The organism is Brevibacillus sp. AY1 (genome assembly GCF_029870785.1).
Taxonomy (GTDB): Bacteria; Bacillota; Bacilli; order Brevibacillales; family Brevibacillaceae; genus Brevibacillus; species Brevibacillus invocatus.
On sequence record NZ_JAFLPN010000013.1, the window covers coordinates 57,672 to 111,549 of the forward strand.

The following is a 53,878-nucleotide window of genomic DNA, read 5'->3' on the forward strand; positions in this document are numbered from 1 at the left end:
TGATAGTTACCGCTGTCGTAGGTGACACCCATTGCATTTCCAAAGGGGAACGATTCTTTGGGGACAAAATTGATTCGTCGTACTTCAACAGGATCCATTCGGATTTTGCTCGCGAACAAATCGATGGCCCGTTCTATTTGATAAGTGGCTTCCGGCTTCCCAGCACCCCGATATGCGTCGGTGGGTGTGGTATTGGTATACACGCCATAGGTGACAACAGCGGCTTGTGGAATGGCATAGGCTCCCGTGACCATCAACCCAAAATCGATCGTCGGACATCCTGCGCCAAAGGTAGAGAGGTAAGCTCCGAGGTTTGCTGTATTCGTAACGCGAAGTGCTGTGATTTTACCATCCTTGGTGCCGGCTAGCTCGACCTCTAGAACCTCGTCTCGACCGTGGCTGGTAGCCATGAAATGCTCCTTGCGCTCTTCGATCCATTTCACAGGCTTTTTCACTTCACGGGCGATGCACGCGACGACGGCTTCTTCCGTATAGGTCGCTATCTTGGCGCCGAACCCTCCACCAACATCAGGGGCGATGATCCGCAGCTTCGTCTCTGGGATTCCGAGCACATTTGCGTATATCAAGCGGTGAATGTGTGGATTTTGCGAGGTGCACCACAATGTCAATTCTCCGCCGCCAGGATTGTATTGGGCAACCGCGCCTCTCGTTTCCATCGGATTGGGGATCACTCGCTGGTTGTAGAGACGTTCCTTGACCACGACTTCCGCCTCTTCAAATACCTGATCCGGAATATCGCCTGCCTTCCACAGCAAGGCCAGGTTATTCGGGACGTCGTCGTGCAATAATGAAGAACCCTCTTGCATGGCTTTCTCCTGCTGGACAACCGCAGGGAGAACTTCGTAATCCACCTCGATCAAATCGAGCGCGTCTTGAGCAATATAACGATCTTTGGCAACGACGACTGCGATGGCCTCTCCAGCGTAACGAACCTTGTCGACCGCTAATGCTGGACGATCCTTTGGCTTCAAATCGCATCCCGGCAAAAACCACATGGCTGGAACAGAAGTCATCTTGTCAGCCAGATCCTGACCAGTGAATACCGCTATCACACCTGGGAGCTGACTGGCTTTGTCCACAACCAGGCGGGCAATTTTGGCATGGGCATGAGGACTACGCAGGAAGGAAGCGTACACCATGCCAGGAAGCTTCATATCATCTGTAAAACAGCCGTTTCCAGTCAGTAAGCGCGGATCTTCCTTTCGTTTGACAGCACTTCCGATCAAGCTAGCCATTGTTACCGAACCTCCTCCACCTTCAACGAATCCGCCATCGCTACTTTCTCTTCGCCTGCCATGATCTGTGCCGCGTGTTTGATAGCATCGACAATGAACTGGTAACCCGTACAACGACAAATAACGCCTTCCAACGCGTCGCGAATTTCTTCTTCAGACGGATCGGGATTTTCGCCCAGAAGGCCGACCGCAGCTATCATGACCCCAGGTGTGCAGAAGCCGCACTGCAAACCATGCTTTTCCCAGAAGCTTTGCTGGATGGGATGCAGTTCTTCTTGGTTTGCGAGTCCCTCCACCGTCGTGATGGATTTGCCATTCGCCTGTACAGCCAGGACGGTACAGGATTTCACCGGATCACCATCCAACAGCACGGTGCAAGCTCCACATTGGCTGGTATCACAGCCAATATGTGTACCCGTCAAATTCAGTTCTTCGCGCAGAAAATGGACCAGCAGCATACGGGGTTCGATTTCTGCTTTGCTGTCCACTCCGTTTACCTTGATGGAGACCTCTACCTGATTTGCCATCGTCACACCTCCTAAAAATCGAAAGCCTACACCTGTGATGTCAACTTCCTCATTTCCGTGTCTGCCGACTTGAAAAATTGGCCCAAGACGAGCTTTGCTACACCACCCATCACCCTTTGACCAACCGATGCCAGGACGCCAGTTACCACCACCTCCATTCGACAATTCAAGGTAACCCCATTTTCCGCTTCATCCAGATGCATGTGAGCTACTGCGTCCACCTCGCCTGGAGCGCCCTTTCCCTTTACCTTCAGACAATAGTAGGAGGGCTCCTGGTGATCCGTCATCTGCACATGCCCTGTAAAATCGCCTTTCACAGGACCGACACTCAGTCCCATCTCGACGTCATAGCTTCCGTCTTCCAGTTGGGTAAAGGATTTGCATCCGGGTATCGAGTGTTTCAGGACGTCCTCATTTTGGATCAGCTCCCAGACAATCTCCCTGGGTAATAAAAAGGTGTGGGCATAGGTTATCTGCACGAAGTTGCCTCCTTTACCGATAAAATTTTAATTCTGAATGTTTAGACAATTTGCGACAAAGTACAACATTCTGGATGACATTCCATCATATTCCGTTCTTTTCACTATAACAGACAAACATATTTCGTACAACCTGGATTGAATGTCGAGTGATCAAAATAGATCAAAATTTTATGATAATTGTGATAATATGAAATGAATGCTCTACTACCCTAATTTCCCATAAAAGGAGACGTGTTGCATGACCAAAACGCTCAGCTCGTTCCCTATTGAAGCCGTACGCCAGCAATTCCCTGCTCTTCAACGAATCTACCAAGGTAAGCCAGCCGTTTATCTGGATGGGCCAGGAGGTTCTCAGGTTGTGAAAGGATCGATGGATGCGATTTACGCCTATATGGCCAATGGTGGCGCGAATCTGCACGGCTCCTTTCCTTCCAGTCAAGAAACAGAAGCGATCATTGCTGACGCTCGGGAGTCTGTTGCCCAGCTTTTTGGCGTCAAAGCTACAGAGGTAGCTTTTGGAGCAAACATGACTACGCTAACCTTTGCCATCGCACGGGCGTTGGGACGAAATTGGGGTGAGGGCGATGAAATTGTCGTATCGGAGCTGGATCATCGTGCCAATGTAGACCCCTGGCTAACCATCGCAGCTGACCGTGGTATGACTGTTCGCTGGTTGCGAGTGAATCCTGAAACCCTTACCATCGAAGTGGACGAAATCGATTCGATTATAACATCTAAAACCAAACTGGTCGCTGTCGGCTTGGCTTCGAATGCCGTCGGTACCATCAACGACATTCCGTTTATTACGAGTAAAGCCCAGGCTGTCGGAGCACTGGTGGCAGTAGACGCGGTACATGCCACCCCACATTTTTTTGTGGACCGCGATCAGCTTGGTGCCGATCTTTTATTGTGCTCAGCTTATAAATTTTTTGGACCCCATGTTGGAATTGCCGTCATCCGTGAAGAGCTATTTGACTCTATTCAGCCTTACAAGCTGTCACCAGCCCCCGCGTCTTTTCCTGACAAGCTGGAAACGGGTACTCAGAACCACGAGGGTATAGCCGGAATCACTCCGGCGATTCAATTCGTCGCCAGCCTTGGTAAAGGAGACACATTACGCGAACAGCTTCGCACCGGATTTGAAGCCATCGAAGAACACGAAAACAGCTTGGCTGACAAAATGAGAGAAGCGCTGCTTGAAATGGATGGCGTTACGCTTTATCAAGCCGATCCCGAAATACCCAAAACGCCGACGATCGCATTTCGCATAGCTGGGCTGTCGCCGCAGGTCGTGTGTCAGCGAATGGCTGATGAACACGCTGTTTTCATTGCAGACGGTGATTTCTACGCCATGACACTAGCGGACAAACTGGGCATCAATCAGGAAGGTGGCTGGATTCGGGCTGGCCTGGCTCCTTATAATACAGTGGAAGAAATCGATCGCTTTATTTTCGGGATTCGTGACATTATCGCTCACCGTGAATAAGTCATTTCCACATAAAAACAACGCTCCTTCAAAAAAAGAAGCGTTGTTTTTTATTGCCTATTCTTGCTCACCCGACGCTGTTGTTCCCGCAGCAGCTTCATCCGAAAGCGTAGCCTTATCTCACTGCCCGGCTTCGAAAAAACCTCCCCCTTACTCCAGCATGCGTTCCACTTGCTTTGGCCTCACCTGACAGCGTACCCATCTGCTCTCAACGCCATCTAAAGTGAACGGCTCCCAAGGCTTGACTTGCTTTTTGATGAAAAAGAGATGGGTATCGCTCCAAGTGACCTCGTCAAAAGGGACCCATACTCCGCCTGAATAATACGTCCATACTGCCAGGTCTGATCCTGCCAACGTTTTCGCCTAGCGCGATTCAAGGTCTTAGTTGCCATTACTGCCAAGAGTGATACGAATGACAGCTCGATCGCGAATGCGAAACAAATCGGGATGCGTCATGTACCAGCTATGCTGCTGGTGGTTTGGCAGAGTCTCCAAATGGAACCATTCTTCGAAGCTCATATGGTATTTCCCTTCACTTGAAAAGTGGTTACAAAGCCTGAGTCCCCATCGATCGTATGCGTGACTGCCGTGATGTAATAGGTTTGGCTTAATTTTTTTCCTAATCCTTTTAATTCGATATATCGTCCTGCGCAGCTCTCTGGCAAGCCAATGGATTCGCACTGTCCACCCAACAATCCCATTGCCATTTTGTTGATTCGCGCCTTGGCAACCGCTTTTCGTTCGTCGGGAGACTCTGTTTTTTTACTGGATTCATATCGGTTGAGATAGTCGCCTATGGCTTGTAAGAGATCCGCACCCGTCTTTGAACTGGAGCCCAATTTCCCAATGTCCGAAGAAGTGGCTTTGGCCTCTTTGATTTCGGTCGTATTTGGCTCCATGCTTCGTACGGTGTAGGTCGCAGCCTGTGAGGTTAGATTGACATCCACAGAAAAGCTGCGCAGTGATATTCCCCAGGTCAAGGAGATGACGGGCTTCATCTGACTTAGCGGCTTTCGAAAATAAAGATGCTTGCCAATGATAAAAAAATCAAAATGAAAGCCAGACGTATTTCCAATCGCAACTCCTCTGGATCATCGAAGGTTGCCGATGTAATAATTCCTAATCCTCCGGTTTCTGATACAGCCCCTGCCAAATGTGCGCGCCCTACACGAAACATTCCGCCGCAAATGATGGGATAGGCAATTCCGAGCAATTCTGTAACACGAGTGCGCATACGACTCTCTCCCTTCCCTGCAAGTTTGATGCTATCTGTTCTTACTGTCCGATAAATCGCGGTGTACGCTTTTCTACGAAAGCTCGCACACCTTCTTCTCGATCCCTTGTATCCAGACACTTGTCGTAATAAATCATTTCAAGTTTTCTCGCCTGATTATGCTCCATGTTAAATAAGGTATCCACGGCTTGATGCACACCAATGCGTCTGGCCAAAAGCCTGGAACCGCCTCCCCCTGGCATGATACCTCGCGTAACTTCTGGCAGTCCAAACATCGCTGTTTCAGCTGCCACCATAAAATCACAGTTGAGTGCCATTTCGAATCCACCTGCCAATGCAAAGCCATCCACTTCGGCGATAATAGGCTGCGGCATATCTGCAATAGTGTTAAACATTTGTTCAAATTTTTCGTGCTGCGCCCGCCACTCCGCTTCGGACAGCCCCAATCGTTCTTTCAGATCTGCTCCTGAACAAAAAGCATGCTCGCTCGATGAGGTGAGAATCACGACTCTTGCATCTGTATCAGCCAAAGAACGAAAGGCTTCGTCAATTTCCATCGCCATCTGGGAATTAAAAGCGTTTCTTGTCTCTGGTCGATTCAAGGTAACAACGGCAACGGTTCCTTCTCCACCCATGCGAGTTGTTTCCACATATGCCATCCGTCTCACTCCTCCCGTTATTTACGAGTACTCCTTGATAAGCTGTCCCGCGATGATGTTCTTCTGGATCTCCGATGTTCCTTCATAGATCTTGGTAATACGAGCATCCCGGTAGTAACGCTCGATGGGGTAATCCTTGATGTAGCCCAAACCTCCGTGAATCTGCACGGCTTTATCTGCTACTCGATTGTATACCTCAGAGCCGTACAGCTTTACCATCGCGGCTTCCTTGATCACGTTTTTTCCTGCATCCACCAATGCTGCGACATGATACGTAAAAGAACGAAGCGTTTCGACGTCAAGTGCCATATCGGCCAAGTAATGCTGAATAATCTGCTGTTCAAGGATTGGCTTGTCAAATTGAATCCGTTCCTTGGCAAATTTCATGGATAATTCCAGCAGCTTTTGTGAAGAGCCAAGATTGCGTGCTGCCAATCCTGCACGCCCGTTAGCCAAAATCTTTAAAGCATTGGTATAGCCCATTCCTTCCTCACCAAGCACATTTTCAACGGGGACCTCGCAGTCTTCAAAAAAGACTTCAGCCGATTGCGACCCCCGCAGGCCCATTTTTTCTTCCCATTTTCCAATTTTTAACCCAGGAAAGTCTTTTTCGATCAGAAATGAGGTGATTCCCTTTGCTCCTTTTTCAGGGTCCGTCACCGCCATCACCGTGAACAGGCCCGCTATGGGAGCATTGGTGATGTAGTGCTTGGAGCCGTTCAACACATAGCGTTCGCCCTTCTTTATGGCCCGCGTCTTCAGATTCGCGGCGTGGGAGCCTGCGCTCGGCTCAGTCAGCGCAAAAGCGCCGATCAGTTCCCCAGTCGCCATCCGCGGAAGATACCGATTCTTCTGTTCTTCATTGCCAAAGTCTACAATTCCCACTGAACCGATGCCGTTATGGGCGCCGATGACGGTCGTAAAGCCGTTGCTGGTTTTTCCGATTTCTTCAAAAATCGCACATTTTCCGACCATATCAATGCCAAGACCACCATACTGCGCAGGAATGCTCAAGCCGAAAAGTCCAATCTCTTTGCACATCAGCATGATGGTGTCCGGGATATGATCTTCGCGCTCGATTTGATCAGCTACAGGCTCCACCATTTCCTCAACAAAGATTCTTACCGCTTTGCGCATCTCTTCGATCTCTTGGCTAAAGGTCACGAGCAAGCATTTTCACTCCTTTTCAGGCTTTTGGTGATGCAGGTATACGGTGTTTTCCTCCACATAGTCGTACAGTTTCTGAGCTGCGCAATGTTTTCGCCCTGACTCGATCTCCTCCACAATGTGTCCAATCAATCCAACCGCTCTGGCTGCTACCGCAAACGATTTGATGACAGAGTAATGGAGCCCCATGTCCGACATCACCGAACCGATTGCACCTGCTACATTCAAGGTAATCGTCTTGCCTTTCTTCTCACAAAACTGCTGGTGAATCTCATTCATCACCTGGCAGTGCAAACCGTAGAAACCTAGTTCTTCTGCAAGTGAAAACAACTTTGGCGTCCTCGGATCTACTGGACGATGGACAGGATGACCGAACCCTGGGATGGATAGCTTTTTCTCTTCCCTCTCGCCGATTACTCGGCTGGCGATTCGTGCTGCATCAGCGTCTTCACAGTAGTTTTCGATGCCTTCCTGCAGCATCTGAGCGACGTATTCCATTGCCCCCAAATAAACGGAGCCGGCCCCTAGCAATCCTGCAGCTACAGCTGCCTGTACAGCCTCAGGCGCCCCGAGATAGGTCAGTCGTGCAGACAAGGAGCTCGGTGTATAGCCATGCTCGCAGATAGCGACCATGCAAGCATTTAGCATTTTGGATTCCGCTGCACTTGGCTTCCGGTGAGCTGCTCCTAAGTAAGCCATATCGGCTAATGTAATTTCACCGATGAGATCCTCTGTCAAATCGTAACCGTGGACGAATATCTTATCTGTGGTCGAGATGCCAATCTTTGTTTCCAGCTTCATCCTTGATTCCTCTCTTTCCCCTTCGTTCTGTATCCTCACTACTATGTGTTGCAAGCGTTGTGCCATATATGACGAGCAGTTTCTCCGCAATTTTTCGAGAACAACTGTAGGGTGTGTCGCATGAATCCTACAAATTGTCTTATTTTTCATACAATACAGATAATAACGTACACATCCTTTACAAATGCGTGTATCATAGTTCGTACAACCTCTTTCATGACCACTAACTTTTCTTTCTTGAAGACCCATAGCTCATTTCGTGAAGCTGTCCTCTATTTCCACCAGAGCAAGGTAGGAATACTCCCGGTTGTAGATGAACAAAACCAACTCGTTGGTGCCATAACACGCTACTCTGTCTTCCGAGCATTGCTGGAAGATATCTCCCTCGATTCAGCTGTTTTCACCCACATGATTCGCGAGCCTGTCACGCTTTTTGAAGATGAAGTTAAACCGCGTCTCCATTCATAACAAGAAATTGCTTCTGACTGCGAAAACGATCTCGCATGAGGAGCATCCTTGGGGCTCTATGCTACGGAAGAATTTCGTGAGGAACGGACTTTGAACTGCCTATCAGGTCATGAAATCGACGTGCAGCACCTGCCTGAGCATTTGCAAATGAAAGCGAGCATTTCATCCATTTCAAAGCCCAAAAACCCTACTGTTCCTGGGCTGATAGCCCCATCCGTCGAGGCCTCTACCGACCTGTACAAAAAAATGATGCTCGAGGCGGAAAAACAAGCAATCGCAGCTGCACTTCGGGCAGCAGGCGACAATCGTACGATTGCGGCGAAAATGATGGGGATCAGTCGTTCTCAGCTATACAAAAAGCTCAGCAAGTTCCAATCCCCTGCCTCCCTAGAGGAATAGCCCATGAAAATGCGCAGCAAGGCTGCGGATCTCGAAGATCTGCAACCCTATTGCCGCGCATTTTATCATGTCTATCATTCAAATTTCGTGACTACAAACGTACCTGTCGTTGTATAGTTGCTCATTGCTTCAAAAATTCCACTTACCTCTGAGAGGGATATCTCCCTGTTAACCATTTTCCCAGGCGTGAGCTTACCTGTTGCCACCAGTGGCAGTAGAGAGCCAAATCGATGAGCAGGCATGCCGAATGTCGTTAAAAATTGTATTTCCTTCAACAGCATTTCATTGACAGGAATCATAATGCCTTGCTCCTGGAATGAGGTGAGTCCTATTTGCAAATGCCTACCTCTTTTCTTCAAGCTGCGAATGCCGTTGACGCAGGTTTCCGCATAGCCGAGCGCATCAATCGAGACATCTGCGCCACCTTTCGTCAATTCCAGGACTGCTGCGACAGGATCAGTCTCGCGGCTGTTGATCGCATAGACAGCCCCCATCTGTTTGGCTAATTCCAGATTTGCCTGATTGATGTCGACGCCGATGACGTTTGCCCCGATGGCAGCTGCGATATGAACGGCTGACAATCCGATTCCGCCGCAGCCGTAGACAACCACCCACTCACCTGGTTTGACTTGGGCTTGGTCGACAACTCCGTGAAAGGAGGTCATAAATCTGCAACCGAGAGCAGCGCCATCTACGAACGAAATCTCTTCTGGCAGATGAACCAGGTTTCGGTCTCCTAATGGTATCGATACATATTCTGCATACCCGCCTGGATACGTAAAGCCTGGCAAGAGGAAAGAATCGCAGATGTTGGTATGACCTTGCTGACATTGCGGGCAAGTCCCTTCACTACCTGAAAAGGGCGCGATGACTCGATCTCCTTTTTTAAAACGAGTAATATTCTTGCCTACCTCTTCCACTACGCCGCAAAATTCGTGTCCCAGGATCGGGCTTTTAAAGACGGGGTCCTTATCTTCCCATACGTGCCAGTCACTTCTGCATACACCATTGGCCATGACTTTGACCAAAATGCTATCTTCCCCTGGAGTCGGTGTTTCAACATCCTGCACTACACAATTTTTTTGACCTTGCAAAACGAGTGCTTTCATCCGAACCCTCTCCTTTTTCCGATACATACAGTTCCGGCGCCCTCCAACCCCAACTCTACTGATTTGATGACGTCCCTCGTTGTCGAACACACTCTTTAGCACTAAGATACGCACTGAATGGACAATCATGTCTGGCGCTTCGGACATGATGCTTATGTGGTATGAACCTGATCCATTTTTTTAGCTTCCGGTTTGGTGAAGAGCGTTACTAGAATTCCTGCTATCACGCAGATGACCCCGCATAAGAGAAAAGCCTGTCCAAAACCTCCTTGGGTGGCGCCAGATGCTTCAATGATTTTCCCGCTAATTAACGGACCGACAACGCCGGAGAAAGAACCGATCATCATAGCAAAACCGATGATCGTACCTGGCTTGCCTAGCATTGCGGTCATGACGACCTGCGGCAAGACGGCAACGAGGAAGGAGACAAATGCTTGCCTCCATTGCATAGCAAATCATGAGCAGAATCGGAGAATCAAAAATCGTGATCGCGTAATAGCTGATGCCAGCGACGATGAGACCTACTCCGGAAAACAAAGACAATAGCCATGTAGGCGAGAACCCTTCTTGGCCCAAAGCGATCCGACAGGACTCCACCCAAAACTGTAGCTATAAACAACAACCAATAAAAACTGCTACCGATCAATCCCCATTGCTCGTAATTCAACCCCAAATCCTTCATCATGTCGGCAGCCGCGACTCCAATGATCGATTTATCCGTGTAGTTTAAGATGTTCAGGACAAATAATAAGAACAGAATGAGCCATTTCATGCCCTTTCCTCCTTTCCGGTTGATCGTGTATCCGCCCATTTTAGTTTGAATATTCCGAAGAAATTTACCAACAATCTTCCTTCTTGATTTCTTACTTCCGCTTCTCCCTTTACCATCTTGTAGCCTTGATGCCAGATGCTGGCTGTTGCAATCAGTATATCCCCTTCTTTTCCCGGGGCCAGATAATGAACATTCAACTGAATCGTAACCGAAGGCTGACCGGTCAACGAACGAATCGTTAGACCGGTAGCCGTATCCAAAAGACCTGCGTATACCGCACCATGCACCGTATGATTGTAATTCAGATGCGAACGCGTGATAGGCAGCTCCAGCACAATTTTTCCCTTCTCTGGCTCTCTTACCGTGATGCCCAAGATTTTATCATAGCTGTATTGATGCTCGATTTTCTGCATGATTTCTCGTACATCCATCCTCCCACTCCTCTCCTCACTTTACACGAGCGGTTCATAGGGAAACACATCGGCGGATACATCCAGTGGGGTAAAGCTGTTTTGTAAAGAGGAGATGGCCTCTGACTCCAAAAATTTGACCAGATACATGCGCAGCCCGGTCGCTCCCCAGGTAAGCTACCAATGGTGCTATATCCTCTGGTACCATCTGTTTGATATTATCTACCCGTTTTTTCTGTTCTTCTGTTTCGATCGGTATGGTTACAATCAACCTGCTCCAGGCAAAGGGTGCGATCGCATTAGCTGTAACCTGATACCGCTTCATATCCAACGCAGTCGATTTTGTCAGGCCGACGATTCCAAGCTTTGCCGCAGCGTAGTTGGCTTGCCCGATATTGCCGATCAAGCCTGAGGTCGAAGTGAAGTTAATGATGCGGCCACCCTGTTGCTGCTTAAAATGTGGCGCTACGGCACTGGTCATGTTGAACGAGCCTTTCAAGTGGACAGCAATCACGGAATCCCATTCTTCCTCCGTCATTTTGAAAATCATGCGATCACGCAGGATCCCAGCATTGTTGACGAGAATGTCCAGTCGGCCAAAATGCTCCAACGCCGCATTTACGATCGTTTTCGCATTTTCCAGCTCCGTAATCGACGCGTAGCTGGGGATTGCCTCTACTCCTGCATGGCGGATTTCAGCTACCACCTCGTCTGCGATCTTCTGATCCTGCCCTAATCCCTGGGTGCTTCCACCCAGATCGTTTACCAAAACCTTGGCACCTTCCTTTGCCAACAATAACGCGATAGCCTTACCGATGCCCCGGCCGGCACCTGTCACGACCGCTACCTTTCCTTCCAGTGTTCTCATCTCCTGAACATCCTCTCTATCTACACGACATCGGTTGCGTTCTTTTCTTCGTCCAACCTGCGCAAAGTCGTTTTTAAGACTTTCCCAGAAGCATTCCGTGGCAGCGCTTTCAAAAATTCCAAGTAGCGTGGTTTTTTATAAGAGGCAATCCGTGTGCGGAAGTGTTCAATCACTTCTTCACTGGTAAGCTGTTGGTTGGCTTTTAGTACAACATACGCCTCCCCATTGTGGGTCTGGAACGCCGATTACGGCTGCGTTTCTAATGGATTTGTCGAAGCTGGAAGGATGTTATTGTACTTTGTAATGTAAGTTCTTTTCTTATAACTCCAATACAGAAAGGGATCATACGATCATGGGGAAAAATTCTGCTCTTCTCATCGTCGATGTGCAAGAATTTCTAATCGATCACGCTTATGAAGGACAAGCATTAATAGAACGCATAGCGAATGTAGTATCCAAAGCCCGTCATCAACAAGTTCCCGTCCTGTTTATTCAGCATTGTGAGCCCGAAGGTGAGTTTCAGATCGGGACTCCAACGTGGCAAATTCATCACGCGGTTCGCCCATTGGAAAATGAACCTGTCATTCACAAATTTGCTTGCGATTCTTTTTTCAATACGACATTAAGCGAAGAGCTAGCGTCTAAAGAAATCAATCATCTGATTATTGCTGGCCTGCAAAGCGAGTACTGCATCGACTCGACCTGTAGGAGGGCCGTTTCATTCGGATATGATGTAACACTCGTGGGAGATTGTCATTCCACTTTTGATAATTCTGTCTTAAAGGCCGCTCAGATTATCGCCCACCACAATGCAATACTGAGTGGGTTCAGAACTTTACATAATAATATTACGGTTAATAACGCTAGCGCCCTGTTTACCTGAATCATCAAGTACCTTGTTCATCAACGAAGACCTAAAATGATGTGAAAAATTTAAAAAGCCTCATACCCTTCTGCACCACATAATAATAGGTAATGATAGGAACAAAGGAGGGATATGAAGTGGATCAGGAAAAAGTCATTATCAAGATTAACGACAATGGTTCCATTCGTGTAAATGGTCATGTTGAATTGGTGGATGGTGCTGGTGACAAGTATGAGGTCGGATCAACCTTTTCTCTCTGTCGATGCGGTTTATCTGAGAAAAAGCCTTTCTGTGATGGTACGCATAAAAAGGAAGGTTTTGAAAGTGCGCCACGCGCAAAATAACTCGTACGAATGAGCGCACTTGCGCTCTTTTTCTTTCGACCATTATCCCTTGGAAAATTTCACCTCTATATTCGTGTCAACACCAGATATCAAATTATTGAAAAATTTGTTATACTTCAATCAAATCACGAAAGGGGGACTATGTATGCTGTATATCCTTGGCATAGTTGTAGCCGTGATTGGCGCAGGGTATTTCTTAACTGGCTTATTAAGCTTCAAAGCGCGAGATAAACATTCAGTCCAACACTACAGTGATGATGCTTATTATCAACAAACGATGAACCATATGTCCCAAAACAACCACAACCCCTTTTAAACTACACGCTCTATGGCGTGTTTTTCTTTTTCATACTTTATATAGAAGGCGTTCATCGTGTTTTTCAAAGGTTGTCCATCAATAAATTACAATCATTTGTGGAATATTTAAATGGATGTCTGAACTTCGAGGAGGTCACCTTTTGGAAACGTTTTACTCAAAATATGGTGGAGAAGAAACCATTTCTAAGGTTGTTGATTACTTCTACGACTTGGTATTAGCAGATGATACTGTCAATCATTTTTTTGCAAATACCGATATGGAGAAACAACGAAAGCATCAAACAAAGTTCATTAGCTATGCACTCGGTGGTCCCAATCAATATTCTGGCCAGTCTATGGCGAAAGTGCACGAAGGTATGAATTTACAACCGGTCCACTTTGATGCGATCGTCAGTCATTTGCGAGCTGCCCTTACCCATTTTGGAGTAAAAGAAAGCGATATTGAGGACGCCTTAACAAAAGTCGAATCGTTAAGAGAAGATATTTTGTACAAATGAAGCTCTTGCTTAATCAGGTCCGTAAACTAGGACCTTTTTTAATGGGTAAAAAAAAAAGACAGGCCCATTTACAGCCTGTCTTTTCCCTGTCTTCGCTTACAGCTCCAATTGATGAATCTCCAAAAAGTTGGTTGCAAAGTTTCCTTCTACAAAGTCAGGATGCTCCAGCAATTTCGAATGGAACGGTATGGTTGTATGGACACCATCGATCACAAATTCGTCGAGAGCACGCTTCATCCGGGCGATCGCTTCTTCGCGATCTTTCCCCCACACGATCAGCTTGGCCACCATCGAATCGTAAAAAGGCGTAATCTCATAACCCGGATAGACGGCACTGTCAATACGTACGCCATAACCTCCTGGTGGAAGATAGCGGACTACTTTTCCTGGCGATGGCATGAAGTTTTTAGCAGGGTTCTCTGCATTGATCCGGCATTCAATGGCCCAACCGTTCATTTTCACATCTTCCTGTTTAAAGGAAAGTGGTTCACCAGCTGCGACCCTGATTTGTTCCTTGATCAAGTCAAAGCCGGTAATCATTTCAGTCACAGGGTGTTCGACCTGTATGCGTGTGTTCATTTCCATAAAGTAAAATTTCCCGTGTTTATCCAGAAGGAATTCTACGGTTCCTGCACCGTGATAGTCAACCGCTTTTGCTGCGGCAACTGCCGCTTGTCCCATTGCCTCGCGCAAATCCTGATCCAGTGCAGGAGATGGTGCTTCCTCGACCAGCTTTTGGTGACGGCGTTGGATCGAGCAGTCGCGTTCACCCAAATACACCACATTGCCGTGCTTGTCGCCCATCACTTGAATCTCGACGTGGCGCGGTTCCTCTACGTATTTTTCCAGATATACGCCAGCATTGCCGAAAGCTGTTTCGGCTTCTTTTTGTGCCTGGCGAATGGCTTTGGATAGCTCTTCCTCATCAGCCGCCACACGCATACCGCGACCGCCGCCGCCAGCAGTTGCCTTGACGATTACCGGATAGCCGATACTCTTCGCCACTTCCAATGCTTCCTCCATATCGTCGATGAGGCCCTCCGTACCTGGTACAAGGGGTACATTCGCTGCACGCATGGTGGATTTCGCTACCGATTTGTCACCCATTTTCTGAATAGCTTCAGCTTCAGGTCCGATGAACATAATGTTGCAATCCCGACATAGCTGAGCAAAGGACGTATTTTCTGCCAGGAAGCCGTATCCCGGGTGAATCGCGTCTGCTTTGGTCAGCAGAGCGACACTGATGATACGGGACATGTTGAGATAGCTGTCCTTGGAAGCCTTTGGTCCGATGCAGTAGGCTTCATCTGCGAGTTGTACATGGAGAGCTTCCCGATCCGCTTCGGAGTATACAGCTACTGTGGCAATGCCCAGCTCCCGGCATGCACGAATGATGCGAACGGCAATTTCGCCACGGTTGGCGATCAGTACTTTTGTAAACATCGATATTCTCCCCCCTACTTTTGCTTGACGGCTATCAATGCACGGCCATAATCGACGAGTTGGCCATCAGCAGCCAAAATTTCTGCAACTTCCCCATCTGCAGTAGAGAAAATCTCTTCCGTCAATTGCAGGGGTTCGATGGTGCAGCGACCTATGATATCGCCTTTCTTGATACTTTGTCCTACAGCCACAGCTGCGTAAAACAAACCAATCGATGTGGAAGAGATGATCGTTGTTTGATCTTCTTCCTCCACTTTTTGTTCTTCGGCTTCCACTTCTTCCGCGGTAGCGGCTGCTTGTTGGTATCCCGTCTCAACCTCTGTCGCCTGTTCAACGATTGTTTCTTCAACGATGGTTACCGGTGCCGCTTTTTTGATCACGACAGTCGTTCCATCCAGCTCCCACTCCAGTTCTTCAATAGACGATTGATTAACCAATTTCATAATTTCCCGAATGTCATGAAGTTTCATGGCAAAATATCACTCCTATAAAGGGATGTTCCCATGCTTTTTATACGGACGGCTCTCCTGTTTGTTTCGCAGCATTTCCAGCGCTTGGGCAACCTTGGTACGCGTCTCACGTGGATCGATCACATCGTCGACCATTCCCAGACTTGCGGCAACATACGGGTTGGCAAACTTGTCACGATACTCGGCGATCTTTTCCGCTCTCGTCGCAGCTGGGTCTTCACTTTGCTCAATTTCCTTCGCGAAGATAATGTTGGCTGCCCCCTCAGGACCCATGACAGCAATTTCAGCGTTTGGCCATGCGTATACCACGTCTGCCCCAATGGATTTCGAGTTCAGCGCAACGTACGCACCGCCATAGGCTTTGCGCAAAATGACCGTGATTTTGGGGACGGTCGCTTCCGAATACGCGTACAGGATCTTGGCACCATGACGGATAATGCCGCCATGTTCTTGGTTGATGCCCGGGAAAAAGCCGGATACATCCTCAAACGTGACCAAAGGAATGTTGAAGCAATCGCAAAAACGGATAAATCGAGCCAGTTTGTCAGAAGAATGAATATCCAATCCACCTGCCATCACCTTTGGCTGATTGGCAATCATCCCTACGCTATGGCCATCGATCCGTGCAAAGCCAATGACGATATTTTTGGCAAATTGCGGTTGTACCTCCATAAAATCACCGTTGTCCACGATGGCTTCGATGACTTGGCGCACATCGTATACCTTCGTGCTCTCTGCCGGAACCAGCTCAAGCAGCTCTTCCTGCATGGCGCGTTTGATGTCCGTTTCGACAACGGGTGGCTTTTCCGTGTTGTTTTGTGGAAGAAAGCTCAACAGTCGACGTACTCCCGCCAATACCTCGTGTTCGGTTTCAGCTGTGAAATGGGCGTTTCCGCTAATGCTGGAGTGAACCTTGGCACCCCCAAGATCCTCGGCTGAGATTTTCTCGCCCGTCACCGTCTCGATGACTTTTGGACCGGTGATGAACATCTGACTCGTTTTTTCCACCATGAATACAAAGTCCGTGATCGCAGGGGAATAGACAGCTCCACCTGCGCATGGTCCCAGGATCACGGAGATTTGCGGAATGACCCCAGAATAGATGGAGTTGCGGTAAAAGATCGTGCCATACCCATCCAGGGAGCTTACCCCTTCCTGAATGCGTGCGCCGCCGGAATCGTTCAACCCGATGACAGGCGCACCGTTCTTAGCTGCTAGATCCATGATCTTGGCGATTTTCATCGCGTGCATTTCACCGAGGGCACCACCGAAGACCGTAAAATCCTGGGCAAAAATATAAATCGGCTTTCCGTGGATTTTCCCATACCCTGTCACGACGCCTTCTCCAGGAGCCTCCATTTTGTCCAGACCAAAATGGGTAGCGCGATGCTCAACAAAAGGATTCATTTCCATGAACGTATCTGGATCAAGCAGGATTTCAATCCGTTCTCTGGCCGTTAGCTTGCCACGATTATGCTGAGCATCGATCCGAGCATCGCCACCGCCCAGTTGAATCTTGAATTTCCGCTCCATCAACTCGTCGATTTTTTCATGCATTTTGCTCATGACCCGATTCCTCTCTCCATTCCTAAACATCTCTAGATTTTTCGTAAATGGCGACCAGCTGCTGCACAGCACTCGTCGCGGACAGCTCCCCCTTGGCAACTGCTTCCTCCACTTCAGGGAGCCTTTTTGCCACTTCAGGATTACTGTAAAAATGAGAGCGCAGGTAATCTTGCGTCATGCTTTGCATCCAGTCCAGCGCTTGTTTTTGTCGACGCGTCTGCAATACACCTGAGTGGGACATTTCATCGCGAAATCTCTCAATCACCGTCCAGATTTCCGGAATGCCTTCGCCAGTCAAAGATGAGCACATATGGGCTTTCGTCTCCCAGCCTGTAGTTGCGGGCTGCAGGTAGTGCAAGACACGATTAAATTCTCCACGTGCTATCAACGCCCGATCCTTGTTCTCTCCGTCTGCTTTGTTGATCAAGAGTGCATCAGCAATCTCAATGACACCCTTCTTGATCCCTTGCAGCTCATCTCCAGCTCCTGTCAGCATGAGTAGCAAAAAGAAATCGACCATCGAGCGAACTGTCGTTTCACTTTGTCCCACACCGACTGTCTCTACTAAAATAACGTCAAATCCAGCTGCTTCACAAATCAGCATCGTCTCTCTTGTCTTTCGATTGACTCCACCCAAAGTTCCGCCGGCTGCCGACGGGCGAATGAAGGCATTCGGGTTGCGCGACAAGAGCTCCATCCTCGTCTTGTCTCCCAGTATGCTTCCCTTTGTCACCGGACTGCTGGGATCGACGGCCAGAACAGCCACGCGATGGCCCTTTTCGCACAGCATCGTTCCGAACGCTTCGATAAAGGTGCTTTTTCCGGCGCCAGGAACGCCCGTAATCCCGACACGAATCGCTTTTCCCGTGTACGGCAAAAGCTTACCAAGCACTTCCTGGGCTACTTCCATATGGACAGGGGAATTGCTCTCGACCAATGTTATCGCCTGTGCCAAAATGGTTCGGTTGTTTTCCAGCACGCCCTGTACGTATTGATCGACAGATAGCCGGGGGCGACGGACTGTTGAGGAGAACGTCAAGGAAGTCCGGTCATGCTTGGCATCGCTCATAGGCTGGCAGCCTCCAAGCGACGAACGATTTCTTGAATCACGCTTTGAGCGGCTACTGGGATCACTGTGCCCGGACCAAAGATAGCGGCAGCGCCGTTTTCACGAAGGAACGCATAGTCCTGGGCAGGAATGACTCCTCCGATGACCACGACAATATCTTCGCGACCCAACTTTTTCAGCTCTTCCACGAGTTGAGGCAGCAGTGTTTTGTGGCCAGCTGCCAAGGAGCTGAAGCCAATGACATGCACGTCATTTTCAACGGCTTGCTTCGCTGTTTCTTCGGGGGTCTGGAATAAAGGTCCCATATCCACATCAAAGCCCAAATCAGCAAATGCCGTGGCAATGACTTTGGCTCCGCGATCGTGTCCGTCCTGCCCCATTTTGGCGATCATGATGCGTGGACGTCTGCCTTCCCATTGCTCGAACTCGTCAGCCATCTTGCGTACGACAGCCACTTCCTCTGCATCACCGAACTCTGCGCTGTACACACCACTGATGGAGCGAATCACCGCTTTGTGGCGTCCAACCACTTTTTCATAGGCATCCGAAATTTCTCCAAGAGACGCACGAGCGCGGGCTGCTTCAATCGCCAAAGCCAAAAGATTGCCTTCACCCGAACGTGCACATTCCGTAATGGCTTGCAGCGCTGACTGTACTCTCGTCTCATCACGATTTTCACGCAATTCCTTGAGACGTCTGATCTGCGCTTCGCGAACGGCGGTATTGTCCACTTCCAGGATTTCGAGCGCTTCTTCCTGTTCCAAACGATATTTATTGACGCCAATAATGGACTCTTTGCGTGAGTCGATCATGGCTTGACGACGCGCTGCTGCTTCTTCAATCTTCATTTTCGGCAGACCGGTCTCAATCGCTTTCGCCATGCCCCCCAATGCCTCTACCTCTTCGATATGGGTCCAAGCCCGCTCTACCAGCTGTGCAGTCAAAGACTCCACATAATAAGATCCTGCCCATGGATCAACCACTTTGCAAATACCGGTCTCATCCTGCAAGAAAAGCTGGGTATTGCGCGCGATTCTTGCCGAGAAGTCTGTCGGCAAAGCAATGGCCTCATCGAGAGCATTGGTATGCAAGGACTGCGTATGGCCCAATGCAGCAGCCATCGCTTCGATATTCGTTCGAATCACATTGTTAAAAGGGTCCTGTTCAGTCAAGCTCCAGCCGGAGGTTTGCGAGTGGGTACGCAGAGCCATGGACTTTTCATTTTTCGGGTTGAACTGCTTGATCAGATTGGCCCAAATCAAGCGCGCTGCCCGCATTTTCGCGACTTCCATGAAGTAGTTCATGCCGATCGCCCAGAAAAAGGACAAACGTGGCGCAAAGGCATCGATATCAATGCCTGCCTTCAGCCCTGTACGCACGTACTCCAACCCGTCAGCCAGCGTATACGCCAGCTCGATATCAGCGGTAGCCCCTGCCTCCTGCATATGGTAGCCAGAGATACTAATGCTGTTGAACTTCGGCATGTGCTTGGACGTGTAAGCGAAGATATCCGAGATGATCTTCATCGACGCCTCTGGCGGGTAAATATACGTATTGCGTACCATGTATTCTTTTAAAATGTCGTTTTGAATTGTTCCCGTCAGCTTGGATTGGTCAACGCCCTGCTCTTCTGCTGCCACGATATAAAAAGCCATGATCGGGAGTACAGCACCATTCATCGTCATCGATACAGACATCTGGTCAAGCGGTATGCCATCGAATAATATCTTCATATCCAAAATGGAATCAACCGCTACACCAGCTTTTCCGACATCCCCTACTACGCGGGGGTGGTCCGAATCATAGCCGCGGTGCGTTGCCAGGTCAAATGCAATGGAAAGACCTTTTTGTCCCGCGGCGAGATTACGCCGATAAAACGCATTGCTCTCCTCTGCTGTAGAGAAACCGGCGTACTGACGAACCGTCCAAGGACGCGTCACGTACATCGTCGGGTATGGCCCTCTAAAGAATGGCGGCAAACCTGGCATGTAGCCCAAGTGATTCATGCCAGCCGTATCTTCACTGGTGTACATCGGCTTTACCGGTATCTGCTCCAGAGTCTGCCACATCAGCTCGTCGAGAGAAACGCCTGCTTCTGCCTTCGCTCTCTCCTCCCATTCAGGGATAGAGTCGGAAAACTTCTGCGAACGATATTCAACTTTTGAAAAATCAGGCTGCTTGCTCATGACATCACCCCTATACGCTCCTGCAGGTCATGAAGCATCTGATAACAATTTGACCGTACATGGATAAAATCATCGACACCCGCCGCTTTATACACGTTGATTTCCTCACTTGCTGGCAGACCAGCCAGCAAAAGAATCGCATCCGGTTTAGACGTTTTAAACAGGCGAGCCATTTCCTCTACAAATGACGGATAGCTCTCGTCATCCGAACAGATGACAACGATCGACGCTCCTGATGCAACCGCTGCCTTAGTCGCTTCTTCCGCTTTCGTCACGGGATCTGGTCGCAGTACTTCAAACCCGCCGACGGCAAAAAATTCGGCACTGAAATCCGCACGTGCCTTGTGCTTTGCAAGTGGCCCCACAGAGGCCAGAAAGACTTGCGGTCTGTCACCCGTTTTTTGGAGATGTTTTTCCGCTCGTGAACGTAATGACTCGAATGCTTCTGCAGCACGATGTATGCGAAGAGGTCGTACTGTCGCGGCTTGAATTTGATCATCGATCCAAGCCTTTGTTAATGTTCCAAGGGTCGCCCCTGAATTTGCCGCTTGTACCGCTTGCTGCATGACATCCTGTGCAACGCTTTTCTTTGCTTTCCAGGATTCTATTATCGCCTCTTGATCATGACTTTCTATATGCGCCTTCAGGCAGGCAAGCCGTTCTTGGTAAATAGCCGTATCAGCATCAGTCGCGATCGGCTGCTCCTGGATGTTGGCATACATGTTGGTTCCTACGATCCGATCTTTGCGCTGTGCGATGCTTTCACTCTTTTTCATTGCGATCTGCTCGATCTCCGATTGAGGGAAATCTACTTCGATCGCTCGCAGCATACCACCCTGTTCCTCTACTTGCTGAAACAATCTCCATGCTTTTTCGGCCAAGGCATCCGTCAGCCATTCTACGTACCAGGAACCGCCTGCAGGATCGGCAACCTTGGACAAATGCGCTTCCTGCTCCAAAATAATTTGCGTATTTCTGGCGATTCTGCGAGAGAACTCATTAGCTGGTCGAATCGCTTCATCGAATGCAGAGACATGCAAGCTGTCAATACCGCCTATGATCGCAGAAAAAGCCTCGGTACTGGCACGAAGCAGGTTTACGTATGGATCGAGAACGGTTTTGTTCCAAGCAGATGTACGGGCATGAATGTTCATTTTCTGGGCTTCGGCAGAACCACCGTAAGCTTCTACGATTGTAGACCAAAGCAATCTCGCAGCACGTAATTTGGCAATTTCCATAAATGATTGTGATCCGATAGAAAAAGAAAACTGGATTTTCGGAGCAATCTGCTCAATGGACAAACCTCTTTCCATTAAAGCGCGAATATATTCTACGGCAGTAGCCAAGCTGAATGCCAGCTCCTGTACTGCATTTGCACCGCTATTGTGATAAGGATGTGATTGAACATGAATGGTTCTCAAATGAGGGGCGTTCTGGTCTGCCCAGTGTGTTACTTGAGCCAAATCGTCATAGCATTTTTGAATCGAGCATGGCAACTGCCCCTCTGCGAGCAAGGTTCCGAGAGGATCTGCACCCACAAAGCCGCGCAATTTGCTAGTGTCTGCTCCCGCCTTTTCCACGTGTGACAGCAGCAATGCTAACATGGGAAGCGCTACATAGCCGGTATGCAAAAAGAGCGGTAGTGTTTCCAAATTCAATCCGGAAAAGGCCGTATCCAGATCCTCGCGATGAAAAATCGAAACCCCGTGATCAACAGCTGTGTTGGCAACGCTTGCATTTGGGTCAAGACCGCTCAATGCCGCCTGGTCCAATACGAGATTCAGCATGGTTTGGCCCCGTTCAAGATCGTGTTTGGCAGCTTCGTTAAATGCTTTTGGCGACGTAGCAGGGATCTCTTGACTCACTTCCCAGCCTCTGGTTACAGCATTTGTACCGCGTACATACGGTGCAGCACCCGGCACTCCTGCTACATGCGGCAGATTTTGCACATCTTCTTTCCGATAAATGGGCTGCAAGGTGATGCCCTCGTAAGTTTTGGTGAGCAGTTTGGCGTCAAAGGAAGCGCCTTTCAAGGATTTTTCCGCTTCTTCCCGCCATTGATCATACGTAGGTACAGAAAAATCTTGAAACAATGTCTCTTTGTTCATCAATCTTGTTGCCCCCTCTCTCGTGATTGACGGTCAAACATCCTAATCTATTTTAACCAAAAACAAAGGCTGACCTTGCTCCACCAGCTGACCGTTTTCAACCAGGATCTGAACAATTTCCCCTTTTACTTCTGCTTCAATCTCGTTAAAGAGCTTCATTGCTTCTACAATACAGACAATGCTTGTGTTGTGGATCTTGTCACCCACTATGACATAAGGTGGTGAATCAACCGCTGGCGCAGCATAGAAGGTTCCCACCATCGGGGAAGTAATATTGTGTAAATTTTCAGTATTTACATCAATCTTTGCTGGTTCTACCTTTGGTTCTGCTGAAACGGCTTGTTTTGGTGCTTCTTTCACGACCACGAGTTTCTCAGGTTCTTTCACGATTGGAGCCACAACAGTCGGCTTGGCAACTACCACAGGGACGGTGCCATGGACACTCCGTTTGATGGCGATACGGGATTGTTCGTCCTTCACTTCAACGGATTCAATATCTGTTTGTTCTAACAGCTTTACCAATTCTCTGATTTCATAAATCGTTAGCACATTCATTCCTCCTGAAAACCATCAAGACCGACTAGTTGGTCTGTTTATTCTTACTTTACCAGAGGAGCCTTGTCTTGTACAGACCAACTAGTTGGTCTGTGAGAATATTTCTTATTCTAACGCAATTTTATTCTGTATAAAAAGCCCCGCCGAACCTGCAATAGGATAAGCGGAGCCCTGTTCATTACTCTTTCGTGTTGGTCAAATCTTGTTGCTGTAAAAAGAAACGGGAAAACAACGGGTTTTTCATCGCATCTGGCTGCAGAATGGAATGGAGTACCATGTCTGCATAAATGTCAGCGATTTGTTCAATCGAATATGTCCCGGTTTTCTGATACCATTTGTAGATCCAGTTTACCATCCCGAATATCGCCATCGATACGATCGGCACTGGCAATTCGGGGCGGAAGTCACCCGTCTCGATCCCTTCCTGAATGACGGAAAACATGATTTGCTTATACTGATCACGCTTGCTCTCAATCTCAGAGAAGTACTCCGGGGCCAAAAACAAGCTTTCCTGATAAAAGATAGTGACCTGTGACCGGTATAAATCGATCATCATGACGAAGGATTTGACGATCGCCTGCAGGCGTTCAGGTGGTGTTTCCCATTGTTGGCAGGCTTCCTGTGCCTTCTCTAAAACATAAGAGATAAACTGGTCATGAATGATATATAAAAGTTCATCTTTTGATTTGAAATTGTGGTAGAAACCCCCTTTGGAGGTTCCGCTCTCCTTTACGATCTGGTCAACCGTCACACGGTGATACCCGTTTGCCTCGAACAGACGCATGGAGGTTTCTATGATTCTTTCTCTAATTGATTTTTCGCTCATTATCTTCACCCGTGTACATTATAGCACATGAATTTGCTGGGTCATGTGCGAAAAATCGTGCTTTAAGGATTTGGGTTGGATACAGGAACTACCCCAAAGTATTCTTCAAGCGTAAGTCCACTTTCAAAAATTTCCTTGGACAACTCCACACCCACATAGCGCAAATGCCATGGCTCATAAATATAGCCAGTAATCGATTCTTTGCCCAATGGATACCGGACAATAAAGCCGTACTCTGCTGAGTGCTCGGCTAACCACTCTGCTTCCTTGGTTCCAGCGAAGCAGCTCTCTGCTGCACATTTCCCATCTATTCCGGAGATATCCATCGCAAGTCCTGTCTCGTGCTCACTCGTACCCGGATAGGCGCTGTAGGTTCTTGCTACCTCCAAGCCGTCTTTCTTGACGTACCGCGCAAACAGTTCCTTTTGGTACGCATGGGAACGATATCCTGATACACCTGCTAGCTCCACTCCATCTGCTTTTGCTGCAGCAAACATTTGTTCCAGCGCCTCTGCTGCTTCTTTGCGCATTTTCCGTTTGTCGCTTTTCTCCGGAAAGATGAACGGTACATTCGGAACAACGAGGTTAGCTGGCGTGTAGTCTTCTGGCAATTTTCTCTGCTTGTTCACAAGAATGGTCAGGCTGGCTGGTTCAGCTACGACTTCCAAGACCAAACCGTCTGGCATTTCTACCGGTGTCCCCTCTGTGGTTGGTTCAGCCTTTGTTTCTACCGGTTTCGCTTCTGCTTGCTTTCCCTCTTCTGCAGGTGTAGGCTTCACATCTGATTCCCCCTGTTTTTCTACATTTTGTGTCGGCTGTTCTGCTTCCGTCGCAGGTGCAGGTACAACTTCTTGGGGTGTATTCGCCTCTATCTCGCCGGTAGCTGCCTGGCTATTACAGCCTGACAGCGCCAATGAGACCAGGGACGCGAGCAGAAAGCTAGAACCAACCTGTTTCCACACTCTTCCCATTTCTACTTTCCTTTCAGAAGTGGCACAGGAGCTTATTTCTGCTCAAACAAGCGCAGAAACTCTCCGAACCCTTCTTTTTCTAGTTCATCTTTCGGAATGAAACGCAGTGCGGCAGAGTTGATGCAGTAGCGCAGACCGTTGGGTCCTGGTCCATCTTCAAAAACATGTCCCAGATGAGAATCGGCCTGACTGCTACGCACTTCTGTTCGTATCATATTGTGGCTGACGTCAATGTGTTCGGTTACCTTTTCCTCCGTAATCGGCTGCGTAAAGGACGGCCAGCCACAGTGTGAATCAAATTTATCTAACGAACTAAACAAAGGCTCGTTTGAGACGATGTCAACGTAGATTCCTTCTTCTTTATGATTCCAGAATTCGTTGGCAAATGGAGGCTCTGTCCCGCTGTTTTGCGTAACCTCAAACTGCATCGGTGTTAGGCGTTTTTTCAGTTCTTCGAGCGTGCCTTTGTTGCGCCACGCTTCTTTGGTAAACTTGGCTCTCCCTGATGCTGCCTGGTAATACTTGTAGCGCAACGGATTTTTCTTATAATAGTCCTGGTGGTATTCTTCAGCGGGATAAAAAGTCTGGGCTGGCAGGATGGCTGTGGTAATAGGCTTGTCAAAGCGCCCGCTCTCTTCCAGTTGTTCTTTTGATTGAATGGCCAGCTCACGCTGTTCTTCGTTGTGATAAAAAATCGCAGGAGCATAGGACTGTCCTCGGTCAGCAAATTGTCCACCCGCATCCGTAGGATCAATCTGCCGCCAAAAGATTTGCAACAGCTGATTGTAGGAAATAAGCGAAGGATCATAGGTGATTTCTACGGCTTCATAGTGCCCGGTTGTTCCACTGCATACCTGCTCATATGTGGGATTCTCCACCTCGCCCCCTGTATAGCCTGAAAGGACTTGAATGATTCCCGGCATTTTGTCAAATGGACTGACCATGCACCAGAAACATCCTCCAGCAAAGGTTGCGACGCTATATTCCGAGTGTGTGCTGCTCATGTACTCTCGCCTCCTTTGGCAATTCTATACAATGGTATGTATAGCTCTGATTGTACATGGAATCGGCCCATATTACCATCTTGGAAGTACAGGCTCACCTCCAAAAATACCTGTTCCAAAAAACGATGCTATCCCTGTCTGAAGGGATAGCATTCCAAATGAGGCGCTATGCTATGAATTTTTCGTCAAACCGTTGCGCCCTGCAGCTCGTTCCATACAAGTGAAACGAACATTTTTCCTGTGACGATCATCGCTCGTTCATCTCCATCAAACATGGGATGATGTAGGGGATAGACCGCACCAATGTCTGGATTGCCTGCCCCTACCAGGAAGAAGGTTCCCGGTATGCGCTTCAAATACGCGGAGAAATCCTCCCCAGCCAAACTTGGCTCTACCCTGCGGACGCGTTCTTCCCCAAAAAGCTGTTTTGCAATCCGCTCTACGCCTTGGGTCTGCTCAGGATGATTCCAAACTGCATCGTATCCTTTGAGAAGCGACAGTTTGTATCTAGCTCCTGCCGCATCGCAAGTGGCTTTGACAATCCGTTCGATCTGCTCCAGGATAAACTCCCTTACGTCATTGCTGAAGGCACGGACAGTACCTGTGAGCTTGCAGACATCGGGAATGACATTGGCTGCAAGCCCGCTTTGGATCGATCCGACCGACAAAACAGCAGGCTCCAATGGATTGATCCGTCGGCTGATGATCTGCTGCAGGTTGAGAACCAGCTGACAACCGACCACCAAAGGATCAATCGTCGTATGAGGCTGTGCACCATGACCGCCTCTGCCCACCACCTGGATCTCAAACGAGTCGCCCGCCGCCATCGCATATCCTTCGGTCATCGCCACATTGCCAAATGGTTCGGTTGGCCAAACGTGTGCACCGTAAATCACGTCGACACCGTCCAGGCAGCCATCTTCGATCATCGCTATAGCCCCTCCCGGCGGCTTTTCCTCACCGAACTGGTGAATGAAGACGACATTGCCCTGCAGCTGCTCCTTCACCTGACTTAACACTTTCGCAGCTCCCAACAGAGCCGCGGTATGCATGTCATGTCCACAAGCATGCATCACGCCAGGTACCCGTGACTTATAAGGTACATCCTTTTCATCCTGTATGGGGAGAGCATCGAAGTCTGCTCGCAAAGCGACGGTACGGCTGTTATCGTCTGCTTTTCCACCCCGAAGAAGTCCGATTACTCCACGCTCTCCAACGTTAGTTCTGACCTCGAGCCCCAGCCGTTGCAAATAGTCCGCCACTTTTTCCGGTGTATGGACTTCTTGAAAAGACAGCTCCGGGTGCATATGCAGATCACGTCGTATCTCTACCAGTTCAGGAAATAGGTCCTCCAGATCACGGTACAACGATGCAAGCATGTCCATTTCCCTCCCTTCCATCGTTAGCTATGCATTTCTGCAGTCTTTAAGGCTTGCGAAAAGCCAGCGAGCATCAGCACCATGTGCATGATTCCTTGTTCATAATCGTCCAGTCGTATCGATTCATTCGGTGCGTGCACCTGTGAGCCTGCCCAGCCTACTCCCGTGCTGACAATTGTATAGGCGCTTCAATCATTTTTTCGATCACTTGCCGGAATAGACCTCTTCATTTAGCAAAGCAGGTGGCTTTTTCCCGAACAAGCCTGCCAAGAGATTTTCTTTTGCATACTGGGCCATACGCAGTCGGGTCTCTTCTGTTGCCGAACCGATATGCGGGAGTGTGACAACATTGGGCATTTGGAGCAACGGATGCTCTGGATCTACTGGCTCTTTGACAAATACATCCAGACCAGCAGCCAGAATCTCGCCTTGCTTCAAAGCTTCTACCAACGCTTCTTCATCGACTGTAGCTCCTCGTGAACCGTTCACGAAGATCGCCGATTTTTTCATCTGCTGGAACTCCTTCATGCCAATCAGCTTGGTCGTCTCTGCAGACAATGGAACCATCAGGCAAATGAAATCGGCTTGCTGACAAAGTTCCTCAAGCGTGCAATACGTGGCTTGGTAGAGGCTTTCCACTGCTTCGTTCCGAGAGCGATTATGGTATAGGATGTTCATGTCAAAGCCCAGGTGCGCGCGTTTCGCGATGGCGGACCCGATACGTCCCATGCCAATAATGCCAAGAGTTTTATGATGGACGTCCCTTCCGAACTGCTGAGAGGTGAGATGAGAAGTCCACTGCCCCGTTTTGACAAAACGGTCCATCTCGGGAATTCTGCGCGCCATGGCTAGCATGAGGCCCATCATCGTATCGGCAACAGTATCGGTCAGGACGTCAGGTGTATTAGTTGCCATGACACCTGCTCTGTTTAAGGCCGACAGATCAAAATTGTCATAACCAACCGCAATATTGCTAACTATTTTCAACTTGGGTTCAACTCTTCGAAATAGACGACCTCACACTTTTCACGCAATTCGACCAATATTTCCGGATACACTTTTTTATACACAATCACCTTTGGTTTCATTCGTCTGACCTCACTTTACGCAATAATGGAGAAAGACCAACGAAGTGACACGTTCGTTGGTCTTTCATCCAATTCGTAAAGAAGGATCAAAATCCTGCTAGTTCAAGTTGTTTACCTTGATTTAAATATGATTGCCGTACAAATAATTTAAGAACAATCCAGCGCTGATCACTGCTGCGACGATAAAAACAATGCCACTCCTCTTGCGCTGTTGGGCAAAACGCAGAACACTGAAACAAAACAGCACACCAGTAATCATAAAGTAGGCCACACCAATCCAGAACAATTCCCACGGCAAACTGGCGAAATCGACATTACCCAAAAAGAACACCGTCCCTTGTCTGTATATAGAAGATATTCATATCCGTTAATATCTGACACTTCATTATAACAAGCGTATGCCACTACTTTCATCTTTTCAACCATTCCGTAACAGAAGTGTCATAGATTGCGAAATCAGGCTTCTGGCAGTACGTCCCGAAGAGAGGTTTTCCACTCTACCCCCTGCGGGAATGCCTGCATCACTTTTTGCCTTAATGCCACATCTTCATGGAGTTCTTGACAAAAAATCGCGACGCTGCCACTGTCATCTCGTGAACGAATCAATCGTCCAATTCCTTGACGCAAGCGCAGCAGCATGTATGGCAAGTCCACTTCGTCAAAAGCTGATTCTTTAGCAGCCTTTCGTTTTGCCGCGAATACGGGATCGTTCGGCGGAAATGGCAAAGACCAGATCAGTACATGGGATAGTGACGGTCCGGGTACGTCCAATCCTTCCCATAATGTGACGGCACATAAATTGAGATGCTCGTCATTTTGAAAATGAGAGATCAGATGGCTAATTTCCTGATCACCTTCAAACAAAAAGCGCAGACCGTTCGTCTCCTGCTCCTTCAATTCATGCTTGAATTGCTGCATTTCCTCTCGTGTCGGAAACAGAAGCAATGCCCGTCCTTTTGTTTTAGCCAGCATTTCTAGTGTGATCCTCATTTTCTCTTGAAGGGCATCATGCATAGCCAGATTCGGGACGAATACCTTCATTTGTTCTTCATAATCATACGGAGAAGCGACAGAGAAAGAAAGGTAGTCCCGGACACCCAGGCTGTTTGCAACATAAGCAAAGGAGTCGTCACTCGACAAGGTTGCGGAGGAGAAAACGACCGGCATTTTCTGAGAAAATACGTAATCGCTCAGTACTTCCTGTACCATTTTGGGCATAACGACCAGACTGGTCCCATGTGCGTCCTCCGTCACCCAGGAGATGACGGATGTGGGATTCTGAAACAGGCGTAGTGCTAGTTGAATCATTTCCAGATACTCACTGACTATGCCCACCTGGAACTCATCCAGCGTATAAAGCCCACTCTCCAGTGCCATCTCCTCTTCCATACCCGCGATCAGATGGGTGAATTCATGAATCAGTGATAACAGCCCGCTGCCCAGCGCGATTTCTCGTCGATCAGAGCCTGGGACGGGCTTACTCTCCTGCTCTAGCAAGGCGAACAAGCTTTCACTTTGCATGATGGCTTCCTCAACAGATAAAGCCAGCGATTCCCTGACTTCTCCTTTGAGCAGTCGAGTGATCACTTCTTCGAATATGGTGTGATTCCATTTATAGGTCAAAGCTTTTTGTGCTGCAGGCTCCAGTAAATGGCCCTCGTCAAAAATCACGGAGCTATGGCTTGGAAGCAGAGGAAGCTGTCCTCCCCTTTTCCGGCTTTCGTAAGTCCAAACATGCTCCATATAAAAATCATGGGAGCAAATGATCAGGTCTGTCGCCTTGCGATAGTGGTCGCGAGAGAGTGTCTGTCCACATCGGTGCTGCTTGTCACAGGCAAAGCAATCCTGAAAAACATCCCAGTTGGCTTGGCTCCATCGTGCATCGTCAAGCGCAGGATAGTGACTTCGATCCCCATACGGTGAAAATGATTGCAAGGCTTCATGTGTATGTACAAACGGAGGCAATTCCTGATAGATTTCCTGGTAAAGCTCACCATCCTCTTCCCTGTATCTCGCTTGCTCTAATTTTTGCAAGCACAAGTACTGGTCAGGTGATTTACCCAATCGGGCGTCAATGGTGAGGTTCAAATGACGGGCAAGCTTGGCGATGTCTCCTTCTGGCTTCACCAATTGCTCGATCAAGGATTCATTTGCACAGGCAATAATGGCGGGTTTTCGCGTATACCGCGCATAGCAGATCGCGTACAGCAAATAAACAAGCGTTTTTCCCGTCCCTACACCTGCTTCAGCGAAAATGGTCTTCTTCTCGGCAAATGCGCGTTCCAGCTGAAACGCCATGTAAATCTGTTCATCCCGAATTTCAAAACCAGCTTCGGGCAATATGTCATAGAAAACATCTGCAATCCAATCACTTACTTGAGAGATAAAAGATTGAGTCGGGTCATACGAAAAAGGGTACCGTTCCACTGCTGTCCTGCCTCCAATAGGGGATTGTCCATCGGCGATGTGCCAAAATGTAATGATCGCACGATGAGAGAGAGAACACAATATCTGAGTAAAAAAATTTACAAATTCATCTTTCGCAAGCCTATTCTTTCAACATAAGGATGAGCTGCTGCTGGAAGTTTATCCGCCCCGATCCTGTTAAACATGCTACACTAGAACTTGTCATCGAAAACAGATGGGAGTAGATCATCCATGGAAAAAGTCATGTTTATTGAAATCGGAATGGGAATCGACTTGCATGGGCAAAACGTCACCAAAGCTGCCGTGCGTGCCGTACAAAATGCCATTCATCACAACTCGATGCCGGGACTTCGCTCCGTCTTGCCAGACAACGATATTCACAATATGAAGGTACATGTTCGTTTGGCAGTTCCAGCTGACAAGGATCTACTAGATTTGGCAGTCGTGCGGGACGAGCTGCCTTATGGCGAGGTATCCTTTGAAGTCATCGACGGCGGAATGCTGACCAGCAGCGGAGTCGTGATTGCTGAAAAAGAGGACAAGAATGATTTGGCCTACGTCGTCATTGCTTCTGTAGAAGTTGGATATTAAGTTAGCAAAGGGCGTCCCCTCGTCATGTTGAGACAACAGGGACGCCCTCTTTTATTCGTTAGAACATGTTTTCCAAATCATCTACCAGCTGTCCGACATACTGGACAGCGAGACGAATGGGCTCGGGCTGTGACATATCCACTCCTGCCAGCTTCATTAACTCAAGCGGCGACAAAGTGCCTCCCGCTTTTAATACCTCCAGCCATCTGGTGACAGCGACTTCCCCTTCCTGCTTGATCTGGGCAGCCACAGCCGTTGAGGCAGTCAGCCCCGCAGCATACGTATAAGGGTACAAGCCCATGTAGTAATGTGGCTGACGCATCCAGGTCAGCTTTGCCCCCTCGTCCAGCTCGACAGCATCTCCCCAGAAATCAGCCAATACTTGACCTTTCCATTCAGACAGGTTTTTGGCCGTCAATGGAATATCTTCGCCCGCGGCTTCGTACACCTTTCTTTGCAGCTGCCCTTCCAGCAAATGAGTCACGAAGTTATGGTAATACGTATTCATCAGCTGAAGGATTACCCACCGCTTCAGCCGCGGATCGTCGGACTGTTCGGTAATATGCTGTGCCAAAAGCAGCTCGTTGAGCGTAGACGGTGCCTCGATGAAATAGAGAGACGAGCGGTGATTAGCAAAACGCTGGTTTTTGCTGGCCAGCATAAAATGTCCGCAATGTCCAAGTTCATGCGCCAGCGTAAAGGCACTGCGCATGTTTTCCGCCCATGTAATCAGGATAAACGAGTGGATCCCGTATGGACTGGAGCAAAAGGCTCCTGTGGATTTTCCCACGTTGTCGACGTAGTCAATCCACCGGTTCTTCAGGGCCCGCTCCATGATTTCCGTATATTCCTCGCCCATCACACTGAGCGCAGCAAGAATGGTCTTTCCTGCTTCTTCTATGGTCACTGGTGGACTGAAATCAGGATCGAGCGGAACTTTCAGGTCGCAAAAGGATAGCCTTTCCAAGCCCAGTACTCTCGCCTTGAGTTCGGCAAAACGGCGCATGTGTGGTGCCAGCTCAGTACCGATAATATCCAAAATATTATGATACATTTGCAAGGTGACTTGCTGTGGCTCCAACAGCATATGCGTGACCGACTCGTATCCTCGCAATCGGGAGAGCACCGTCTGTTTTTTCACTTCAGTTGCATAAGCAGCAGCGAACGTATGTTGATAGGATTGAAGCGTACGGGTGAAAGAATCGTAAGCAGCGTGCCGCAATGTACGATCGGAATTCATCTCGTAATCCGACTCGAACAACGCAAAGGAAACCGGTTTTGTTGCACCCTCCGCGTCTTCGACTGAGTCAAAGCTCATATCAGATAATTTTCCGCGATTATAAATCGTATAAGGTGCAGCAAATACTTCGCCTAATGAGGCAAGAGCGGATTCGGTTTCTGGAGAAAGCCGATGTGGCTTGGTAGCATACAAATCCAGCAGTTTTTTGCGGAAGGGATAAAGACCGGATTCCTCCGCCAGGAACGCTTCCAGTGCGCCTTCTGGCAAATCAAGAATTTCTGCACGAATGAACGATAGCGCGGCATTGATCTTTGAAACGAGATCCCCTACTCGCGCTGCTCGAGACTGGTTGTTTGGATTGGTTCCTTCCTCTGACAAGCGCAGGCTGGCGTATGTATGAACGCGAATCAGACGTTCTCCAAGCGCTTCTTCTGCTTCCAGGCAAGCCAATAGCTCTTCGGCACCTGTATGCAACAAACCTTTATACGCCACTATAGCAGGAAGTAATTCTTCTATGGCTCCTAGCTCTTCCTCCCATTTTTCCTGACTTTCAAATAAATCGTCCAAATTCCAGGTCTGTTCCACTGCAACTTGATCACGCGTCAACCTCTTCATTTCACGCCTCCTTTAATCATGTCTTCACTCGATATAAAAATTGGATCATTTCCTTGATTTTCCTCTAGTCAAAAAATATTTAACAATAAATGGAGCAAATGAGCGGAAAAAAACAGGAATTACGCAACCAGATCCCGAAAAAAAGTACAGTAAAAAAAATTGGATCGAATTTGGGTACCGGTGCGTAAAGAGTGACAAACACTGGTATAATATGGTTGTTCTCATTGAAGAGGAGGCGAAGGTACATTGAAATTTGAAGATATGCTAGATCGGTATGCCGAACTTGTTGTTAAGGTTGGCATCCACGTCCAAAAGATGCAAACACTCGTAGTGTCGGCTCCCGTGCATGCTGCCGGATTTGTTCGCACCGTGGTCAAAAAAGCATATGAAGCTGGAGCCAAACATGTATATATCGATTGGACAGATGATCAAATCACCCGATTGAAATATGAACTGGCGCCAGAAGAAGCATTTGAAGAATATCCGCTGTGGCGCGCAAAGGGTTGGGAGGAAATGGCTGAGAATGGAGCAGCATTTCTCTATCTTTCTTCGTCGAACCCCGATCTTTTACAGGGCATCTCACCGGAGCGTATGGCAAAGGCAAGCAAGGCTGCTAGCAAAGCCATGGAGACATTTCGCAGTTATACGAGATCTGATAAGGTGAGCTGGTCGATCATCGCTGTCCCTTCTCCTGAATGGGCAAATACGGTTTTTCCCGATCTTCCGGAGGATGAACGAGTCATGGCATTATGGAACGCGATTTTTTCAGCGACACGTGTCGACTCTCCTGACCCTGTTCAAGCCTGGAATGACCACCAAAAAGAGCTGAACCATCGGATCGAGTATTTAAACCAGAAACAGTACAAGGTGTTGTTCTACGATGCGCCTGGAACCAATCTGTCCGTGGCTTTGCCAGACAATCACGTCTGGATCGGAGGTGGCAGCGTGAATCAAAGCGGTGTTTCCTTCATGGCCAACATGCCGACAGAAGAGGTGTTTACTGCTCCTCGAAAAGACGGTGTCAATGGCGTAGTGCGAAGCACAAAGCCGCTCAGCTACCAAGGAAATCTGATCGAAGACTTCCAGCTCACCTTTGAAAAGGGAAAGATCGTCCAAGCTGTTGCCAAAAAAGGAGAGGCGACTCTTAAACAATTGATCGCGACAGACGAAGGATCGCATTTTCTGGGTGAATTGGCGCTTGTCCCCGATCAGTCACCGATCTCTCAATCCAACATCATTTTTTTCAACACGCTTTTCGACGAAAATGCCTCCAATCACCTTGCGATCGGCAATGCCTACCCTACTAATCTGCGCGATGGCATCACCATGAGCAAGGAGGAGCTGGAAAAACACGGTTTAAATACTAGCATGGTGCATGTGGACTTCATGATTGGATCCAATGAAATGAATATTGACGGTGAGCTTGCGGACGGTACACGTGAACCCATTTTCCGCAAAGGCAATTGGGCTTTTTAATTCACCCTTCCTGACATGTGTTGGAGAGGCTCAAGCGGCCTCTCCTTTTCTATTCCCGAAAAAACGAACTCCGTGCAGCTATGGTTTATTCGACCATCAATCTTGCCTAATGAATATTCTTCTTCTTGAATTGTCCTCCGCTGACGTCGTGAATGGTTCCCATCGCAAGAAAGGAAGAAGGGTCCAATTCCTCCACGATCTCTTTTAATTTGGTATGCAATCAGAGAGTACATCGCCCGATTCCATCCAAAAATAAAGCCTGCACTCCCCAGTATAAAGATGTTGAAAAACATGACCATTTCTCCTACTGAGAATGGACTTTTTTTGTTCATGAGGATCGCTACAATTTCCGTACCGTCCAGTGATCCTCCAGCTCGAATGACCAAGCCAACCCCGATCCCGATCGTAATGCCGCCGAAAACCGCTGACAAGAGCAAATCATGTGTCAAGCCAGGGACGTCATGAAGCCAGGCTGTACCCACTGACATCACTGCCACACCAAACAATGTAGCAAAGGCAAAGGTTTTGCCGATCTGCTTGTACCCAATCATCAAAAAAGGCAGATTCAGTACAAATAAAAACAGCCCCAGCTTCATCCCGGTCAGATGTGACAGCATGATGGAAATCCCAGTAACGCCACCATCAATGATTTTGTTGGGTACAAGGAAAATTTCCAATCCGACAGCGACCAGTAGGGCTCCGACCATGATCGTGATTGCTTTCAACAAGATCCTTCGCTTCGGCGCTCGTTTATGTACGTTATGCAAAGAGGGAGTCTGCGCAACCGAATGATCCATCCTTACCATCCTTACCTCGATAATTTCCATGCACTTCCATGATTCCCCTGTTCCAATTAAAATAGCCAACTCGTGTAATAACAAGCTGGCTTTCCTCTCCATGTTTCGCTAACTACCCGATAAAGTGGGCAAGCTCTTTAAACGGACAAATCTGATCCAAAACTCCGTGAAAGATTGCAGTCGGCACATGGATTTTAGGCAAGTCAGAACGCAGATCCTCGTCTCGCAAGGCGAGGAGCCCTTGCGCCATCACAGCACGTATATCATCAGCCATACGGTCATAGGTATATCCTGTCCAAGGGCGATCCGACTTCCCGTACCCGCGTAAATCTACGCCAATACAGCGTTATCCCATTTTAGGCAATTGATCAAATTGATATTCATACATTTCATGATTAACCGGCCATCCATGTATGAAAAGGATCGGTTTTCCGTTCCCAGGATTGATATCCTCGACATAAAGATTGATATCTCGCTCTACCGTGATGTAATAGCCCATGCGAACTCCTCCATTTCTCTCTTTTCGTGGTGTAGCCTACCTGTAGCATATGAATACCAGAAACAGGAGGAACTTCGATTGCAAAAATACACTTAGATACTGGGCAGATGACGTCCTTTTTGGGTTATAATGGTGGGATGACACTTTGTACGGAGGACCTGACGAGATGTTGCAAAGAGAGCTTACACGAGAACAAGCCATTCAGACAGGCGAGCACATACTCGATTTGATGGAAGGTCACATTCTGGAACGAGGATATACGTATTTTTCGAATGGAGTCGTGTTTAACACCCGTGTGGAGGATGGCAAGCTTTTAAAGAGCGATGTACAGGGTACGCAGATTTATCATGTTTCCCTTCATCTCGATGTGGTTCAGGAAAGTACCTGCACGTGTCCTTACTCCAGACTCTGCAAGCATATAGCTGCCACTTTTTTTCAAATGTATAGCGTTTTTGATAACCCTCGTCATTATTTAACTCGTGCGCAGAAGCCCAGACTGGCTAAATACTCGCCGTCCATGCTTGCGCCCGCCTTTAAAAGCGGAATCCGAAACTTAACACAAAGCGAAACATCTGAAAGCTTGCATTCTCCCCTGCAGCCAGAATCAAGCGTCAATCAATGGTGGACATTCTTAGAGAGCTGGACGCGCAACTTGTTCGCTGCTATGGAAAGCTTTCGCGCTTCCTCTGAATTGCTCTCAAGCTATGAAAACATCCTGGGAATTGCATCAAAATGGCCGGAAAATCGTGCGCAGCTCTTTGCCGTGCACGCTACGCTCTTTCATCTGTTGAAATTGCAGGAGTTCGTCCAAACCAAACGCCAGTCCTACTGGTTTCACGATTTGTCTCAGACTGCTGAGCGCTTGCTGTTGCAGCTAGAGGGCATTCTCTACTATTTGGATGCTCAGCAGCTTTTTGCGACAGATCTAACGGACCTGGAGGAAACCAAGAATCTGGTCCAGACATGGAAATACATGGAGCCTACCTCTCTTTATTGGAGTTATGCTTATCAAATGCTCTGGTGGGAGCTGCTGCAAAAGCCGGAATGGACAACAGAAGAAGCGAATGAGCTGAATAGGCTGATCCATCTTCCTGAGACTACAGATGCAGAGAAGGAAAAATACCGCATGCTTCTCGGACATTTTCTTGTGATGATGAAAGAAGATCAAGCTGCTTTGGACATCTGGCTACCAAACGAACGCTTGAGTCTGACGTTTTATCTACCGTATGTAAAATCATTTGCTCGCAATAACGACTGGCCTCGTTTCCTTGCGTGGATCGATCGACTGGAACGTCTGGTCGGCGAAGCAGATGCTCAGCATTATCGTCTTGTTACAACTGTATGGCGAGAAGCGATGAGGCAACTCGGACGCGGTCAAGAATGCGGGAAAAAGCTCAAGAAGTTTTTACCAGGAAGTTTTCAGGAATACGCGAGCTATCTGTACGAGAACCAGCAATATAAAGATTGGGTGGACTTGCAGCTCTCCTATCGGGTTCCCTTTACAGACATTCAGGCTTGGCAAATCAAACAAGTCGAAGAGGCTGCTCCTCACCTGTTGTTCCCCTTTTATTTGCAGGAAATCAATCGACTGATCGGAGAACGGAGCAGGACTTCCTATAAAGAGGCGATCAAGCTGCTAAAAAAGGTGCGTTCCATATACAGCAAGGTCAATCAAGAAGCTCATTGGGGAAGCTATCTGGATCAATTATCAACCAAGTATAATCGGTTGCGAGCTTTCCAAGAGGAGTTAAGGAGAGGAAATCTGAATCTATGAGTAAGGTGATGACACTCAATCTTGATGCGAAACAGATGGCAGATGGCACTTTCCTGATTACCGGAAAAGAATCGTATGAGCACCCAATAGATACTGAGGAGCTGGCACGAATCCTTTTTGCCTGGGATGAAAAATCGTACTACGGTACGTTCATTCAAAAAACGGATGAAGGCTTGGTACTCAGCGCGAAGGAAGCCTTCACCTTATTTTCTAACCCCAAGTGGCTTAGCCACGTTACTTACTCCTTTAGCGATACATATCAGGAATATAACCAAACGGCTCAACTCATCCATCGAAGTCTGGCAAACCGAGCGATCATTCCTGATCTGTTGCAATGGCGAAAAGGCCGCCCTGGTTGGAAGCTGAAGGAGCAAGACGTCGCCTTGCCCAGCTACGCCAGCCTATGGCTATCCCTACTACTCGAAGAAATGATGTTTGGTGAAGGGGAAGTAGCTCGCGCATGGGAACAGCTACAATCTCATTTTCCTGCGCTCACCATGACCGGCGAGGAGCTGTCCCCTCATCTGCGGGAGCAGGAGTGGCTCCAGTCGATCGGCTGGCTTCCCGATCTCACTCCCTTTCGTACCTGTCTGCAGATTACAGAAGCTGAAGATACGTTTGGAGACTGGTCATTACAATATTACCTGCAGGATCGTGAAAAGCCAGACCAGCTATTTATGATTGAACCCTCCTATTTCTCTGTGGAAGGTGGCAGTCTAGCCGATATTCCAGAGGCGTGGCGGGAGCATTGGAGCCGATTCTTGAACGATTTGCAAAAGTGCAAGGAGATTCTCCCCTGGTATGCTGCTCGGGAAACGGGCTCAACTCCCCTTACCCAACTGAACAACGAGCAAGCATGGCTTTTTTTAACCTCCAGCAGTCTACAGTTGGTTCAAGCAGGAATTCACGTCTTCCTCCCAGCATGGTGGGAACAGGTTAGGCGTATCAAACCTCGACTGAAGGCCAAAGTAAGCTCGTCAGTTGGTACTTCCCGCCAGTCGTTTTTGGGTATCTCTCAAGTCATGGATTTTGAGTGGAAGCTCGCCCTTGGCCCCGTGGAATTAAGCGAAGATGAATTTGAGTCATTGCTCAAGCAAAAGCAGCGCCTGATGAAAATCAGAGGTCACTGGGTACAATTAACCCCTGATTTATTTCAACAATTGCAGGAAACCTTGAAGAAAAACAGAGGTAAACAGCATTTATCCCTGCGTGATGTGATGAAGCTGCATTTGACCGCTACTCCGGAAGGGCAAGATGCGGATACCTTGCTGGATACAGACGAACCGTACTCCTTGTCCGTAGAAGTGGAATTGAACAAACAATTGCTAGACCTGATGACACAGCTCCAGGGAATGACTAGCATCCCGCTCTCCCCTCAGCCTGCGACGTTTCGGGGAACGTTGCGAAAATACCAGCTTGAGGGTAGCTCATGGCTTCTTTTCTTGCGCCGTTTTGGACTGGGAGCCTGTCTTGCCGATGATATGGGATTGGGTAAAACGGTTCAATTCATCACGTATTTGCTTCAACTAAAAGAAAATCAAGAGACGCAGACTCCTTCTTTACTCATCTGTCCCACATCGGTGATCGGGAACTGGCAGAAAGAACTGGAACGGTTTGCCCCCACCCTGAATGTGTATATTCACTATGGCAACCATCGAAAGAAGCGGGAAGCATTTTTGCCGGCAGTCGATGGGACTGATCTGGTCATCACTTCGTATGCGCTCTCTCATTTGGATGAACAGGAGCTGTCTGGCATCCAGTGGAATACCATCTGTCTGGATGAGGCACAAAACATCAAAAATGCTTATACAAAGCAAGCTTCCGCTGTTCGCGACCTGCGTGCCCATCATCATATTGCCTTGACTGGTACGCCTATTGAAAACCGCCTAACCGAATTATGGTCGATCTTTGATTTTTTAAATCCTGGGTATCTGGGCAGCTTGGGCGAATTTAACCAACGCTTCGTGATACCGATCGAACGCGATCAAAATAAAGAATTGATTGCTCAAGTACAGCGATTGATCCAGCCCTTCTTGCTGCGTCGCGTCAAAACTGACCCGTCCATTCAATTGGATCTGCCTGAAAAAAATGAGCAAAAGGAATATGTTCCTTTAACTGCCGAACAAGGCGCTTTGTATGAAACAACTATCCAGGAAATGTTTGCGCGTGTGGAAAACTCAACGGCAATGGAACGTCGTGGCCTCATATTGACCACACTTACACGACTGAAGCAGCTCTGTGATCATCCCTCGCTCATCCTAAACGAGGTCACGACAGCAGATGACGTTCAGCGTTCCCATAAACTGGAACGATTGTTGGAGCTGATTGGGGACATCCGGCATAAGGGCGAACGCTGCCTGATTTTTACCCAGTACATTGCAATGGGATCCATGCTCCAGCGTATTCTTACCCGGGAAGGCTACGGTCCCGTTTTCTTCCTAAATGGATCCACCAAAAAGGAAAAGCGCGATGAGATGATTGAGCTTTTTCAGGACTCAACCCTAACGGATCAGGAACGTGGCGCCATTTTCATCCTCTCCCTGCGCGCGGGAGGTACCGGACTGAACCTGACGGAAGCCAATCACGTGATTCATTTGGATCGTTGGTGGAATCCGGCTGTCGAAAATCAGGCCACAGATCGAGCCCATCGCATCGGACAGAAGCGCAATGTTCACGTGTACAAATTTATATCGCTTGGAACCATCGAAGAGCGTATTGATGAAATGATTGACCGAAAGCAATCGTTAAGCCAGCAGATCGTAGGCAACAGCGAAAACTGGATCACGGAGCTGACGAATACAGAGCTTCGCGAACTGTTCACCCTGCGGCATGATTGGATGGATACGAGGGGGTAGGTGAAACCGTTGAATCAACAACCAGAAAAAGACGATCACGCTCAAGAGGAGCCCATGAAAAATCCAACTTTGCCGGAAGCATGGGTGCGCTTCTTGAATGCCATCCAAAAAGAAGTTGGCCAGCTCCCTGAAGCTGAAAAGGAATCTTAAATGACAACAGGTCCGATCATAGATTTGATCGGACCTGATTTATGGGGAAATATACGTCTACTGTAGTTCCTTGATTCGGACTGGAGAAAAAATGGATAACCCCTTGATGATATTCAATGATTTTGTAACTAATCATTAATCCAAGACCTGTCCCCTTTTCCTTCGTGCTGTAAAAGGGTTCACCCAAACGATGGAGCCGCTCTTCACTCATCCCGCACCCTTGATCTACAATACGAATGAGAACTTGATCATCCCCTTCCAGTCGTTGAATGATGCGGACGACGCCCCCATTCGGCATGGAATCAATCGCATTGGATATCAGTGTAACGAAAACATGCCTGATCTGGCTGGAATCACACCAGATACTGACGGGTTCCGTACATTCATTCACGATACATACCTGTCCTTGCTTTGCCTTTTCATCAAGATCAGAGATCGCTTGTAGCAGAATGTGTGAGATATTTGACGCCTCAAAATGATTCGACTGCCTCTGGGTCAAAAAGATAAATTCGCGCAAAATTTTTTCAAGCTGATGAAACTCCGCCAGCATAATATCGAAATACTCCTGTTTACTGTGTTCTCCTTTTAACAGTTGAACAAATCCTTTGATGGATGTGACAGGATTTCTGATTTCATGGGCAAGAACGGCTGCAAGATGACCGATCACCGATAACGTTTCTGTTTTTCGGATAAAATCCTCGACCTGTACTTGATACGTAATATTACGAACAACCAGAATGACCTTCTCTACGTTTCCATCTTCACTCATGACGGGTGTACCTTTCGCTTCCAGAATGAGATTGGAACCGTCTCGATGTATACTTGAAAACTTGATATGCCGAGCTTGCTTTTGATTGAATATTTCGGCAAGTATACTGGACATTTTTTCCTTGTGCTCCGCAGCTACCATAACCAAAACATGATGCTCTTTCATTTCTTCGTGTTTATAGCCAAGGACGGAAAAAACGGCTGGAGATGCGTATGTGATGTTACCCTGATGATCGAGAACGCAAACCAAATCCGACATGTTTTCTGTTATCAACCGGTAATTGGCTTCGCTCTCGCGCAAAGCCTCCTCTGCAATTTTTCGCTCTGTTATATCGACACAGTAAGCAACCACTTCCTTTACCTGATCCTGCACGTACATCGGACGCAGACAAGCAAGATAGTGTACGCCGTTTAGCGCCCCTTCATAATTGACATTTTCCTCGCCATTCCATGCTCTATCGATATATCTGATTTTTCGATCGGCATCCTGCGCCGATAAAAAATCAAACAATTCTTTGCCGACGACTTGTTCGGGAACCAATCCAAGTCTGTAGAGTAATTCCCCTTCGCATAGCGTGATGATATAACGATCCTCGTTTTTTATCGTGGTAAAGGTCATCCCCTGTTGCTTTCGCAAGGTTTGGAGCAGCTTTTGTCTGGCCAGACATAAAGCCTCAAACATGACAGACTGCTTTTGCTTATCTTCTTCCCAAGTGGATTGAAGCAAGACTTGCTGCTGTTCCAAGATCCGCCGCATTTCCTCTGCAGAGACTGGAACACTGATCAAATAACCTTGTACCAGATCACACATGTTCTCTTTCAACATCTCCATGTGTTCATCCGTTTCCACACCTTCTGCAACAACTTGCAGGCGGAGGCTTCTGGCAATGGTAATGATCGTTTTCGTGATACTGATTTCGTCTGTTGTGCTTTCATGGATCAATGACTGATCCATTTTTAATTTATCGATGGGCAGCCGCTGCAGATCACGGATCGAACTGTAACCAGTGCCGTAATCATCAATACTGATCTTTACACCGAGTTGTTTCAGTTTCTGGATGACTACGAGTGAATGCATGGCATCCACGATCATGCTCTCCGTAATTTCCAGCTCCAGATATTGCGGGTCCAATTGACTCTCTTCCAGAGCAGATTGAACCGTATGTACTATATCCGTTTCCAGGAACTGAACGGCAGATAGATTGACTGCCATGACAATCGGCGGTAGGCCAGCTGTTTGCCAAGCCTTGTTCTGCTTGCATGCCGCTCGCAACACCCAATCTCCCATAGGAACAATGGCGTGACAGGCTTCTGCAAAAGGAAGAAAAGCATGCGGCAGCAAGTACCCTTTTTCAGGATGTTCCCACCGAATCAACGCTTCAACTCCGATCAATTCCCCTGAAACTAATTCGATTTGAGGTTGGAAGAGGAGCAAGAATTCCTGTTGTTCCAGTGCGCGTATAAATTCCTCTTCCTTAATCTGCGCACCCAACAGCTCGTTGGCATTTGGACTGAACAAAACGAAACACTTCCCTCCTCTTATTAAATTCATTCTTCTCGATGCAAAATAACCAGATCATTCCAATTTTCTCTTCCCTATACTTTAAAATAAGAAGTACAAGCCTGTCTAGCGTCCGATTAAGTGTAGTTACCGCTTCTCCATAAAAACCGCTGAAACGTGTATTGCAGGTAAATTGTAATTTCGGGTAGATAAAATTTGTTTTTTTCCCTATAATCAAGCTCTGGATATAACGGCCCCGACTTTTCTGAAAGGGGAAAGTCAACACTTCACTGAGAAAGAGGTTATGGTATTGAATATGCAACACTGGAAAAGCGAATGGTTCAGCAATGTGAGAGGGGATGTATTAGCTGGCATTACAGTTGCTCTCGCATTGATTCCGGAAGCCATCGCCTTCTCCATTATTGCCGGCGTTGATCCGATGGTGGGTATTTACGCTTCCTTTTGCATTGCGGTGACCATCGCCTTTGTGGGTGGACGACCAGGCATGATTTCGGCTGCTACAGGAGCAATGGCACTCCTGATGATCACACTGGTAAAGGAACACGGGATTGAGTATCTATTTGCAGCAACCGTATTGACTGGTATTTTGCAATTGGTTTTTGGGGCTTTGAAAATTGGAAGGCTCATGACCTTTGTTCCCAATCCGTGGTGATTGGATTTGTCAACGCCCTGGCCATCCTGATCTTTATGGCCCAGCTCCCACATTTTCTAGGAGCATCGTGGATCATGTATGCCATGATGGCAGCTACTCTGGCCATCATTTACCTGCTTCCACGACTGACCAAAGCGATTCCATCTGCTTTGTTTGCTATTATCGTGATGACCGCAATCGTAATGATATCGGGATGGGATTTACGAACAGTAGGCGATATGGGAGAGATTACGCGCGCCCTGCCACTGTTTCACCTGCCCGCTGTACCGCTTACTCTGGAAACGTTGCTCATCATTCTCCCCTACTCCTTTCCTTTGGCATTGGTTGGAATTCTGGAGTCCTTGATGACTGCTTCTATCCTGGATGAAATGACGGATACGAACAGCAACAAGAATACAGAGGTCAAAGGACAAGGGATTGCAAATGTCATAACCGGTTTTTTCGGAGGTATGGCGGGCTGTGCCATGATCGGTCAATCCGTGATTAACGTCAAGTCAGGTGGTAGAGGAAGACTTTCCACGCTGGTTGCAGGAGTATTTTTACTCTTCCTGATTCTTGTACTGGGAGATATCGTCAAACAAATTCCGATGGCAGCATTGGTTGGGGTTATGATCATGGTATCGATCGGAACGTTTGATTGGCGCTCACTCGTGGATATGCGCAAGGTACCGGTTGGGGACTCGATTGTCATGCTGACCACGGTTGTCATCGTTGTACTCACCCATGATCTCGCAAAAGGCGTGATCAGTGGAGTGGTCTTGAGTGCGGTTATCTTTGGATGGCGGATGGCTCGCCTGCACGCTTCGACGTACATCAGTGACACGGGTGAAAAAGTGTATGTCATTAAAGGACAGCTGTTTTTCGGTACGATGACACATTTTTTCGACCAATTTCAGTTTCAGGAAGATCCTGAACAGATCATCATTGATTTTAGCCGCTCTCACGTATGGGACCATTCGGCAGTAACCGCCATTACCAAGGTAGCATCCAAATATGCACAGCTAGGGAAACAAGTGAACATCTCTGGGCTTAATGAAGAAAGCAAGAAACTGGTGGATCAGATCGGAATATCTGTCCCTTCCGCTCACTAAAAGCAAGACCTCCTCGCACCTGAGGAGGTCTTTTCTGTCTTCCTTTTGCTTTTGCCATATAGATTTACTTATTTCATTTATGCTTTAGTACGATCACTATTCTTGATTGGTCAGCCTCTCCGTACAGTGTTAGAATGATCACAATAGTATTTCCTGCTTTTTTACAGCAAAGGTTGTGACGGAAGGATGAATTTTTCCTGGAAACGTAATTTGTTTGTACTATGGCTAGGCGTCTTTTTTTGTAGCACGGCGTACACGATCTCGATCCCGTTCTTACCAATTTTTCTCCACACCTCGATGGGTATCAACGAAAACCTGGAGCTTTGGGCTGGTATTTCCTTCGGCATTACTTTTCTCGCTAGTGCGATGATTTCACCTTTTTGGGGATCCCTAGCAGACAAATACGGACGAAAGCCCATGTTGATCCGCTCCGGATTCAGCCTGGCGCTCCTTTATTTCTTGACCTATTTCATTACGGATCCCTACTTGTTCATTGTCCTGCGCATCTTCCAAGGACTGCTCGCTGGGTACGTTCCTGCCTCAATTGCCCTTGTCGGTACCAATACGCCTGAAAAGGATGTCGGCTATGCGCTTGGAGTCATGGCTACTGCTGGTGCAACGGGCAGCATTATTGGACCACTTGTCGGAGGATTTGTCAGTCATCTATGGGGAAACCGAGAAGCTTTTATCTTTTCTGGATTTGTCGTACTGGTTGCTGCAATGATTGCCACGTTCTTTGTCAAAGAAACCAATTTCAACCGCACCGGCCCGCGCTCGAAAGTACGTGAAGACTTGCGTGCTGCTTGGGCAAATCGCTCCCTGATGTCTATTTTAGGAGTCAGCATGCTGGTCACCTGTTCAGTCATGCTGCTTGAGCCGCTGTTGACGGTTTATGTATTGCAACTCGGCGTCAGCGAACAAGAAGCGTCTCTCAGTGCGGGTATCATTTTCGCATCCGTAGGGATCGCCACCGTCCTTGCCTCCCCTCGCTGGGGAAGATTAGGGTCCAAAATCGGATTTTCCAAGATCCTGTTCATTGGACTCATGGGCGGTGCAATCGGCAATCTGTTGCAATATTTCTTTACGGATCTGTACGGATTTGGAATTCTGCGCTTCATCTACGGCATGTTTTTCGCGGCGGTCTACCCCTCTATCAATGCGATGATTGTGAAAGTGACTGAGCCGGAGTTTCGCGGCAGAGCGTTTAGTCTGAATCAATCCTCTACACAGCTCGCAACAATGATGGGCCCGATTTTAGGTGGGATAATGGGCGGACTGATTCCGATCCGCGTGGTCTTTATCGTGAATGGCATAGCCCTGCTTGTGACAGCCATTTTGATCTATTACAAAAGTCCAGATCGCATCGCAGCGAAGGCGAAGCAAGCTTCCGTTGATTCAGCCGATCGAGAGCTTTTGGCCAAATAATCGAGTACGTGTATGCGAAAGGCGGAGGGTTTCATCACCTCCGCCTTTGCCATGCTTGAAGCACTTATTCCTTGTCCCTTGTCACTTATGGAGAAACCTTCACTTTTACGGATTTTTCCTCCAATTGGCGAATGGTCCCTTCATCGACTTCGTCATCCGTAATGATCTCATCGATTTCTGAGAGTTTGGCAAAATAGGTAAAAGCCTGGACACCGAATTTGCTTGTATCCGCCAGCAAAAAGACTTTGTCTGAAATCTCGATCATTTTCTTTTTGACTAGAGCCTGCAATTCATTCGATTCACTGATTCCGCGTTCGAGATGGACCCCTTTGCAGGAAAGAAAAGCTTTGTCGACATGATATTGATCCAATGTCCGTTCTGCGCTCGGTCCAAGATAAGAAAGGGATCGAGGTGCCAGCGTTCCACCCGTCGATATCACTTCCACCTTTTCCTTGGTGGAAAGCTCCATCGCAACCTTGATGGAGTTGGTCAATACGGTAAGCGGAATATCTGGTACGATCGCCGCCATGTACCAAGCCGTGGTGCTAGCGTCTAGAATGATCCTATCATGCGGTTCAATATAAGCAACAGCTTGTCTGGCGATCCGTTTCTTTTCCTCCATCCGTGTTACTTCACGTTCTAGATAAGGAATTTCCGGTTGCTGGTCCGCGATGCTGACTGCTCCGCCGTGGCTCCTGATTAAACGCCCCGCTTCCTCCAATCGATCCAGATCCCGACGTATGGTCTCCTCTGTCACGTTGCAAATCTCACTCAATTCTGATACTCGAATACTGCCCCTGTCGTTTACCAAACGGACAATCATTTCATGCCTCTCAGCTACAAGCATCGTCATCCTCTTTCCCGTACCTTATTGCGGACGCCACGTTTTTGTTTTGCGAGTCGACTGTTCTTTTTTATTTTGTATATCTTTGATTATACCAGTTTTACCCGCTACTATAGGAAGAAATTTGAGGATTTCTTTTGTTTTTCTTTTGTAAGCTCGTTCCCTACAGCGTAACCTGCTTGATCGACATAAGCTGAGCAACCTTTTGAAGCAGACGTGCGTGGTGTCCAATCGCCAGCGCACAGTGATGTGTGGGCGCTTCCATAAACCAACGTTCCATATACTCGTCAGGATGCTGACGAAATTTCACGGGAGTCTGGGTATTGCCTATCTTCATCGTCGGTCCGTTGGTGGATTCTCCCTCACTAAATATCATCTTCAGCTTGCCTTCGCCAGTCTGTGTCAGGTTAACCGTCGTCACCGGGCCTTTTTTACTTTTGCTTCAACCGATACGCCAGTTCCCTGTTTCCCGTGATAAAGTCCCATTCCTCGCAATATTGGTTTGCCTTCTGAGATGGCCATATGGAACGGTCCGTCATGTCCCAACAGGATTGTTTCATCCTCATAATCCACGACGACGATCTCGGAGTAACTACCGCCAATCCCGAGTGAATCACAAATTTTCATCGCGATGGCTGTCTTGAGATCTCCCTCTCCTGCACAAGGAATCCCTTTTGCAGTAAGTAGCGAATGGCCCACGATGAAGCCTGCCTGCAGCTTCTCATAAGGATTCCCAGATGCGCCGTGATAATAATAAGTCAATGCGTCCAGATCGTAATGTCGAACCAGCTTTTCCTGTGCAGCAGCTACCCTGCAAGACCATTCAAGCTGTTCGTCAGTAGGCTTTTTGGCGATCGGGTCCGACGGTGAGTCACCGCTTATCGCAAACATGTCTTCTACGTCCATTCTCCGATCTCACCGTAGCTGCTATCGCGTTCGAGGTCGGGATCGATCACGTCAGCCATTTTATTGACTTGTTCAAAAAACGCGTGGACATGACTCCCCTCGCCTATCGAAAAAGGTGGCAGGGTCCATGACGTTCACCTTCCTTGACATGAAAAAAATGCTGAGGGATTGGCTCCTTCAGCATTTTTTGACATGATTCTTCTACCTGCTTTTTAGACTCCCGTACGTCTGCGTTGATTGTTTGGTTTCTTCGTATGCTGGCTTTTCATTGTTTGATTGGCCGACTTTTGGTTCTGGAAGGAAGAATTCCCATTCGATTGTGCCTGTTTTTTCTCAGCCATTTTGCGCTTGATCGCTTCTTGCAGACTGATTTTTCCTTTGCCTTCGGTAGCTTCGATGTCGTTTTGGTTTGGCTCCTTCATGCGTAGCAACTCCTCATGAAAAATGGTTGATCTCCTTGTATTCTAGTGCATGATAGCAGGAACTGCCAATAGGAATCTACTTGTTATTTTGCTCGAAGCTGCGCATATTTTACACCACTTGCCTGAAAACGTAAAATTTCCTCCAGTACATCTGCTAAATATGCCCCTGCTTCGATCGGCGGAGTGCCACCGCGATGGATATTGGAGATGACGGTGCGGTCTGACTCTACGGTATGATGATCAGGCTTGTAAATCATGTAGGCGCTCAGACTCTCTGCGGTGGCAAGGCCAGGCCTTTCACCAATCAGGGAGATGACCACTTTACATTTCACGATAGAGGCTACATGATCCTGCACCCAGACACGGCCACGATGGATAAAAATCGGCTTTGCAACCTGAATTTTTTTCAAAGCCAAACCTTGCAGCAACGCTGGCAACAAGTCCGGAATGGTGGCTTCACATGCTGACGTACTAAGTCCATCGGATATGATGATTTGCACATCCTTGTTTTTTTCCCCATGCTTCTCCAGCCAACGGACCGAATCCTCTGACAAAAAGCGTCCCGAATCCAGATTCATCAAGTACTCCTGCATATCGGCAGCCCTGGTATGAAGGACGGGAAGTCCCAAATCCTCAATCAAGGAAGGATCAATCGTGTTCATGACAGCATCATGGGCAGCAGCTTGGTCGATCCGAAATTGCAGATAGCTCGTCGTTTTCATACGCGTACCAGCCCGCCCAATCCCGATGCGAGCAGGAGTCCTCCTCATGGCTCGCTCCAGGACTTCCGGATTATGCGGCTTTGGGACTCCCGCTTGTTTATCTTCTGGGAAATGGATGCTTTCCAGATGTTCATTTTTCTTGGATAACTCCTCTATCACTCTTTGGACCAAATGATCCAGGTTTACCTGTTTCATCCCTTGTTCCCTCCCCTGACGCTCAGTCAAAAATGGATAAGTCCCCAGCCCGCTCCGTCAATCGACCATTCTCCATGATCTCCATCTTCTCCAACCATTTCTCAAATTCGCGCAAAGGTCGAAAACCCAACAGTTCTCGCAGACTGGCGTCATCATGATAGCTCGTATCCTGATAGCTGAGCATGACATCATCTCCGCCCGGAACGCCCATGTAAAAGTTCGCCCCGCCCAATGCAGTCAGCATTCCGGCGATCTCCTGATCATTTTGGTCCGCATACATGTGATTCGTATAGGTAGGGGCTATTCCCATCGGCAACCCATGCAGTTTGCCCATGAACAAATCCTCCAGATCAGCGCGAATCATCTGCCTGCCATCATACAAGGTCTCTGGACCGATAAAGCCCGAAACATTATTCACCATAAAAGGCTTCCAATGGCGGCAGAAGCCATAGGTTCGGGATTCCAGCGTCTGCATATCAACCCCTTCATGCGAATCGAGGGATACTTCTGAGCCTTGACCTGTTTCAAAATACATGACATTGGGGCCTGAAGCGGTGCCATAGCGGAGCATCAGCTCCATTGCCTCATCGAGAATTTCTTTATTGACTCCAAATGCATCATTGGCTTTCTGCGAGCCTGCCAAGCTTTGAAAGAGGAGAGAAATGGGCGCACCACCTCGCAGGGCCTGCACCTGTGTCGAAATGTGGGCGAGGACACAGTTTTGCGTAGGAATCTGCCAACGCTGCATAAAATCATGCGTCATCTTCAGCAGCTTGGTAACGCTTTCAACTGAATCATTATTTGGATTGATGCCAATCACGGCGTCCCCTGACCCGTAAGAAAGTCCTTCTTTGATCGAAGCCATAATACCCTCTGGATCATCAATCGGATGATTGGGCTGACAGCGGAAAGCAAGTCGGCCCGGCTCTCCAATCAAGGTGTTGCAGTAAGCCTGATGACGCATCTTCTGTGAAGCTAGGACCAGGTCGATGCTCGACATCAATTTGGCAACAGCGGAGATCATTTCACTGGTTAGTCCCCGGCTTATTCGTGTAAGCTCTGGCATCCCCGATGAAAAGGATAGGATGTATTCACGCAGCTCGCCAATCGTCCATCCCTTGATTTCGTTGTAGACGGACAGATTGATATCGTCATAGATGACGCGTGTTACTTCATCCCTTTCATAGGGAATTACGGGATTCTCATAGATATCACTTAGCATTATTTCGCTTAGAACCACTTTGGCAGCCATTCTCTCCAAGGCAGAGTTTGCTGACAGCTTGCTCATTTGATCTCCTGATTTTTCTTCACTAGCTTTCGCAAGCACCTCACGTACGGAGCCAAATTGATATTGCTGTTTACGTATCACACAGGACAGCTTCATGCAGACACCCTCTCCCATTTCTTCGATAAGTAGAAAACAGTGGACTCCCAATAAAAAAAGTGCTATTCCATGCTGACGGGATTCCATAACCCGCAGCATAAAAAAGCACCATTGCTTCGCTCTCTTCACTTTTCCCATACGATTGAACTCACAGCAAGCATTCTTCATTAAACCCGACACCGTTGTCGGCCTATAATCAAAATATTCATTTTATTACCATTATAGCTGGGTTAATGACCCATTTCTACAAGTTTTCATGACAAATATTATAATTCCTCGGTTGAACTTCCTAGATAATCCCCTTATAATCTAAATAACAGAACGTATGTTTGTACAGGAGGAGAACACATTGTCCCAGCACATCCTAGTCAGTGATCCCAAGAAGGTACAGGGATTCACATATCTTTGCCGATCAGCAAAAACAACCAATGAAGCCGAGATGAATGGCGTAGGCGTCATCCCTGCGCAATGGGACCTTTTTTTCCGTGAGGGTGCACTTGAGCCTTTTCCATCCAGAAAAAGCGATACCATTCTAGCTGTTTACACGGAATATGAATCGGACGAAACGGGTTCCTATACCTTTGGAATCGGAACAGAGATCGCCCCCACTGATCCGCTTCCAGCTGAAATGACCAGCTATAGTGTGGCAGAGGGCACGTATGTCGTCTTTACTACTAGAAAAGGGCCTGTCTCCGAAATTGTGGTAGAAGCCTGGGCTTACATCTGGGAATGGTCCAAAACACATAAGCGGGCTTTCCTGACGGATTTTGAGGTCTACGATGAGCGCTGCATCGATCCTGCCAACAGTCAGGTAGATATTTATATCTCTGTTTTGGAGTAGAAAAAAACGCTCCTGCTGCGATTGCGTTCACAACAGGAGCATACTCTCAATTCACTTGACGCGGCATGTCTTTCCAATAAAGGGATCTCAGATGCCGTTTCAAAATCTTTCCGGCACCACTCTTCGGCAGCTCCTCCATGAATTCAATCCTTTTCGGGATTTTGTAGCTGGCCACCCTGCCACGCATGAAATCCACTATCTCTTGCTCGGTCATCTGACTGCCTTTCTTTTTCACCACAGCCGCCAAAACGATTTCTCCCCACGTTGGATCAGGGGCACCAATCACGGCTACCTCCACTACATCCGGATGTTGATAGATGATGTTTTCTACCTCTGGCGAGTAAATATTTTCTCCCCCACTAATAATCATGTCTTTTTTACGATCCACGACATAGAGGAAGTAATCCTCGTCCAGATAGCCCATATCACCCGTGTGGTACCAGCCGTTTTTCAAGACTGCTGCCGTTTCCTCAGGCAAATTCCAATACCCTTTCATGATGTTCGGACCCCGTGCGATGATCTCCCCGACTTGGCCGACAGGAAGTTCATTTCCCAATTCATCGACGATGCGCACCTCAACGCCCATGACTGCATGACCTGCCGAAAATAGACGTCGCTGATTTTTAGCCGAATCATCGAGAACATGATAATCCGGACTGAGCTGAGAGATTCCAGGAGAGGCTTCGGTCATCCCGTAGCCTTGGGTCCATTTGATGTTGGGAAACTCCTGCATCGCTCGCTTCAATAGCTCGTATGGCATCGGTGCCGCACCATAAGTCACTCTCTCCAAGGAGTGAAGGTCATACGCTTTGTAATCCGGATCATTCAACACCATATTTAGCATGGTGGGTACCAGCAACGTATTCGTCACCTTGTATGTATCCACCGCTTTCATGAACCCTTTCGCAGAAAAGGCGCGAATCACACAATGCGAGCCTCCTGCATTGGTGATGCTGATCATGCACATGCCGTCTGCCAAATGAAACATCGGCGCAGCATGCAAAAAACGACTGTCAGGATTTTGATGATTCAGAACTCCGGCGTGATAGTAATTACTAATCAGGTTGCGATGGGTTAGCATAACTCCTTTGGCGCGGCCAGTCGTCCCTCCCGTGTAGAACAAGCCAGCTACATCGTCCTCATGCAAATCGTCAGCGTAGCGCAACGGCTGATCGGTCGCCTGCTGAATCCAGTCCTCATAGGATTCGAGCCCAAGCTCACGAATCTCCTCATCCTCTGCCAGAACGTAATGGAGCAGGGATGGCACCTCCTTTTTCAACAAGGGAGCCACTTTCACAAATTCCCGATGCAAAAAGAGGACCTTGGCACCCGAATCCTGGAGGATGTACATCAATTCTTCAGGCGACAGACGATAGTTAAGGGGTACGATCAAAGCACCCAAGGCTGTAACACCGTACATCAATTCCAGATAACGAAAGCTGTTCAGCATCAATACAGCGACTCGATCTCCTTTTTGAATGCCCATCTTTTGTAGCGCTTCCTTCAATCGTGCGGATCGATTTGCCAGCTGACGGTACGTAAACTGCTTGTCACCGTCAATGACTGCGATCTTTTCCGGTCGGGTTTGGACATTACGCAATAAACCTTTTGTAATAATCATGATACAACCTCTCCCTAGTCAGGTTTGTTGAGAGCCTGAACATGATGTCAACGCCGGGTCAATCTCCCTCCATCCGTTTTGTACTCTATACGTCTACATTACGCCTTCTTGACCTCGAATAAGGCACTTACCTTCGTCTCTCCTTCTTCATTTACCGCGAATGCCTGACATTTCCAAGTGTTATCTGTCTCACCAATTACCGTTCCCTTGATGGTAATCGACTCGCCGGGAAGCGTCATTGCTTGAAAGCGAACGGAAAAACGGAGCAGCTGATCGGGGTGGAACCAAACCCCGATAGCTTGACCGATAAATCCCATGATCATCATCCCGTGCGCAATGACTCCGCCAAGCCCTACTTTTTCAGCAAAGGGCACAACCGTATGGATGGGGTTAAAATCACCGGATGCTGCTGCGTATCGAACCAGCTGGGTGTGATTGATCTTCCCTTTCTCCACAGGTCTCCATTCATAGCCAACGTTCACGTCACTACCTCCTCTCAATGCCTTTCAATGATCGTGGAGCGGCTGATCAAAACCGTTTCTCCTTGCTGGTTTTGATACGTTTTTCTCACAATGTAAAAATTCACCCCAGCTTTGCTATAAGCATTTTCCACTTCACCTGAGGCTGTAATGACATCACCTGGCCGAATTTTGCCCAAATGGGGTACCGCCAGCAAAACGCAGATTTACAACGCTAAGGACTTCTGGATATAAAAATAGCCGGTTTTCACCACG

The 53,878-nt window shown here is 48.0% G+C and carries 55 protein-coding genes and 3 pseudogenes (1 of these 58 running past the window's edge); 16 read left to right on the forward strand and 42 right to left on the reverse strand.

The genetic code is table 11. The features are described from left to right. The 3 genes in view from JZI27_RS12730 to JZI27_RS12740 are tightly spaced (at most 26 nt apart) and all read right to left on the reverse strand, a layout consistent with a single transcriptional unit that may run on beyond the window. A protein-coding gene (locus JZI27_RS12730) for a xanthine dehydrogenase family protein molybdopterin-binding subunit (protein ID WP_122908158.1) crosses the window boundary here: on the reverse strand, positions 1-1,256 show its 5' portion. It extends 1,093 nt beyond the left edge of the window; 1,256 of the gene's 2,349 nt are visible here — the first part of the coding sequence; the start codon lies at positions 1,254-1,256; the stop codon falls past the left edge of the window. 2 nt (positions 1,257-1,258) lie between these two features. Continuing rightward, positions 1,259-1,783, reverse strand: a complete 525-nt coding sequence (locus JZI27_RS12735; RefSeq protein ID WP_122908159.1) for a (2Fe-2S)-binding protein — start codon at positions 1,781-1,783, stop codon at positions 1,259-1,261. Positions 1,784-1,809: 26 nt separating this feature from the next. Then, on the reverse strand, positions 1,810-2,262 hold the full coding sequence (locus JZI27_RS12740) for an SRPBCC family protein (RefSeq protein WP_280207722.1): 453 nt from the start codon (positions 2,260-2,262) through the stop codon (positions 1,810-1,812). Between the two features lie 241 nt (positions 2,263-2,503). Between JZI27_RS12740 and JZI27_RS12745 the strand changes: the two genes are divergently transcribed. Further along, positions 2,504-3,751: a cysteine desulfurase-like protein gene (locus JZI27_RS12745; protein ID WP_251245044.1), complete on the forward strand. Its 1,248-nt coding sequence runs from the start codon at positions 2,504-2,506 to the stop codon at positions 3,749-3,751. A gap of 150 nt (positions 3,752-3,901) precedes the next feature. On the opposite strand, the gene JZI27_RS12750 is transcribed toward JZI27_RS12745, so the two are convergent. The 7 genes from JZI27_RS12750 to JZI27_RS12780 are packed head-to-tail and all read right to left on the reverse strand — an operon-like array spanning position 3,902 to position 7,612. Beyond that, entirely contained in the window at positions 3,902-4,105 is a 204-nt protein-coding gene (locus JZI27_RS12750) for a hypothetical protein (RefSeq protein ID WP_280207723.1), read from the reverse strand. Positions 4,106-4,132: 27 nt separating this feature from the next. Then, positions 4,133-4,270 (reverse strand): hypothetical protein, encoded by a 138-nt coding sequence (locus JZI27_RS12755; protein WP_280207724.1) that lies wholly within the window; start codon positions 4,268-4,270, stop codon positions 4,133-4,135. After that, positions 4,267-4,749, reverse strand: coding sequence for a hypothetical protein (locus JZI27_RS12760; protein ID WP_280207725.1), 483 nt, complete (start codon positions 4,747-4,749; stop codon positions 4,267-4,269). The genes JZI27_RS12755 and JZI27_RS12760 overlap by 4 nt, the downstream gene beginning before the upstream one ends. Positions 4,750-4,754: 5 nt before the next feature. Next, on the reverse strand, positions 4,755-4,985 hold the full coding sequence (locus tag JZI27_RS12765; protein ID WP_122908163.1) for a nitronate monooxygenase: 231 nt from the start codon (positions 4,983-4,985) through the stop codon (positions 4,755-4,757). Between the two features lie 41 nt (positions 4,986-5,026). Continuing rightward, positions 5,027-5,644 (reverse strand): enoyl-CoA hydratase/isomerase family protein, encoded by a 618-nt coding sequence (locus JZI27_RS12770; RefSeq protein ID WP_122908164.1) that lies wholly within the window; start codon positions 5,642-5,644, stop codon positions 5,027-5,029. A gap of 21 nt (positions 5,645-5,665) precedes the next feature. Continuing rightward, positions 5,666-6,814: an acyl-CoA dehydrogenase family protein gene (locus JZI27_RS12775; RefSeq protein ID WP_245996598.1), complete on the reverse strand. Its 1,149-nt coding sequence runs from the start codon at positions 6,812-6,814 to the stop codon at positions 5,666-5,668. A gap of 6 nt (positions 6,815-6,820) precedes the next feature. After that, a complete protein-coding gene (locus JZI27_RS12780) occupies positions 6,821-7,612 on the reverse strand; it encodes a citryl-CoA lyase (protein WP_122908165.1) in 792 nt (263 codons plus the stop codon). 216 nt (positions 7,613-7,828) lie between these two features. Here JZI27_RS12780 and JZI27_RS25045 point away from each other — a divergent pair, with 216 nt between their 5' ends. Together JZI27_RS25045 and JZI27_RS12785 are read left to right on the forward strand one after the other, a co-directional pair. Beyond that, the gene (locus JZI27_RS25045; protein ID WP_148038730.1) at positions 7,829-8,080 is read left to right on the forward strand and encodes a CBS domain-containing protein; all 252 of its coding nucleotides are present in this window, start codon (positions 7,829-7,831) and stop codon (positions 8,078-8,080) included. A gap of 48 nt (positions 8,081-8,128) precedes the next feature. Next, complete coding sequence (locus JZI27_RS12785) at positions 8,129-8,479, forward strand: helix-turn-helix domain-containing protein (RefSeq protein ID WP_280207726.1); 351 nt, start codon at positions 8,129-8,131, stop codon at positions 8,477-8,479. 74 nt (positions 8,480-8,553) lie between these two features. Here JZI27_RS12785 and JZI27_RS12790 read toward each other — a convergent pair whose 3' ends face one another. The 6 genes from JZI27_RS12790 to JZI27_RS12815 all read right to left on the reverse strand — a co-directional run bounded on the left by JZI27_RS12790 (position 8,554) and on the right by JZI27_RS12815 (position 11,811). After that, a complete protein-coding gene (locus tag JZI27_RS12790; protein WP_122908170.1) occupies positions 8,554-9,588 on the reverse strand; it encodes a zinc-dependent alcohol dehydrogenase family protein in 1,035 nt (344 codons plus the stop codon). Between the two features lie 152 nt (positions 9,589-9,740). Further along, complete coding sequence (locus JZI27_RS12795) at positions 9,741-10,037, reverse strand: MFS transporter (protein ID WP_280207727.1); 297 nt, start codon at positions 10,035-10,037, stop codon at positions 9,741-9,743. Positions 10,038-10,063: 26 nt separating this feature from the next. Next, positions 10,064-10,360 carry an MFS transporter gene (locus tag JZI27_RS12800; RefSeq protein ID WP_280207728.1) on the reverse strand — a complete coding sequence of 99 codons (297 nt, stop codon included), beginning with the start codon at positions 10,358-10,360 and terminating at the stop codon, positions 10,064-10,066. After that, on the reverse strand, positions 10,357-10,791 hold the full coding sequence (locus JZI27_RS12805) for a PaaI family thioesterase (protein ID WP_280207729.1): 435 nt from the start codon (positions 10,789-10,791) through the stop codon (positions 10,357-10,359). The genes JZI27_RS12800 and JZI27_RS12805 overlap by 4 nt, the downstream gene beginning before the upstream one ends. Positions 10,792-10,825: 34 nt before the next feature. Next, positions 10,826-11,638: an SDR family NAD(P)-dependent oxidoreductase gene (locus JZI27_RS12810; RefSeq protein WP_280207730.1), complete on the reverse strand. Its 813-nt coding sequence runs from the start codon at positions 11,636-11,638 to the stop codon at positions 10,826-10,828. Positions 11,639-11,658: 20 nt separating this feature from the next. After that, on the reverse strand, positions 11,659-11,811 hold the full coding sequence (locus JZI27_RS12815; protein ID WP_280207731.1) for a hypothetical protein: 153 nt from the start codon (positions 11,809-11,811) through the stop codon (positions 11,659-11,661). Positions 11,812-11,990: 179 nt separating this feature from the next. Here JZI27_RS12815 and JZI27_RS12820 point away from each other — a divergent pair, with 179 nt between their 5' ends. From JZI27_RS12820 to JZI27_RS12835, 4 genes are all read left to right on the forward strand, one after another. Beyond that, the gene (locus JZI27_RS12820) at positions 11,991-12,521 is read left to right on the forward strand and encodes a cysteine hydrolase family protein (RefSeq protein ID WP_122908175.1); all 531 of its coding nucleotides are present in this window, start codon (positions 11,991-11,993) and stop codon (positions 12,519-12,521) included. A gap of 119 nt (positions 12,522-12,640) precedes the next feature. Then, positions 12,641-12,847, forward strand: a complete 207-nt coding sequence (locus JZI27_RS12825; RefSeq protein WP_122908176.1) for a CDGSH iron-sulfur domain-containing protein — start codon at positions 12,641-12,643, stop codon at positions 12,845-12,847. A gap of 145 nt (positions 12,848-12,992) precedes the next feature. Further along, the gene (locus JZI27_RS12830) at positions 12,993-13,163 is read left to right on the forward strand and encodes a hypothetical protein (protein ID WP_183184868.1); all 171 of its coding nucleotides are present in this window, start codon (positions 12,993-12,995) and stop codon (positions 13,161-13,163) included. A gap of 142 nt (positions 13,164-13,305) precedes the next feature. Continuing rightward, a complete protein-coding gene (locus tag JZI27_RS12835; protein ID WP_122908177.1) occupies positions 13,306-13,662 on the forward strand; it encodes a group I truncated hemoglobin in 357 nt (118 codons plus the stop codon). 96 nt (positions 13,663-13,758) lie between these two features. On the opposite strand, the gene accC is transcribed toward JZI27_RS12835, so the two are convergent. The 14 genes from accC to JZI27_RS12905 all read right to left on the reverse strand — a co-directional run bounded on the left by accC (position 13,759) and on the right by JZI27_RS12905 (position 30,754). Then, on the reverse strand, positions 13,759-15,105 hold the full coding sequence (gene accC, locus JZI27_RS12840; RefSeq protein WP_280207732.1) for an acetyl-CoA carboxylase biotin carboxylase subunit: 1,347 nt from the start codon (positions 15,103-15,105) through the stop codon (positions 13,759-13,761). A gap of 14 nt (positions 15,106-15,119) precedes the next feature. Then, on the reverse strand, positions 15,120-15,575 hold the full coding sequence (locus JZI27_RS12845; protein ID WP_122908179.1) for an acetyl-CoA carboxylase biotin carboxyl carrier protein: 456 nt from the start codon (positions 15,573-15,575) through the stop codon (positions 15,120-15,122). 15 nt (positions 15,576-15,590) lie between these two features. Further along, positions 15,591-17,132 carry an acyl-CoA carboxylase subunit beta gene (locus tag JZI27_RS12850; protein WP_280207750.1) on the reverse strand — a complete coding sequence of 514 codons (1,542 nt, stop codon included), beginning with the start codon at positions 17,130-17,132 and terminating at the stop codon, positions 15,591-15,593. 31 nt (positions 17,133-17,163) lie between these two features. Further along, the gene (gene meaB, locus JZI27_RS12855) at positions 17,164-18,210 is read right to left on the reverse strand and encodes a methylmalonyl Co-A mutase-associated GTPase MeaB (protein WP_280207733.1); all 1,047 of its coding nucleotides are present in this window, start codon (positions 18,208-18,210) and stop codon (positions 17,164-17,166) included. Continuing rightward, on the reverse strand, positions 18,207-20,396 hold the full coding sequence (scpA, locus tag JZI27_RS12860; RefSeq protein ID WP_122908182.1) for a methylmalonyl-CoA mutase: 2,190 nt from the start codon (positions 20,394-20,396) through the stop codon (positions 18,207-18,209). The genes meaB and scpA overlap by 4 nt, the downstream gene beginning before the upstream one ends. After that, on the reverse strand, positions 20,393-22,504 hold the full coding sequence (locus JZI27_RS12865; protein WP_280207734.1) for a methylmalonyl-CoA mutase family protein: 2,112 nt from the start codon (positions 22,502-22,504) through the stop codon (positions 20,393-20,395). Before JZI27_RS12865 ends, scpA begins: the two co-directional genes overlap by 4 nt. Before the next feature lie 42 nt (positions 22,505-22,546). Then, the gene (gene accB, locus JZI27_RS12870; RefSeq protein ID WP_280207735.1) at positions 22,547-23,053 is read right to left on the reverse strand and encodes an acetyl-CoA carboxylase biotin carboxyl carrier protein; all 507 of its coding nucleotides are present in this window, start codon (positions 23,051-23,053) and stop codon (positions 22,547-22,549) included. Positions 23,054-23,237: 184 nt separating this feature from the next. After that, positions 23,238-23,885: a TetR/AcrR family transcriptional regulator gene (locus JZI27_RS12875; protein WP_280207736.1), complete on the reverse strand. Its 648-nt coding sequence runs from the start codon at positions 23,883-23,885 to the stop codon at positions 23,238-23,240. 62 nt (positions 23,886-23,947) lie between these two features. Further along, positions 23,948-24,856 carry a M15 family metallopeptidase gene (locus tag JZI27_RS12880; protein WP_251244902.1) on the reverse strand — a complete coding sequence of 303 codons (909 nt, stop codon included), beginning with the start codon at positions 24,854-24,856 and terminating at the stop codon, positions 23,948-23,950. 32 nt (positions 24,857-24,888) lie between these two features. Next, complete coding sequence (gene msrA / locus JZI27_RS12885) at positions 24,889-25,860, reverse strand: peptide-methionine (S)-S-oxide reductase MsrA (protein WP_280207737.1); 972 nt, start codon at positions 25,858-25,860, stop codon at positions 24,889-24,891. Positions 25,861-26,045: 185 nt separating this feature from the next. Beyond that, positions 26,046-27,239 carry a M20 metallopeptidase family protein gene (locus tag JZI27_RS12890; RefSeq protein WP_122908188.1) on the reverse strand — a complete coding sequence of 398 codons (1,194 nt, stop codon included), beginning with the start codon at positions 27,237-27,239 and terminating at the stop codon, positions 26,046-26,048. A 204-nt stretch (positions 27,240-27,443) separates the two neighbouring features. Next, complete coding sequence (locus JZI27_RS12895; protein ID WP_348521365.1) at positions 27,444-28,226, reverse strand: 2-hydroxyacid dehydrogenase; 783 nt, start codon at positions 28,224-28,226, stop codon at positions 27,444-27,446. 222 nt (positions 28,227-28,448) lie between these two features. Further along, complete coding sequence (locus JZI27_RS12900; RefSeq protein WP_122908195.1) at positions 28,449-28,649, reverse strand: hypothetical protein; 201 nt, start codon at positions 28,647-28,649, stop codon at positions 28,449-28,451. Between the two features lie 134 nt (positions 28,650-28,783). Continuing rightward, positions 28,784-30,754 (reverse strand): ATP-dependent DNA helicase, encoded by a 1,971-nt coding sequence (locus JZI27_RS12905; RefSeq protein ID WP_280207738.1) that lies wholly within the window; start codon positions 30,752-30,754, stop codon positions 28,784-28,786. Between the two features lie 231 nt (positions 30,755-30,985). On the opposite strand from JZI27_RS12905, the gene JZI27_RS12910 reads away from it, so the two are divergent. Further along, positions 30,986-31,345 (forward strand): Lin0512 family protein, encoded by a 360-nt coding sequence (locus tag JZI27_RS12910; RefSeq protein WP_122908197.1) that lies wholly within the window; start codon positions 30,986-30,988, stop codon positions 31,343-31,345. A gap of 58 nt (positions 31,346-31,403) precedes the next feature. On the opposite strand, the gene pepF is transcribed toward JZI27_RS12910, so the two are convergent. Next, positions 31,404-33,200, reverse strand: a complete 1,797-nt coding sequence (pepF, locus tag JZI27_RS12915; protein WP_280207739.1) for an oligoendopeptidase F — start codon at positions 33,198-33,200, stop codon at positions 31,404-31,406. 246 nt (positions 33,201-33,446) lie between these two features. Between pepF and JZI27_RS12920 the strand changes: the two genes are divergently transcribed. Further along, positions 33,447-34,676, forward strand: a complete 1,230-nt coding sequence (locus JZI27_RS12920) for an aminopeptidase (protein ID WP_280207740.1) — start codon at positions 33,447-33,449, stop codon at positions 34,674-34,676. Positions 34,677-34,782: 106 nt separating this feature from the next. Here JZI27_RS12920 and JZI27_RS12925 read toward each other — a convergent pair. After that, positions 34,783-35,473, reverse strand: a pseudogene (locus JZI27_RS12925) (YitT family protein). 139 nt (positions 35,474-35,612) lie between these two features. Then, positions 35,613-35,972 (reverse strand): annotated as a pseudogene (locus JZI27_RS12930) (alpha/beta fold hydrolase); the annotation flags it as partial. A 166-nt stretch (positions 35,973-36,138) separates the two neighbouring features. On the opposite strand from JZI27_RS12930, the gene JZI27_RS12935 reads away from it, so the two are divergent. From JZI27_RS12935 to JZI27_RS12945, 3 genes are read left to right on the forward strand one after another with little or no spacing between them, the layout of a single operon-like run. Continuing rightward, complete coding sequence (locus JZI27_RS12935) at positions 36,139-37,746, forward strand: SWIM zinc finger family protein (RefSeq protein WP_280207741.1); 1,608 nt, start codon at positions 36,139-36,141, stop codon at positions 37,744-37,746. Next, entirely contained in the window at positions 37,743-40,601 is a 2,859-nt protein-coding gene (locus JZI27_RS12940; protein WP_280207742.1) for a DEAD/DEAH box helicase, read from the forward strand. The genes JZI27_RS12935 and JZI27_RS12940 overlap by 4 nt, the downstream gene beginning before the upstream one ends. Then, positions 40,602-40,751, forward strand: coding sequence for a hypothetical protein (locus JZI27_RS12945; RefSeq protein ID WP_251244893.1), 150 nt, complete (start codon positions 40,602-40,604; stop codon positions 40,749-40,751). A gap of 16 nt (positions 40,752-40,767) precedes the next feature. Here the strand turns inward: JZI27_RS12945 and JZI27_RS12950 are convergent, their stop codons facing one another. Then, the gene (locus JZI27_RS12950) at positions 40,768-43,038 is read right to left on the reverse strand and encodes an EAL domain-containing protein (RefSeq protein WP_280207743.1); all 2,271 of its coding nucleotides are present in this window, start codon (positions 43,036-43,038) and stop codon (positions 40,768-40,770) included. 286 nt (positions 43,039-43,324) lie between these two features. Between JZI27_RS12950 and JZI27_RS12955 the strand changes: the two are divergent. Beyond that, positions 43,325-44,784, forward strand: a pseudogene (locus tag JZI27_RS12955) (SulP family inorganic anion transporter). Positions 44,785-44,970: 186 nt separating this feature from the next. Next, a complete protein-coding gene (locus JZI27_RS12960; protein WP_251244890.1) occupies positions 44,971-46,209 on the forward strand; it encodes an MFS transporter in 1,239 nt (412 codons plus the stop codon). An 85-nt stretch (positions 46,210-46,294) separates the two neighbouring features. On the opposite strand, the gene JZI27_RS12965 is transcribed toward JZI27_RS12960, so the two are convergent. The 3 genes from JZI27_RS12965 to JZI27_RS12975 form a co-directional block, all read right to left on the reverse strand. Further along, positions 46,295-47,056 carry a DeoR/GlpR family DNA-binding transcription regulator gene (locus JZI27_RS12965; protein WP_122908205.1) on the reverse strand — a complete coding sequence of 254 codons (762 nt, stop codon included), beginning with the start codon at positions 47,054-47,056 and terminating at the stop codon, positions 46,295-46,297. A 160-nt stretch (positions 47,057-47,216) separates the two neighbouring features. Further along, entirely contained in the window at positions 47,217-47,474 is a 258-nt protein-coding gene (locus JZI27_RS12970; RefSeq protein ID WP_251244889.1) for a hypothetical protein, read from the reverse strand. After that, positions 47,471-47,959 carry a hypothetical protein gene (locus JZI27_RS12975; RefSeq protein ID WP_280207744.1) on the reverse strand — a complete coding sequence of 163 codons (489 nt, stop codon included), beginning with the start codon at positions 47,957-47,959 and terminating at the stop codon, positions 47,471-47,473. The genes JZI27_RS12970 and JZI27_RS12975 overlap by 4 nt, the downstream gene beginning before the upstream one ends. Here JZI27_RS12975 and JZI27_RS25050 point away from each other — a divergent pair. After that, positions 47,920-48,090 carry a helix-turn-helix domain-containing protein gene (locus tag JZI27_RS25050; protein ID WP_481752809.1) on the forward strand — a complete coding sequence of 57 codons (171 nt, stop codon included), beginning with the start codon at positions 47,920-47,922 and terminating at the stop codon, positions 48,088-48,090. The genes JZI27_RS12975 and JZI27_RS25050 overlap by 40 nt on opposite strands. 81 nt (positions 48,091-48,171) lie before the next feature. Here the strand turns inward: JZI27_RS25050 and JZI27_RS12980 are convergent, their stop codons facing one another. From JZI27_RS12980 to JZI27_RS12990, 3 genes are all read right to left on the reverse strand, one after another. Continuing rightward, the gene (locus JZI27_RS12980) at positions 48,172-48,381 is read right to left on the reverse strand and encodes a hypothetical protein (RefSeq protein WP_280207745.1); all 210 of its coding nucleotides are present in this window, start codon (positions 48,379-48,381) and stop codon (positions 48,172-48,174) included. Positions 48,382-48,464: 83 nt separating this feature from the next. Further along, a complete protein-coding gene (eutC, locus tag JZI27_RS12985; protein ID WP_280207746.1) occupies positions 48,465-49,298 on the reverse strand; it encodes an ethanolamine ammonia-lyase subunit EutC in 834 nt (277 codons plus the stop codon). 22 nt (positions 49,299-49,320) lie between these two features. Beyond that, positions 49,321-50,682, reverse strand: coding sequence for an ethanolamine ammonia-lyase subunit EutB (locus tag JZI27_RS12990; RefSeq protein WP_251244887.1), 1,362 nt, complete (start codon positions 50,680-50,682; stop codon positions 49,321-49,323). Between the two features lie 349 nt (positions 50,683-51,031). On the opposite strand from JZI27_RS12990, the gene JZI27_RS12995 reads away from it, so the two are divergent. Then, the gene (locus JZI27_RS12995; protein WP_251244886.1) at positions 51,032-51,523 is read left to right on the forward strand and encodes a GyrI-like domain-containing protein; all 492 of its coding nucleotides are present in this window, start codon (positions 51,032-51,034) and stop codon (positions 51,521-51,523) included. Between the two features lie 46 nt (positions 51,524-51,569). Here JZI27_RS12995 and JZI27_RS13000 read toward each other — a convergent pair whose 3' ends face one another. Both JZI27_RS13000 and JZI27_RS13005 read right to left on the reverse strand, forming a co-directional pair. Then, on the reverse strand, positions 51,570-53,144 hold the full coding sequence (locus JZI27_RS13000; RefSeq protein ID WP_251244885.1) for a long-chain-fatty-acid--CoA ligase: 1,575 nt from the start codon (positions 53,142-53,144) through the stop codon (positions 51,570-51,572). Between the two features lie 98 nt (positions 53,145-53,242). Then, the gene (locus JZI27_RS13005; protein WP_280207747.1) at positions 53,243-53,626 is read right to left on the reverse strand and encodes a MaoC/PaaZ C-terminal domain-containing protein; all 384 of its coding nucleotides are present in this window, start codon (positions 53,624-53,626) and stop codon (positions 53,243-53,245) included. Positions 53,627-53,878 lie beyond the last annotated feature (252 nt).

Bases quoted from the DNA above. Each gene is read 5' to 3' on its own strand.
- JZI27_RS12960 (WP_251244890.1), top strand. From the start codon at position 44,971: ATGAATTTTTCCTGGAAACGTAATTTGTTTGTACTATGGCTAGGCGTC.
- JZI27_RS12800 (WP_280207728.1), bottom strand. From the start codon at position 10,360: ATGAAATGGCTCATTCTGTTCTTATTATTTGTCCTGAACATCTTAAAC.
- JZI27_RS12880 (WP_251244902.1), bottom strand. From the start codon at position 24,856: ATGGGAAGAGTGTGGAAACAGGTTGGTTCTAGCTTTCTGCTCGCGTCC.
- JZI27_RS25045 (WP_148038730.1), top strand. From the start codon at position 7,829: ATGACCACTAACTTTTCTTTCTTGAAGACCCATAGCTCATTTCGTGAA.
- pepF (WP_280207739.1), bottom strand. From the start codon at position 33,200: ATGAAGAGGTTGACGCGTGATCAAGTTGCAGTGGAACAGACCTGGAAT.
- JZI27_RS12790 (WP_122908170.1), bottom strand. From the start codon at position 9,588: ATGAAAGCACTCGTTTTGCAAGGTCAAAAAAATTGTGTAGTGCAGGAT.
- JZI27_RS12830 (WP_183184868.1), top strand. From the start codon at position 12,993: ATGCTGTATATCCTTGGCATAGTTGTAGCCGTGATTGGCGCAGGGTAT.
- JZI27_RS12770 (WP_122908164.1), bottom strand. From the start codon at position 5,644: ATGGCATATGTGGAAACAACTCGCATGGGTGGAGAAGGAACCGTTGCC.
- scpA (WP_122908182.1), bottom strand. From the start codon at position 20,396: ATGAGCAAGCAGCCTGATTTTTCAAAAGTTGAATATCGTTCGCAGAAG.
- JZI27_RS12865 (WP_280207734.1), bottom strand. From the start codon at position 22,504: ATGAACAAAGAGACATTGTTTCAAGATTTTTCTGTACCTACGTATGAT.
- JZI27_RS12890 (WP_122908188.1), bottom strand. From the start codon at position 27,239: ATGCTTGCATCGTTGTACCGTGATCTGGAGGACCTATTTCCTGAACTG.
- JZI27_RS12735 (WP_122908159.1), bottom strand. From the start codon at position 1,783: ATGGCAAATCAGGTAGAGGTCTCCATCAAGGTAAACGGAGTGGACAGC.
- JZI27_RS12755 (WP_280207724.1), bottom strand. From the start codon at position 4,270: ATGAGCTTCGAAGAATGGTTCCATTTGGAGACTCTGCCAAACCACCAG.
- meaB (WP_280207733.1), bottom strand. From the start codon at position 18,210: ATGAGCGATGCCAAGCATGACCGGACTTCCTTGACGTTCTCCTCAACA.
- JZI27_RS12820 (WP_122908175.1), top strand. From the start codon at position 11,991: ATGGGGAAAAATTCTGCTCTTCTCATCGTCGATGTGCAAGAATTTCTA.
- JZI27_RS12810 (WP_280207730.1), bottom strand. From the start codon at position 11,638: ATGAGAACACTGGAAGGAAAGGTAGCGGTCGTGACAGGTGCCGGCCGG.
- JZI27_RS12850 (WP_280207750.1), bottom strand. From the start codon at position 17,132: ATGCATGAAAAAATCGACGAGTTGATGGAGCGGAAATTCAAGATTCAA.
- JZI27_RS12965 (WP_122908205.1), bottom strand. From the start codon at position 47,056: ATGCTTGTAGCTGAGAGGCATGAAATGATTGTCCGTTTGGTAAACGAC.
- JZI27_RS12805 (WP_280207729.1), bottom strand. From the start codon at position 10,791: ATGGATGTACGAGAAATCATGCAGAAAATCGAGCATCAATACAGCTAT.
- JZI27_RS12745 (WP_251245044.1), top strand. From the start codon at position 2,504: ATGACCAAAACGCTCAGCTCGTTCCCTATTGAAGCCGTACGCCAGCAA.
- JZI27_RS12910 (WP_122908197.1), top strand. From the start codon at position 30,986: ATGGAAAAAGTCATGTTTATTGAAATCGGAATGGGAATCGACTTGCAT.
- JZI27_RS12935 (WP_280207741.1), top strand. From the start codon at position 36,139: ATGTTGCAAAGAGAGCTTACACGAGAACAAGCCATTCAGACAGGCGAG.
- JZI27_RS12760 (WP_280207725.1), bottom strand. From the start codon at position 4,749: ATGAAGCCCGTCATCTCCTTGACCTGGGGAATATCACTGCGCAGCTTT.
- msrA (WP_280207737.1), bottom strand. From the start codon at position 25,860: ATGAGCAGCACACACTCGGAATATAGCGTCGCAACCTTTGCTGGAGGA.
- JZI27_RS12845 (WP_122908179.1), bottom strand. From the start codon at position 15,575: ATGAAACTTCATGACATTCGGGAAATTATGAAATTGGTTAATCAATCG.
- eutC (WP_280207746.1), bottom strand. From the start codon at position 49,298: ATGAAACAGGTAAACCTGGATCATTTGGTCCAAAGAGTGATAGAGGAG.
- accC (WP_280207732.1), bottom strand. From the start codon at position 15,105: ATGTTTACAAAAGTACTGATCGCCAACCGTGGCGAAATTGCCGTTCGC.
- JZI27_RS12795 (WP_280207727.1), bottom strand. From the start codon at position 10,037: ATGCAATGGAGGCAAGCATTTGTCTCCTTCCTCGTTGCCGTCTTGCCG.
- JZI27_RS12940 (WP_280207742.1), top strand. From the start codon at position 37,743: ATGAGTAAGGTGATGACACTCAATCTTGATGCGAAACAGATGGCAGAT.
- JZI27_RS12780 (WP_122908165.1), bottom strand. From the start codon at position 7,612: ATGAAGCTGGAAACAAAGATTGGCATCTCGACCACAGATAAGATATTC.
- JZI27_RS12990 (WP_251244887.1), bottom strand. From the start codon at position 50,682: ATGAAGCTGTCCTGTGTGATACGTAAACAGCAATATCAATTTGGCTCC.
- JZI27_RS12875 (WP_280207736.1), bottom strand. From the start codon at position 23,885: ATGAGCGAAAAATCAATTAGAGAAAGAATCATAGAAACCTCCATGCGT.
- JZI27_RS12980 (WP_280207745.1), bottom strand. From the start codon at position 48,381: ATGAAGGAGCCAAACCAAAACGACATCGAAGCTACCGAAGGCAAAGGA.
- JZI27_RS12765 (WP_122908163.1), bottom strand. From the start codon at position 4,985: ATGCGCACTCGTGTTACAGAATTGCTCGGAATTGCCTATCCCATCATT.
- JZI27_RS12975 (WP_280207744.1), bottom strand. From the start codon at position 47,959: ATGGACGTAGAAGACATGTTTGCGATAAGCGGTGACTCACCGTCGGAC.
- JZI27_RS13000 (WP_251244885.1), bottom strand. From the start codon at position 53,144: ATGATTATTACAAAAGGTTTATTGCGTAATGTCCAAACCCGACCGGAA.